Below are 55,698 nucleotides of genomic sequence, written 5' to 3'. Positions count from 1 at the left end.
CCGCTCGGCGGCGGCCCACTCGTCCTCGGGGACGGCGCGGGCCGTGCGCAGGTAGTCCGGGGCGAGGCCGTTGTCCGCGCCGAAGGCGACCAGGGTCTCGACCGGGTCGAGCCCGGCGGTGACCAGCGCGGCCACGTGCCCGTCGCCCCGGGACTCGCGCAGGGTGGTGACCGCCTGCCACAGCGCCAGGTGCGGCTCGTCTGGCAGGTCCAGCGCCGCGTTCGCCGCGCCGAGCGGGCGGCCAGCGGTCGGCGCCCAGCCCGCGGCGGCCCTGGCCAGTTCAGCGGCCTCGGCGATCTCGGGGCCGGTCACGGTCTCGCCGCCGACCAGCCTGCGCAGCGCGCCGTCGACCCCGCGCAGCCGGGCGGCCAGGAACTCTTCCGGCGACGCGACGGTCCACGCCTCGGGCAGTGCGCGCTCGACCCTGGAGGGGTGGAAGTTGTAGAACACGCTGGTCACCAGCCACGCGGGCGCGGCGCCGAGCGGGGCGGCGCGCATCCCGAAGTACCCCATCCAGCGGCCATGGCAGCCCAGCGCGTCGGTCTCGGCGACCGACTCGGGGGTGAAGTAGGTGACGGCGTGGTAGGGCTCGTAACACTGCCAGAGCGAACGGGGGTCCACGGTCAGCGCTCCTGGTGAGGTGGGAGTGGGAAGACTAGTCGGCCAGATAGCGCTCGACCCGGTCCACCTTGGCGGTGAGCTGGCCGGTGTGCCCGGGGCGGATGTCGGCCTTGAGCACGAGACTGACCCTCGGGTACTTGGCGAGCAAGACCTCGGTGGCGCGTTTCACCACGGCCATCACCTCGTCCCACTCGCCTTCGACGGTGGTGAACATGGCCGTGGTCTCGTTGGGCAGGCCGGATTCGCGCACGACGCGGACGGCCTCGGCGACGGCGGCGCCGACGTTCTCCGACTCCCCGCCGAGCGGGCTGACACTGAACGCGACGAGCATGGTCACTCCTGTCCGATCGGGGCGGTGCGCGCACACTATCGAGATGGCTGGCACGGCCTGGGTCCTGCACGTGGATCTCGACCAGTTCATCGCCGCGGTCGAGGTGCTGCGGCGGCCGGACCTGCGCGGCCTGCCGGTGGTCGTGGGCGGCACCGGCGACCCGGCCCGGCGCGAGGTCGTCGCCACCGCTTCCTACGAGGCGCGCGAGTTCGGCGTCCGGTCGGGCATTCCGCTGCGCCTGGCGCTCAAACGCTGTCCTGACGCGGTGTTCCTGCCCAGCGACCCGGACGCCTACAACGCGGCCTCCGCCGAGGTGATGGCGGTGCTGCGCGAGTCCGACGCGGTGGTGGAGGTGCTGGGCTGGGACGAGGCGTTCCTGGGCGTGCGGACCGACGACCCGGAGGCGCTGGCCGCCGAGATCCAGACAGCGGTGACCGAACGGACCCGGTTAACCGCGTCGGTGGGGATAGGCGACAACAAGTTGCGTGCCAAGCTCGCCACCGGATTCGCGAAACCGGCGGGCGTGTTCCGGCTCACCAAGGACAACTGGGAGGCTGTGATGGCCGACCGGCCCACCGACGCACTATGGGGCATCGGGGCCAAGACCGCCCGAAAGCTGGCCGACCTCGGCTTCGCCACGGTGGGCGAACTCGCCCGCGCGGACCCGGACGCGCTGGCCGCGCGGCTGGGCCCCACGATGGGCCCCTGGTACCGCACGCTCGCCCTCGGCGCGGGCTCGACCGAGGTGGTCGGCACCCCGTATATCCCGCGTTCGCATAGCCGGGAGACCACGTTCCAGGAAAACATCACTGACCTGGCCGTTCTTCGCGAGACGGTGTCGCGCCTGGCCCGCCAGGTCGCCGAGGACATCACCGCTGACGGCAGGCCGGTGGTCCGGGTCGGGGTGAAGGCCCGGTTCGCGCCGTTCCTGACCCGCGGCCGCAGCCTCACCCTGGCCGAACCGACCCGCTCGGCCGACGAGATCGAGACGGCGGCGCTGACCGCGCTGGACCGCTTCGAGCTGGGCAGGCCCGTGCGGCTGCTGGGCGTGCGCGCGGAGTTCGAGCAGGCCGACGGGGGCAGTCAGCCAGGAAGGTGAGCGGTTCACGCGCAGAACCCACTGGTAGCTTCCAAGGCATGAGGCCGCGCTCGTTGCCGTTCGATCCGATCGCCAAGGCGGCGGAGCTGTGGCAGGAGCGCATCGGCGACTCCTCGACCATGGCCGCCGTCACCAGTGTCATGCGGGTGCAACAGATACTTCAGTCCGCTGTGGACGCCGCGCTCAAGCCGCACGGGCTTACCTTCGCCCGGTATGAGGCGTTGGTGCTGCTGACTTTCTCCAAGCGGGGAAGCCTGCCGATGCGGGTGATGGGCGAGCGCTTACAGCTTCATCCGACGAGCGTCACCAACATCGTCGACCGCCTGGAAGCGGACGGCCTGGTCAAACGCACCCCGCACCCGACCGACCGGCGCACCACCCTGGCCGAGATCACCGAAGCGGGCCGCGAACGCCGCGAACGCGCCACGGAGGCCGTGACGGCTGTCGACTTCGGGCTGAGCGGCCTGACCGAGCGCCAGACCGCGCAGCTCACCGACTTGCTGGCGAAGGTGCGGAAGTCGGCGGGCGACTTCCAGGACTGAGCGGGTCGAGCGTTCCGGGACCGCTCCGCTCTGTCTCGGCCGAGCGGCTGAGCCGCTGGCCGAGACAGCGCGTCGTCAGGACAGGGTGACCAGTCAGGACAGGGTGACCAGGGAGCGGCGGCGCACGGCCACCGGGTCAAGCTTGCCGGTGCGCAGGGCCCAGCGCTCGAAGATCAGCGTGGCCAGCGGCGGCACGCCGCACACGAACGCCCACACCACCGCCCGCCGGTTCCAGCCGAGCTGGCGGGCGGAGAACGCGGTGACGACCACGTAGGCGATGAAGATGGCACCGTGGATCGGGCCGAAGATCTTGACCCCGAGTTCCCCGGTCTCGGTCACGTACTTGAAGAACATCCCGACGAGCAAGCCGAGCCAGGAAGCGGCCTCGGCGATGGCGACGGCGCGAAAGCGGCCCGCAGGCGTGTCGAACATGGCTCCAGTGTGGAGCGTGAGCGGGCTCACCCGGGGGTCGGGGGCCGCTCAGTCCCGCTGAACGCCCTCGATGAGGCTGTCCGCCGCCGCGTAGGGGTCCAGGTCGCCCGCCATGACCCGCTTGGCGAGCCGGTCGAGCGCGTCGCCGCCGTGCAGGTCGCCCAGCCGGGACCGCAGCGTCTCCACGGCGATGGCCTCGATCTCGGTGCGCGCCCGCAGCGCGCGCCGGTGCTCGAACTCGCCGTGGTCCGCGGTCCAGGCCCGGTGCGCGTCGATGGCCTCGACCACCTCGCCGACGCCCTCGCCGCGCGCGGCGACCGTCTTGACGATCGGCTGCCGCCAACTCGCGCCCCGGATCTCCCGGCGGCCCAGCGAGATCATGTACTTGAGTTCGCGGGCCGTGGTGTCCGCGCCGTCGCGGTCGGCCTTGTTCACCACGAACACGTCGGCGATCTCCAGGATGCCCGCCTTGGCGGCCTGGATGCCGTCGCCCATGCCCGGCGCGAGCAGCACCAGTGTGGTGTCCGCCAGCGCCACCACGTCCACTTCGGACTGTCCGACGCCGACGGTCTCGATCAGCACCACGTCGAACCCGGCCGCGTCGAGCACGCGCAGCGCCTGCGGGGTCGCCCAGGCCATGCCGCCGAGATGACCCCGGGTCGCCATGGACCGGATGAACACGTCCGGGTCGGTGGCGTGGTCCTGCATCCGCACCCGGTCACCCAGCAACGCGCCACCGGAAAACGGCGACGACGGGTCTACCGCGAGCACACCCACCCGCTTGCCTTGGGCGCGGTAAGCCGCGACCAACGCGGAGGTGGTAGTCGACTTACCGACGCCAGGAGAGCCGGTAAGACCCACGACCTGCGCGCGCCCGGTGAACGGCGCCAGCGCCGCCGCCACCTCACGCAGCTGCGGGCTGGCGTCCTCAACCAGGGAGATGAGCCTGGCGACCGCGCGCGGCTGACGCTCCCGCGCGCGGTCGACCAGGTCAGCTACCTCGACTTTGCGGGCCAAGCTCAGGCCTTGGGCACGCTGATGATCAGCGCGTCGCCCTGGCCGCCGCCGCCGCACAGGGCGGCGGCGCCGACGCCGCCGCCGCGCCGCTTGAGCTCGTAGGCCAGGTGCACGACCAGCCGGGCGCCGGACGCGCCGATCGGGTGGCCCAGCGCGATCGCGCCGCCGTTGACGTTGACGATGTCCTCGCTGACGCCAAGCTGCTTGGTGGAGACGACGCCGACCGCGGCGAACGCCTCGTTGATCTCGATCAGGTCGAGGTCGGAGGCGGCCAGCTTCTGCTTCGCCAGCGCGGCCTTGATCGCGTTGGACGGCTGCTCGTGCAGGCTCGCGTCCGGGCCAGCGACGACGCCGTGCGCGCCGATCTCGGCGATCCAGGACAGGCCCAGCTCCTCGGCCTTGGCCTTGCTCATCACGACCACCGCGGCGGCGCCGTCGGAGATCTGCGAGGCCGAGCCCGCGGTGATGGTGCCGTCGCTGGCGAACGCCGGGCGCAGCTTGCCCAGGCTCTCCGCGGTGGTCTCGCCGCGCACGCCCTCGTCGGTGTCGAACACGACCGGGTCGCCCTTGCGCTGCGGGATGCTCACCGGCGCGATCTCGTCGGCGAAGCGGCCCTCGGCGATGGCCTTGGCGGCCTTCTGGTGCGACGCGGCGGAGAAGGCGTCCTGCTCCGCGCGGGTCAGGCCGTAGCGGGTGTTGTACTTCTCGGTAGACGAGCCCATGGCGACCTGGTCGAAGGCGCAGAACAGGCCGTCGTAGGCCATGTGGTCCTGCAGGGTCACGTCGCCGTACTTGAAGCCGGAGCGGGACTTCGGCAGCAGGTGCGGGGCCTGGGTCATCGACTCCTGGCCACCGGCGACCACGATGTCGAACTCGCCAGCGCGGATGAGCTGGTCGGCCAGCGCGATCGCGTCGAGGCCGGACAGACAGACCTTGTTGATGGTCAGCGCAGGAACGTCCATCGGGATGCCCGCGGCGACCGCGGCCTGCCGGGCCGGGATCTGCCCCGCGCCAGCGGTGAGCACCTGACCCATGATCGTGTACTGGACCTGCTCGGGCGCCACGCCCGCGCGCTCCAGCGCCGCCTTGATGGCGACTCCACCAAGCTGCGCGCCGGTGAAGTCCTTGAGCGAACCGAGAAGACGACCGATGGGGGTGCGGGCCCCCGCGACGATGACGGAACCGGACACGACGGTCTCCAATGGGGTGCGAACGTGCGTTGGCTTCGGACCATACCCGCGATTAAGGGCTGCGAAAGGTCGCTGTGTGAGTAGCCGCACAGCAATTAGTTACCGCCGGGTAAGTTCGGCGTATCGTCTCCGCGTATGAACGATGTCCTGAAGACCCACGTCGTCGCGATCGATCATGTCGGCATCGCCGTGCCGGACCTCGACGAGGCCATCGCCTTCTACCGCGACAACTTCGGCCTGGTGTCGGCGCACGAGGAGACCAACGAGGAACAGGGCGTCCGCGAAGCCATGCTCCGCGCCCCCGGCGACGACGGCTCTGGGACAGCGGTGCAGCTGCTGGCCCCCCTGAACGAGCAGTCCACCATCGCCAAGTTCATCGGCCGCAACGGCCCCGGCCTCCAGCAACTGGCCTACCGGGTGGCCGACATCGAAGCCACCGCCGCCGCCCTGCGCGCCAACGGCCTGCGCCTGCTCTACGACAAGCCCAAGCGCGGCACCGCCAACAGCCGCGTCAACTTCGTCCACCCCAAGGACGCGGGCGGTGTCTTGGTGGAACTGGTCGAACCCGCCGCCAACCCCGCGCACTGACGCCTACTGCCACCGGGCGGGCATCGACCGATCGGTCCACAAGCCCTGTTGTCTTCCCCGCGCACGCGGGGAAGACCGTCTCCGACTCCGGGGTGGGCAGCTAGATCAGGCGGCTGGTGAATCCCGCGTCGACGAGGCGCTGGTAGGCGGCGTGGACGGGCTCGGGCACGTCCTGTTCGATGGCGAAGCCGAGGCGGGCGTACTCGGTGATGCGTTGGGTGTCGCCGACGAGCATGGTGACGACGCGGTCGACGTCGCCGATCGAGGCGACGTAGTCATCGAGCGGCAGCGGTTGTGACGAGCAGACAGCCTCGACGTCCGGCCAGACCTTGCGGCAGGTCGCGTAGGCCCGGCGCTGCTGGTAGGGCCGGGAGATCAGCATGACCGAGGCCGGGTGGATGCCCGCGTCGGCGAGGACTTGGCGGGTGTTGGTGAGATTCTGGCTGGTGTTGGTTGCTTCGGTCTCGATCAGGATCGCCTCGGCGGGCACGCCCAGGCTGATGACGTGGTCGCGGTAGTGCACGGCTTCGCCGTGCGGGAACCGTTCGATGGTGGTGGGCGCGTTGGCGCCGGTGAACACGATCCTGTCGAGCAGGCCCTGGTGGTAGAGACCGGCGGTGTGGATAGCGACCCCGAGGTCATGGGAGCCCAGACCGATGCCGACGTCGCAGCGGCGGAGCTGATGGCCCATGTCGTGATAGGCCCACAGGGTCACGACGTCACCGCGCAGGTTCGGCGGTAGTTCGGTGGTCGCCATGGCCGGAAGGGTACGGCTGGGGCAGGCGCCCCGAACGCGACTTCACTGAGGACGCTGGCGGGCTCGGCGCTAGGGCGAAGGGGTGTGCTTGGCGCGAATCGCCGCTGAGTCGACCTGGTAGTGCGGGCCCTGGGACAGGCGGTTCGACGCGCCGGTCGAGTAGTAGCAGGCGACCGCCGGGATCACCAGGGGGTCTCGGTCGGCGGTGAGGGACAGCAGCAGGTCCCAGTCGCCCATCTGGCGTAGGGACTCGTCGAAGTGGGCGGCTGGGTGGTCCGCCCGGTGGGCCAGTGCGCCCATGTCGGCCAGGTTTTCCTCCAGCAGGCGTTCGCGGCTGTACGGGGTGAGCACCAGCAGGGGCAGGCCCACCCGGTCGGCGCGGTCTGTGGCGTCGATGACGAAACCGCCGTAGGCCGTGTTCACCTCGGGGTTCTTCGCGAAGGCCCAGGCGACCGCCTTGAGCCACAGGGGATGCATGGTGTTGTCGTCATCGAGGTAAGCGATGATCTCGCCGGTCGCCTCGGCCAGGCCCGTGTTGCGGGCGGCGCAGGCGCGGCCGTGTTCGGTGCGCACGGACCGGATGCGCGGGTCGGTCAGGGCGGCGATGACTTCGGGGGTGTCGTCGGTGCTGGCGTCGTCGACGATGACCAGTTCCCAGTTCGGGTAGCGCTGGGCGCGCACGGACTCGACGGCCTTGGGGAGCAGCGCGGCGCGGTTGTGGGTGGGCAGCACTACCGAGATCCGGGGAGCGGCGGCCAGTTCGGCTTGGTCCAGCCACTCGGTGAAGACCCGGACGGCCTCGGCGCGTTCCAGCTCATCGGTGCGCACGTGCAGGCCGTCCAACGCTGTCGAGTGGCCGGTAAGCCAGTTTTCCGCGTGCTCGGCAGCGGTGCGCACGGCCGCTAGACCCTCTTCCAGGCCGTGTTGGGCGGACACCAGGTCGCTCAGGCCCCGGTTGTGGTCTTCCAGCCAGCGGGTCATGTGCTCGCGGGCGGGCTCCAGCGCGTCGACCCGGGCGGTGAGGTCGGCGATCAGGCGGCGTTGGGCGTCGCGTTCTTCCTCGACCTCGGTAAGCCTGCCGCGCAGCCGGTCCAGCTCGGCGGCCTGGGACTCGACCAAGGCCGCCAGGTGATCGCGCGCGTCCGGGACACCGCCTTCGCCGAGTCGGCCCAGGACGGCTGTGATCTGTCTGATACGGCCCACGGGCGCACCATAGCGAGCGCGCCCGGCGCGGTCAGCGGACGCCACCCATCAGGTTCCGCACCCTCGGCGCCAGCACCGCCATGGCCGCGCCCAACCCGATCGCGACAGCGCCCAGCGTCCCGAAGTACGCGGGCTCGGTGTCGGCGGAGTAGTACTCGGCGAGCGTGCCCGCGACCGACGACCCCAGGGCAACCGACAGGTAGAACAGGGCGACCATCTGCGCCCCGTACGCCCTCGGGGCGAGCTTGGTCGACACCGACAGCCCCACCGGCGACAGGCACATCTCGCCCAGCACGAAGATCACCAGGACCAGCACGAGCAGCGGCGGGGCGACCACGTGCTCGCCCCGGATGAAGCCGAGCAGCGCCATCACCAGGAACGCCACGCCCATCCCGGCGATCCCGAGGGCGAACTTGACCGGCGTCGACGGCTGCCGCGCGCCGAGCCGCACCCACAGCGCGGCGAACACGGGCGCGAGCAGCACCACGAACAGCGGCTCCACCGAGGTGAACCACGACGGCGGGACGGCGAAGCCGAACAGGTCGAGGTCGACCCGCTGCTCCGCGTAGATGGCCAGCACGGTGAACTGCTGCTGGAACAGCGCCCAGAACCCGAAGCTGACCAGGAACATCGGGATGAACGCGACCACCCGCCGCCGCTCGACACCGTCGACCTGGCGGCTGCCGAGCAGGACGGCGAACAGCCCGACCGCCGCGACCACGATCACCCACAGCACGACCGTGGCGAGGTTGTCCGCGCCGACAGCGCCGGTCAGCACCAGGACCAGCACGACGGCCGCCCCCGCCGCGGACACGACCGCCGCCCGCACCCGGCCTCGCGAGTCGAGCGGGTTCGGCACGGTTCGACCGGACTCGGGCAGGTTGCGCCTGCCGAGGACGTACTGCGTGATGCCGATCGCCATGCCGACGGCCGCCAGGCCGAAGCCCCAGTGGAAGCCGACCCGGGTCTGCAGCAGGCCGGTCAGCAGCGGGCCGACAAGAGCGCCCAGGTTGACGCCCATGTAGAAGAGGGAGAACCCGGCGTCGCGCCGCTCGTCGTCGCGGTCGTAGAGGGCGCCGACCAAAGCGGTGGCCGTGGCTTTGAGGCCGCCGGAGCCCACCGCCACGCAGATCAGCCCTACCGCGACACCGGTAGTCCCGGGAAGCACGGCCAGCGCGAGATGTCCTATGAGGATCAGGACACCGCTATAGAGCAGGGTGCGTTCAGGCCCGAAGAGGCGGTCGGCAACCCAGGAACCCGCGATCGTGGCCAGATAGACCGAGCCGCCGTAAGCGCCCACGATGCCCGCCGCGGCGCCCTGGTCTATGCCAAGACCGCCCTCTTCCACGGTGAAGTACAGGTAGTAGAGCAGGATCGCCTGCATCCCGTAGAAGGAGAAGCGCTCCCACATCTCGACGCCGAACAGGTTCGCCAGCCCTCGGGGGTGCCCGAAGAAACCGGTGGTCTGCTCGGCCTCGGCTGCGGTGCTCACGGTCGGTCGTGTCCTTTACGGCCGGGCGCGGCGGCCGGTCCGGCGCGCGACGACAAGTCGGTGGGGTTCCACCGAACCGACCGTACGACATGTGCGATGTTCACCCGACAGTGGTCATCGGTCATCGAACGGGGTTCACAACCCGTGCGCGGCCATCCACTCCGGATCGGGCTCGATCATCTCGATGAACTCCACGACCGGCCCTGGGGAGGCCGCGAAGCAGTGCCGCTGCCCCCACGGCTCGTCGCGGCAGCCCGCCACGAACTCCACGCCCGCCGCGCGCAACCGGTCCTCGACGGCCTGGGCGTCGTCCACGATGAACGCCAGCACGGTCCCGTTCACCCCGTCTTCCCGCACCCCGACGGGCATCGACTCGTGGCCGCGCTGGACGAAGTCGACCATGAACGACGGGTCGGAGTCATGGGCCAGGTCGACAAACCAGCCCAGGTCGACAGTGACCTTGCAGCCGAGGTGGTCGACAAAGAAGTCCCGGCACGCCGCGGTGTCCTCGACCATGAACGCGGTGGCGAACCTGGTGAATCGCATACACCCTCCAAACAACTACGGTTATAGTACTTTAAGCGTAGTGGTCAGGGAGGTGTCAACCGGGAAATGCGACGGAACGACGAGCGGCGCACGGCGCTGGCGGACGCGGCCATCGATGTGCTGGCCGCCGAAGGGGCGCGGGGCCTGACTTTCCGGGCGGTCGACGCGCGCGCCGGAGTGCCCGCGGGCACCGCGTCCAACTACTTCGCCAACCGCGACGCGCTGCTGGCGGCGGCGGGCACGCGCGTGTTCACCCGGCTCGCGCCCGATCCGGACGCTGTCGAGCGGGCCCTGGCCGCGCCCCGCGACCAGGCGCTGGTGGCGCGGTTCCTGCGCGAGATCGTGGACCGGGCCACCGCGGACCGCGCCGGGCACCTGGCCCTGCTGGAACTGCGGCTGGAGTCGACCCGCAAACCGGAACTGGGGGCGAGCTTCACCGCGACGATGAGCGCTGCCCTGCGCGAGAACATCGCCTTCCACCTCGACGCGGGCCTGCCCGGCGACCGCGCCGCGGTCGAACTCCTCTACGCCGCGATGACCGGCCTGATCGTCGAGCACCTCACGCTGCCGGAGTTCTTCCCGCGCGAGACTGTCGACCGGCTCGTCGACCTGCTGGTGGACCGGGTGGCCCGCGTCCCCGGGCGGGGGCGCGGGCTATCCGGCTGATGCCGCCCTGAACTCAGTGCGAGCCCGCCATCCGGTGCGCGGCCTGCGCCACCGGCAGCGCCGCGGCGCCCGCGATGACCGTGAGGGCGCCGATGATCCACGACATCCAGCTGATCGCGGACAGCTCGGTGTAGCCCATGACCCACGGGGCCAGGAACATCAGGCCGCCGAGAACGATCTGGACGGCCTCGCCCGCGACCATGTCGGGCCGGGCGAGGGAGAGCAGACCGTCGAGCGCGACCAGGGCGCCGAGGACGATCATCGTCCACATCGCGGCGTTGTTCGTGTCGGTCCACAGCGGCGAGGCCAACGCCACCACGCCGAGGACGACCTCGGCCCAGTCGTGTGGACGCGTCCAGGGGCGGACCGAATCGATTTCACGCAAAGAGACCACCTCCACATGACGAGAGATCCCAGACCGATGGTCCGCCGTCCGTTGCCGCTGGTCAACACCCAGGAGAGCATCCTTGACTCACTCGTTCGAGACCCCGGCCCCAGGTGCCATCAGTCACATCGCTGGTGCTCAATAGCTACCCGAAAGTAACCTCGCTCCACCTGGGCATAGTTGCCCGGGCGACGAACCGAATTTTTCCCAGGAGGTCCGCCGTGCAGAAGATCCTCGACGCCATCCAGGCTGACGAGCTGGATGCGATCGGCTCGCTGCCGGTCCCCGAGCACTACCGCGGGATGACCGTGCACGCCGACGAGGTCGGGATGTTCGAGGGACTCGCCTCGCGCGACAAGGATCCGCGCAAGTCGCTGCACCTGGACGAGGTCGCCACCCCCGAACTGGGCCCGGGCGAGGCCCTGGTCGCCGTGATGGCCAGCGCCATCAACTACAACACGGTGTGGACCTCGATCTTCGAGCCCGTCTCGACGTTCAAGTTCCTGGAGCGCTACGGGCGCATGTCGCCGCTGTCCAAGCGCCACGACCTGCCCTACCACGTGGTCGGCTCCGACCTCGCGGGCGTCGTGCTGCGCACCGGCCCCGGTGTGCACAACTGGAAGCCCGGCGACGAGGTCGTCGCGCACTGCCTCAACGTCGAGCTGGAAGGCCCCGACGGCCACAACGACACGATGCTCGACACCGAGCAGCGCATCTGGGGCTTCGAGACCAACTTCGGCGGCCTGGCCGAGGTCGCGCTGGTGAAGTCCAACCAGCTCATGCCCAAGCCCGCCCACCTGACCTGGGAGGAAGCCGCCTCCCCCGGCCTGGTCAACTCCACCGCCTACCGCCAGCTCGTCTCGCAGAACGGCGCGGGCATGAAGCAGGGCGACGTCGTGCTGATCTGGGGCGCCTCCGGCGGCCTCGGCTCGTACGCCACCCAGTTCGCCCTCAACGGCGGCGCGATCCCGGTGTGCATCGTCTCCAACCAGGAGAAGGCCGAGATCTGCCGCAAGATGGGCGCCGAGCTGATCATCGACCGCAGCGCGGAGGGCTACAAGTTCTGGAAAGACGAGAACACCCAGGACCCGCGTGAGTGGCAGCGCTTCGGCAAGAAGATCCGCGAGCTGACCGGCGGCGAGGACCCGGACATCGTGTTCGAGCACCCGGGCCGGGAGACCTTCGGCGCGTCGGTCTACGTCACCCGCAAGGGCGGCACCATCGTGACCTGCGCGTCCACCTCGGGCTACATGCACCAGTACGACAACCGGTACCTGTGGATGAACCTCAAGCGGATCGTCGGCTCGCACTTCGCGAACTACCGCGAGTCGTGGGAGGCCAACCGGCTCATCGCCAAGGGCCTCATCCACCCGACCCTGTCGAAGACCTACGCGCTGGAGGACACCGGCCAGGCCGCGCTGGACGTCCACCGCAACGCCCACCAGGGCAAGGTCGGCGTGCTGTGCCTCGCGCCGGAGGAAGGCCTCGGCGTGCGCGACCACGAGCTGCGCGCGAAGCACATCGACGCGATCAACCGCTTCCGCGGCGTCTGAGACCCTCCCCGGTGGCGGGGCCGCGCGGTACCGCCACCGGGGAGTTTCACCAGCAAGAATCCGCTCTTGTCATGAGCGAATAGACCCGTACAGGTAGCGTGAGCGCATGGGCTTGGGCGAACAGCGCGATCTCGTGCCGTTGGGTGCCGGTTTCGACATCACCAAGCGCGGCTACGACCGCGCTCAGGTGGAAGAGCACCTTGAACGGCTCGACGCCGAACTGCAACTGCTGCACGCCGACCGCAACGCGGCGGTGACACAGGCGGCGGACCTCGCCAAGCAGCTGGAGAAGAGCCGCGGCGAGATCACCGACCTGCGCGGGCAGATCGACCGGCTGTCGCTGCCGCCGACAACCCTGGAAGGCCTCAGCGAACGCCTCCAGCGGATGCTGCGCCTGGCCACCGACGAGGCCAACGAGACCAAGGCCCGCGCCGAGGCCGAAGCGGGCCACATCCGCGCCAGGGCCGAGGCGGACGCCGCCGCCCTGCAGAAGCGCTACGACCGACTCGTCGCCGACCTCGACGCCCGCCGCGCGGCCATGGAGGCCGAGCACCGGGGCGTCATCGAGGGCGCCCGCGCCGAAGCCGAACGCACCGTGTCCACCGCCAAGGCAGAAGCGGCGCGCCTGTCCGCGGAGGCCGAGCGCCACAGGACCACGGTCGAAGAGGACTTCGAGATCGCCATGGCCTCCCGGCGCACCGAGTCCATGCGCGCCCTGGCCGAGCAGGAAGCCACCAGCAAAGCCGAAGCCGAACGCCGGGTCCGGGAAGCGACCGAAGAAGCCAACCGCAGGCGGCACGAGGCGATCACCGAGTCGACCGCCCGGTTGCAGGAGGCCACGACCGAGGCCCACCGGCGGGTGCGGGAGGCGACCGAGGAAGCGAACCGGCGGATCACGCACGCCGCACAGCGGGTCGCGGCGCTGCGCCAGCTTCGGGCCCGGGTGGCCGACCAGTTGCACGCCGCGCGGGACCTGATCGCGGACGCGCATGTGCAGCTTGCCGACGCCGCGCCGGTGCTGGAGCCACTGCCGGAAGAGCGGACGGTGAAGACGATCGACGGAGCGGTGGCTGACGAGTCGCCGACGCGGACGATCACTCCGATGTCCGGGCCGCCTCGGGAGCACTGGGAGCCTGCCGAGATCGAGCCGGAGCGGGCACCTGGTGCCCAGCGGCTGACGAATCCTGGCGGGGCGCCTGCTCGGCCCTGAGCTGCCGTGGGTTTGCTGGCGGGCATAGGTTCGGCCTGGCAGGCGAGGGAGTGTGCCCGGCAGGTGGAGCCGGGTGGGTGGGACGCCGGGGTGTCGACCGATCGGGTTCACAAGCCCTAAGCTCAACCGAAGTGAATGAAAAACACTGTTTCGATTGGTAACCCGCAGGTCGTCAAGTGTCTTCCCCGCGCACGCGGGGCTGTTCCGATCCACGGTAGCTGACGGGTCAGCGATCATGCGTCTTCCCCGCGCACGCGGGGCTGTTCCCGGGTCGACTCGGCCGTATTCCTGCCTCTACACGTCTTCCCCGCGCACGCGGGGCTGTTCCCTGTGTCTTGCAGGTTGGAGCCCGCTTCCGTGGGTCTTCCCCGCGCACGCGGGGCTGTTCCTCAGTTCTGGCGGTGACCTTCGGGTGTCCGGTCGTCTTCCCCGCGCACCGGGGCTGTTCCACTCCGCTTGTGGTCGAAAGATTGAGCGATTGGGTCTTCCCCGCGCACGCGGGGCTGTTCCGCTGGAGGCAGCGGCCACCGCGCGCTGCACGGTCAGGTCTTCCCTGCCCGCGAAAGTTTGGACTCGGGCTGTCGCACCACCGAGGCGCACAAGTCAGCGATCGGCACCGGTTGTCCTCTGCTGGCGAGAAGGGCGGACAGCGGAGCACCCATCCCTGCCCGCCCAATCAGAGCGCTATGACTGCCCGAACAGGCCCACCGCAAAGCCCGCCCGCCCTGGGGGGACCGTCCCTGATCCATCCTATCGGCGCAGGTCAGCGCGAGGAAGAGGGAGCGGCGCGGCTGTGGATAACTCGCCCACGAACCGTGGGAAGGGGTCAGGGACCGTCTGTGCCGATGTCTTCGTGCCAGAGGTCGGGGTGGGTGGTGATGAAGTCGGTCATCATGCGGATGCACTCGTCGTCGTTGGCGATGGTGATCGTGACGCCGTTGTCGGCTAGCCAGTCGTGGCCGCCGGTGAAGGTTTGGGATTCGCCGATCAGGACGGCTGAGATGCCGAACTGGCGGATCAGGCCGCTGCAGTACCAGCACGGTGACAGGGTCGTCACCATTGTCGTGCCTCGGTAAGACCGTCTGCGACCTGCGGCTTTGAACGCCGCCGTCTCCCCGTGCATTGTGGGGTCGTCGTCTTGGACGCGGCGGTTGAGGCCGCTGCCCCATAGGTCGCCGTCGGGGCCGAACAGGGCCGCGCCGATGGGGATTCCGCCTTCGGCCAGGCCTATTCGGGCTTCGCCGATGGCCACCGCCAGCATCTCCGAGTCGTTCATGCGTCCTGATTCTGGTGTGCGGCGCGGGCTGCCAGCACTTCGGACAGGTGCGCGTCGCCCCATTTGCGGCAGGCGTCGACGAGGTCGAGCAGGGAGCGGCCCAGGTCGGTGAGTTCGTATACGACTCTCGGCGGGATCTCGGGGTAGGCGGTGCGGGTGAGCATCCCGTCGCGCTCCATGGCGCGCAGGGTCTCGGTCAGCACCTTCGGTGTGACCCGGCGCAGGGGGACGCGGATCTCGGAGAACCGGCGTGGGCCGTCGGCCAGGCAGAGCACGACCATCGCCGTCCACTTGTCGCCGATGCGAATGGGGACGGCGCTCGACGGGCAGGCCGGGTCGAACATCTCCGGGTCGAGAGACACTCTCCGAAGGTAACCAAGTACCTTTGAAGTAACAAGTATCCGGTAGATACCGTCCAGGTCATGAGCAGAATCGCCCTCTTCGGGTCGGCTGGACGGGCTGGTCGGGCCATCGCCGCCGAGGCCGCGGGCCGCGGCCACCAGGTCACCTCGATCCACCGCGACACCACGTCCGGGGACGTCACCGACGCCGATCAGGTCGCGGCCGCGGCGGCGGGTCACGACGTGGCCGTCAGTTCGGTCTACGACGCCGCCGCCGACCACGCCGTCTTCTATCCGGCCGCGTCTCGCGCGCTCCTCGACGGCCTGGACAGAGCGGGCGTCGGACGGCTCGTGCACATCGGTCTGTCTGTCCTGCTGGAAACCGCGCCCGGGGTCCGGGTGGTCGACGGGCCCGACTTTCCGCCCGAGTATCTGCCGTTCTGCCTGGCGCACGCGGCGGGCGCGGACGTGCTGCGCGCGGCGACGACCGGGCCGGAGTGGGTCATCATGAGCCCGGCGGGGGACTTCGACCGGGAGGCGGGGCGGGCAGGCCGGTACCGGTTGACCGGCGGACCGGCCGAGGAGCTGATCTCTTATCCTGACTTCGCCATCGCCGTGTTGGACGAGATCGAGGGGCGCGAGCACAGCCGGGTCCACCTTGGGGTGGCCGGGGTGTGATCGGATCGATTGACTTAACACACGTCGGTTAGACGTGCCCCTCCTTGTCCTGGTTAGGTCTACCGACAAGTAGCTACCGGGAGGGACATCGACATGACCGCCTATCAGACCGTGGTCGTCGGGACGGACGGCTCGGACTCCTCCTTCCGCGCGGTCGACCGCGCGGCGGCCATCGCGGCCGACACCGGTGCGACGCTGGTCATCGCCAGTGCTTTTCAGCCGCCGGACAATCGGGATGTGGAGCGGGCCAGGGACGCGCTCGGCGACGATGTGGCCTACCAGGTGGTCGGCTCGAACCCGGCCGAGGAGTCGGTGCGCACCGCCGCTGAGCGGGCCCGCAAGCAGGGCGCGGTGAAGATCGAGACCGTGGTGGCCGAAGGCGAGCCGGTGCCCGCGCTGGCCAGGGTCGTCAGCGAGCACAAGGCCGACCTGCTGGTGGTCGGCAACCGGGGGCTCAACACCCTCGCGGGCCGCATCCTGGGTTCGGTTCCGTCCGAGGCGGCGCGCAAGTCGCCTGTCGACGTGCTCATCGTGCACACCACCTGACGCCGTGACCGACAAACCCGGGGACCGGCTGGCCGCGACGCAGCGGCGGGTCGAGCAGGTGCTGCTCGGCGGGGAACGCAGGTACACGCGGATCGAGGTGTGCGAGAAGGCGGGTGTGCCGCTGGAACGCGCGATGAGCCTGTGGCGCTCGCTGGGGTTCGCCACGGTCGGCGACGACGCGGTGATGTTCACCGACCGCGACGTGGAAGCGCTGCGGATGACCGACGAGCTCATGTACGCGGGCATCCTCGAACCGGAGATGGCGACCGCCACCGCCCGGATGCTGGGCCAGCACCTGTCCCGGCTCGCCGAGTGGCAGGTCGACCTGCTGCGTGGCGTCCTGGCGGCCAACCCGGAGTTCCTCGCCGACGAACGCCAGATCGGCCGCCTGGTCGAGCGCCTGGTGCCGGACCTGGAGCGGATGCAGAGCTTCGTCTGGCGCAGGCACCTCGCCGCGTACGCGGGCCGGGCGCTGGCCTCATCGGCCGACCTGGAGTCGCGCAGCCAGGTCGTGGGGTTCGCCGACATGGTCGGGTTCACCACCCGGACCCGGCACTCCAACGAGGAAGAGTTGATTTCCCTGGTCGACAAGTTCGAGACGATGACCGCGGAGGTCGTCGCGGAGAACCACGGCCGGATCGTGAAGATGCTCGGCGACGAGGTCCTGTTCGTCGCCGACACCCCCGCCCACGGCGCGGAGATCTCCCTGCGGCTGCTCGAACGCTCCCAGGCGACAGAGGAACTGCCCGAACTGCGCTCCGGCCTGGCCTACGGGCGCGTCCTGAGCCGCTTCGGCGACGTCTACGGCTCGACGGTCAACATCGCCAGCAGGCTCACCTCGGTGGCCCGGCCCGGCACGGTCCTGATCAACAAGGAGCTGGCCACGGCCCTGGAGGACACCGACGAGTACGCCATCCGGCACCGCAGGCCGGTGTCGGTGCGCGGCTACAGCAGGCTGCGGCACGCGGTGCTGCGCCGTTCAGGCGCCGAGCCACCGCGCCTGGTGGACGCCGTGCAGCAGCGCGCGGTCGACCTGCTCGGCCTCGCCCCGGACGACGACGGCGACGAGGGTATGCCCAGCATTTCCCTGCGCCCGGACGACGAGCGGCGCTCCCGGGGGCGCCGCGGCAGGCGCAGGCGCTGACCGTTTCCCCGGTCCGAGCCCCGCTCGGACCGGGGACCGTCGGCGATCCGCTGCGCACTCAGGCGATCACCGCCGAGGTGCACGCGTACGACACCTCCATGCGGACTCGCTGAGGCGTGTTCCGTTGTCAGCGCGCGGTGAGCCAGGGCGTGACAGCCGCGACGAACTCCTCAGGCCGCTCGACCGGCGGCAGGTGCCCTGCCCCGGGCAGCACAGCCAGTTTGCCCGCGGTCAGCTCCGCCAGTTCCTCGGCAAGCTCCACCGGCATCAGCCCGTCGGCCTCGCCGTGCACGACCAGGGCGTCGATGTCCAGGCCGCGCAGGGTCTCCCGGGAGTCGACACGGTCGGCCATGGCCCGCTGGGCCCAGGCCACCGACTCGCGCGGCTGCGCCTCCATCCACTCGCGCACGATCCCGTCGCAAGAGCGGTTGACGAGGATGGTGGGCAGCATCTGGTCTGCCAGCCAAGGTGCGGTTCCCTCCCGCTCGGCGCGCGCGGCCACCGCCAGCCGGTTCGCCTTGGCCTCCGGCACGTCCTCGCGGGCCTTGGTGTCGACCAACAGCACCCCGGACACCCGTTCCGGGGCGGCCCGCAGCACCGCCATCGCCACGTAGCCGCCCATGGAGCAGCCGCCGATCACGGCCCGCTCCAGGCCGAGGTCGTCGAGCAGGCCCACCATGTCGGCGGCGACGGTCTCCAGCGACGGCGGGTCGTCGCCCAGCGGGGAGCGGCCGAAGCCGCGCTGGTCGGGGGTGATCAGGCGGACGTGCGCGGAGAGCCCGTCGCGCACCGGGTCCCACATGCGGGAGTCGAGGCAGAACCCGTGGAACAGGACAAGGGGCGTACCGGAACCGGTGTCGGTGTAGTGCACGAGGCTCATTGTGTCCCGGTGACCCGGCCCGCGCCGACCCGGACCACGGCCTGCTCACCGGCCAGTTCCGCGCGGGCGGGCGGGTTGTCCAGGTAGAACCGCAGGGTGTGCAGCACAACCAACTGGTCGAGGTCGACCGAGCGCATGGACACCGCGCAGGCCAGGTCCTTGCCGAAGCGGGCGGCGGCCTTGCGGGTCCGCTCATCCACCACGCCGGGCTCGCGGCAGACCACGCCGAGGTAGTTGCGGGTCGGCGCGGTGCGGGCGCGGCCCATCCGCAGCGCCAGCGGCCGGATCTCGATGATCGATGTCCACGGCAGCCGCACGACGGGCCGCAGCCAGTTCAGCACCACGTGGTCGGGGGTCAGCACGATGCCGACCGCCCGGGGCTTGCGGCGCAGCGCGAAGCCGCCCGCCGCCAGCAGCAGCACGCCCAGCAGTCCGAGCACCACCCCGCCGACCGCGCCGATGACCGACTCGCCCGCGATCAGCAGTCCACCCAGGACAGCGAAGCAGGCGCCGACCACGATCAGCAGCACCCCGGCCGCGACGGTCGTCGGTCGGGAGGGAAGCAGCAGACCCGGGGCGCCGTCGGCGTCGACGATCCGCGCGGAGCCGGTGGGCGTCTTGCCCGCGTTCGGGGCGCCGTCGGGGGTGCGCCAGGGCTGCGGACACGGAAGTGGTGGGGCGGCGGCGTTGTCCATGTGGACCATGGAAGCGCACCGGGTGCCGGGGCCGCCAGCCACCGCCCGGCGGAAGTGCGACCCGTCTCACGGCGACGGCGAGGCCAGGTTCATCCGAGACGGCGGCGTGGTGCCGCTGTCAGCGCGACTGGGCCAGTCATGAGGCACCTCCCCGAGCGCGGGATCTCCGTACGGCCGAGTCTTGAACGATAATGAGGCGTCGACCACGGCGAGCAGCGCCGAGCGGTGGGGATGCGCCGCTTTACGACTCCATTTCCGCACGCCAGTGGCCTTGATCCCGCCCGGTCCCGCGAAGGCTTCAGCGTCGTTCACCTCATGTCGAGAATCTTTCCTGTTGCTCAAGGAAGATCTTGTCGCCGTAGGCCTGCCGGACTTCGCCATCCAGCGCCGCGTTCTTCTCGGCTACTCCGACCACAACTCGGTTGTGGACCGGGTCCAATCCCCAGGACAACGGTGAACCGCCGAGACGTTCCGTCCAGTGCGGGCTTTCTACGAACTCGCGCATGGTCTCCCGCAATTCCGCCGTGCTGTGCGGGACCCGGTGCACGACCAGGCCCATGTCCCCACCTTGGACCACAAGCCCCGCGATCATGTTCAAAGCACTCTGGGGAGCGTGCGCCGCGACGTTGACATGGTAGACATTGCCAGCTTCGACATAGTAGACCCCCGCATAAGCGCTTGGATCTGACTCGACCAGTGTTGACACCTGAGCCAAGGACACCGTTCCCCGATACTCCGCGACCACATTCCCGCCGTCACCAGAGTCAGCCACGGGAGCCCCGCACGACGACATAAGAAGACCAAGAAACACAACCATGAATACTCGAGGCACCCGCATTGCTACTCACCACACAACCCCCAGAAATGCGATGAAGATCAAACTTTGCCGCATTTTACCATTGATCGAGCGAACCGCCTCACGTTTCTTCAAGGCGGGGGACTTTATGGTGACGAACTATGGTACACCACCAATGAATGACACCTATCACTCCAGCCCAGGTCTGGTCGAAACCCCGAATTCGAGACTTCATCGACCAGCACCAGGACGCGTTCGGCGGGCTGTACGTGAACGAGGACTCGCGCGTACCGCACGTCAACACGATCACTTCCGGCACTAACCGGTCAGCGTCTCGGCAAATGCGCACCGGGATGACCGTGGTCGGTGGTCCCGGCGACGCGGCGGCCGAGACGTGGACGATCGAAACCCACGAGGTGCGCCACAGCATGGCGGACCTGCGGGCAGTCATGACTGTCGGTCTCGGCGGTGTGCGGCACAACGACTTCGCGGGCGAGCGCCACCTGAACCTCTACTACTGCTTCCGGCCGTCCGTCTGGGGGCGGGGCTACGCGCCGGAGATGGCTCGCGCGGCGATGGCGTGGGCAGCGCAGGCGCTGCCGGGCATGGCGGTGCGGATCGTCACCACCGCCGAGAACGCGGCCGCTTGCCGGGTCGCGGAGAAGTTGGGGTTCATCCAGATCCGGCAAGCGGCTGACGCGGGACCGTGGACGCGGATCTACCAGTGGCGCGGCAGCGGAGTCGGAACCTCGGGCGCGACGAACGCGACAAGCGAGTCCAGCACCTCTTCCGCGTAACCGAGGAACAGGTGGCGCGCGCCGGGGAACTCGATCACCTCGGCCTGCGGAACGGCGGCGAACCGCGTCCGCGCCTCGGCGGGGCGCAGGTAGTCGTCCAGTTCGGGCACCAGGCACCGCATCGGCGTGCCCGCGTCGGCCCAGGCGGCCAGGTGCGCGGGCTCGGCGCGGCGCAGCGGCGGGGCCATCAGGAACACGCCGCGCACCCTGGGGTCGAGGGCGTGCATCAGGGCCAGGTCGGTGCCGAACGACCAGCCCGCCACCCACAGCGGCGCCAAATCGGCCACATGGTCGAGCGCGGCGGCGACGTCGGCGCGTTCTCCGACGCCGTGTTCGTGCGTGCCCTCGCTGGCCCCGGACTCGCTGGCCGTGCCGCGCGTGTTGAACCGCACCGTCGCCAGCCCGGCCAGCGCGGGCAGGCGGCAGGCGGCCTTGGCGATGAGGTGGTTGTCCATCGAGCCGCCGCCGAGCGGGTTCGGGTGCAGCAGGACGACGACGGCGCGCGGCTCCCCGTCGGGCGGGAGGGCGAGTTCGCCCGCGAGGCGCAAGTCGTCCGCCGTGCGCAGGGTGACAGCCTCCCGGCGGGCGGGGAGCACGGTGTCTGGGCCGATGCGGGTCACGGCGCTGATCCTTTCACCTGCGCCGGGTGGGGCGGCGGCGGGAACGCGCCGACCAGCAGCCGGGATGCCAGTGCCTGCGGTCCTCGACCGAGCCGTAGTCCTCGGCGGGCCAGACCACCACATGCGGGGTGCCGGGGCGGATCTCGTGGTCGCAGCCGGGACAGCGGTAGAACTTCGTCGCCTGCGCGCCGGGGATGTGCCGCACGAGCCAGTCGCCGTCGTGCCCGGACTCCTGGCGCTGGTCGGCCACGCCGCCGCCGAGGGGTCGCGGCTCGTCGCGCTTGGGGCGGTTGTGGCGTGGCACGGCTGTGCAGGTTAACGGTGCGGCGGCGAACTGTGATTCGCGTCCTACTGGGCGGGAGGGTCCAGGCTCATCGGGCCGTAGACCTCGGTGTCCCCGTCGAGCAGGACGACTTGGCGCACGCCGTCGGCGAGCAGGTCGGGCCAGGTCGCGCTGAACCACTCCTCGGCCTCGTCCTGGTCGTCGAAGGCCATCTCAGGGCCGTCGACCGGGGCGCCGGACTCGTCTTCGTACCGCCAGCGGTAGCTCACCGGGCCACGGTAACGTGCCGCGCCGTGAACAGGACGCTGGTGCTCGGCGGGGCGCGCTCGGGCAAGTCCGCGCACGCCGAGGGGCTGCTGCCGGACGGTCCGGCGACCTATCTCGCCACCGCCCGCCGGGTCTCCGGCGACGCCGACTGGGACGCGCGCATCGCCGAGCACGTCGCCCGGCGGCCCGCGGTGTGGCGCACGGTGGAGACCCCGGACACCGACACGGTCGTCGCCGCGCTGCGCGCCGGGGCGGACGTCCCGATCCTGCTGGACGACTTGGCGACCTGGCTTACCGGCGCGCTGGACGACGCGGGCGCGTGGGACGGCGGCCGCGCGGAACTGGCCGCGGCGCGCGCCGAGCGTGACCGGCTGGTCACCGCCGTGGCGGACTGCCGGGCGCCGCTGGTGCTGGTGTCCGCGGAGGTCGGCCTGGGTGTGGTCCCCGCGACCCGCTCTGGCAGGCTCTTTCGCGACGAGCTTGGCGCGGTCAACGCGTCCGTGGCCGAGGTCTGCACAGACGTGCTGCTCCTGGTCGCTGGCCTGCCGCTGCGCCTGAAGTGACCGATGTGACCCACCCTGGAGGTACCCCGTGAGCTTCCCGCACGTCCCGGCCCCGGACGCGGCAGTGCGGCGGGAGGCCGTCGCGCGGCACGGTCAGCTGACCAAGCCGCTGGGTGCGCTCGGGCGGCTCGAAGAGTTGGGGGTGTGGGTGGCGGCCTGCCAGGGTCAGTGCCCGCCCAAGCCGTTCGCCCGGCCCCGGGTCGTGGTGTTCGCGGGCGACCACGGCGTGGCGCGCAACGGGGTGTCGGCGTACCCGAGCGAGGTCACCGCGCAGATGGTCGGCAACTTCCTGACCGGCGGCGCGGCGATCAACGTCCTGGCCGCGACGGCGGGCGCCACGGTGCGGGTGGTGGACATGGCCGTCGACACGGGCGCGGAAAGCGGGATGCCTGAGCAGGTCACCGCGCACAAGGTGCGCCGCTCGTCCGGCTCCATCGACCGGGAAGACGCGCTTACCGACGACGAGGTGAACGCCGCTATCGCCGCCGGACGCGCCATCGCCGACGAGGAGGTCGACGCGGGCGCCGACCTGCTCATCGCGGGCGACATGGGCATCGGCAACACCACCCCGGCATCGGTGCTGATCGCGGCCCTGTCCGGCGCGGAGCCGGTGGCCGTCGTCGGCCGCGGCACCGGCATCGACGACGCGGGCTGGATGCGCAAGGCCGCCGCCATCCGCGACGGCCTGCGCCGCGCGCGCAAGGTGAGCGGCGACCCGGTGGCGCTGCTGCGCACCTCGGCTGGCGCGGACATCGCGGCGATGGCGGCGTTCCTGGCCCAGGCCGCGGTCCGCCGCACCCCGGTCATCCTCGACGGCCTGGTCTCCGGCGCGGCGGCCCTGGTCGCCGAGGAACTGGCCCCGGGCGCGGCGAAGTGGTGGGTGGCCGGGCACAAGTCGGTCGAGCCCGCGCACGCGCTCGTGCTGGAGCAGTTGGACCTCACCCCGATCCTGGACCTCGACCTGCGGCTGGGCGAGGGCACCGGCGCGGTCGCCGCCCTGCCCCTGCTCACCATGGCCACCCGCGTGCTGGCCGAGATGGCGACGTTCGCCGACGCCGGGGTCAGCGGCCGCGAAGCCCCCCTCCCCGGCGACGACCCCGAGGCGTAGTGCACGGGTTCCGCCTGGCGCTGTCCTGGCTCACGGTCCTGCCCCTGCACACCGACCGCGTCGACAGCCGCACGAGCCGCACGGCCATCGCGGTCGCCCCGGCCGTGGGCCTGCTGCTGGGTTTGGCGGCCGTGGCCCTGCTGCACGGCGCCCACTGGCTGGTGATGCCCCCGCTGCTCGCGGGCCTGCTCACCGTCGGCTTCCTGGCGCTGGCCACCCGAGGAATGCACCTCGACGGCCTGGCCGACACCGCGGACGGCCTGGGCTGCTACGGCCCACCGGAACGAGCCCTGTCGGTCATGCGCGACGGCGGCGCTGGCCCGTTCGGCGTCGTGACGCTGATCGTCGTGCTGGGCGTCCAGGCGGTGGCACTGTCCACACTGGTCCCCCACCGCTGGGGCGCGGTCGTCCTCGCGATCGCGGCGGGCCGAGCCGCTTTCACCGCCTGCTGCGTGCGCGGCATTCCGGCCGCGCGGCCGGAGGGGCTGGGCGCGCTGGTCGCGGGCTCACAGCCGCGCTGGGTGCCAGTGAGCTGGCTCGCGGCCCTGGTCGCGGTGTCCACTGTGGTCGTCCCGGGCAGCCTGTGGCTGGGGCCTGTGGCCGTGCTCCTGGCAGCGGCGGCGGTCGCCCTTCTCCTGCGCCACACCCGAAAGCGCTTCGGCGGCATCACCGGCGACGTCCTGGGCGCTGCCTGCGAGCTGACGACCGCGATAGTCCTGACTGTGTGCGCACTCTTGCCATAGCCCGCTCTGAACTGAGTCTCGACATGGGCCTGCTCCGCACACCCACCGGCTGACCATGCCCCACTATCGGCAAACTCGCCATGGGCCGCACGAACAAGTTCCGAGTTTCGCTACGTGCTACAGAGACAATCCTATGCGATTTCCACGATCAATGGAAAGTTCATCTCGTATCCGCGCAGTCCACCTATAGAGTCCAAGCTGACCACTTTACCTGACCGACGGCCCTCAGCCAGCGGCCAAATTTTCAAAGTAAAATCATCGACATTATCAAGGGTAGTCGCTCGAAAATCGCCACAATCCGCCTCAGTCCCCATGATATCGAAGACGACGTTGAGCACCCTGAAAATAATTCGGTACGCAACGAGTTCTTTTCCTCCCATCGTCACAGTGGGACCCCATGCGCACCTCCCCAAGATGGATTCGACCATGCTCCAAACTTCTTGTAACCGACGTGGAACCGATACGGACACAACTGTTCAACGGGGGAGCCTGGCCGCGAAAGAATGTCCGCACCACACTCGCAGGGATCGGATCATCAGCATTTATTCTGCCTAATACAACCGCCGTCTTGAATGCCCACGAGGCGAGCATCCGGTAGGAATTCACCGGTATAGCGACATCCTCTTCCTCACTGTCGAAGATTGTAGCCAAAGTCGGCCTGACACCCGATTCCAGGCGTGACATCCAGCCCAGGTTGCAACTCTTGCAGACTCCACCGATCGTTTTACCGAACGGGTTCCCTTCTTGCCATCGCTTAGGACGCCCGTCGCGATAAATAACCTCCCGCGCCCCCATTCCAGGATAGTGATGAGTCTTCATCCACTTCCCGAAAATATGCTCCTTGGTCATAGATCCGCCCGTTCCACAGAACAGACAAACATTGGCTCGACTACTACTTGGCATAGCAGAACCATACTCCTCGACCGCGCAGCGCGGGCACCGAATTCGGCAACAGGCCCAGGGCGACTTGAGACGGCCGCCTGGGACTCTTGAATCCGTGGAGGCACAGGAAGAGCCGCAGCAGACCAGCAGGCTGGTAGCATTCCTGCGGCCCTGAAAACGATGAACGAAGGTGTTTATGTTCACCCGTGCGACGTCGAAGGAAGAAGCAATTCGCGGGGCCGCAGTGGCGGTTCTTCCGGTTGGCAGTTTCGAGCAGCACGGCGCGCATTTGCCGTTGGCAACGGACACGATTGTCGCCGAGGTGATTTCGGAGCGATTGGCGGCAAATTATGGCTTGTTCAGATTACCGCCTCTTACCATGTCGTGTTCGCATGAGCATGAGGGGTTCGTCGGGACGGTCAGTATCAGTGCGGCGACGCTCAATGCCGTGATTTCCGATATTCGGGCTTCGCTGCGGCGGTCGGGGATCTCGAAGTTGGTTCTGGTGAACGGGCACGGGGGCAACTACGTGTTGTCCAACATCGCGCAGGAGGCCAACGTGTCCGGACGGTCGGTGGCGTTGTTTCCCGGGCGGGCGGATGTGCGGGTGGCACGAGACGCTGCCCGCATGGTGACCACGGCTGAGGAAGACATGCACGGCGGTGAGTGGGAGACGTCCCTGTTGTTGCACGCTTGTCCGGAGGTTGTGCGGCCCGAGTATCGGACGGCGGATTTCGAGGCCACAGAGCGGCCGCATCTGCATCTGGTGGGGATAAGCGGCTACACGGAGTCGGGAATCATTGGCAAGCCGTCGTTGGCGACGGCGGAGAAGGGGCGGCTCGCGTTGGAGTCGCTTGCTGTCTCGTTCGGTCCGTTGTTGCGGGCGGTTGAGGGGTGAAAGACGCGGAAAGGCGCGCCCGGGGTCGCGGGGCGCGCCTTTCGTCGGTTGAGGGTCAGTGGAGGGTGGTCATCCAGCCTCGGGTGTCGTGGGTTCCGCCGCGCTGGATGGTGGTCAGCGTCTCGCGGAGTTGGGTGGTGACCGGGCCGGTGGCGCCGCCGCTGATGGCGAAGGTTCCGTCGGCGTGTTTGACGTGGCCGACGGGGGTGATCACCGCCGCGGTGCCGCAGGCGAAGACCTCGGTGAGTTCGCCGGTCTCGGCCTTCTTCTCCCATTCCTCTGTGGAGAAGCGCCGTTCCTCGACGCCGTAGCCCAGGTCGGCGGCGAGGGTCAGCAGCGAGTCGCGGGTGATGCCGGGCAGCAAGGAGCCGGACAGCTCCGGGGTCACCACCCGGGCGTCCGCGCCGGAGCCGAGGACGAAGAACAGGTTCATCCCGCCCATTTCCTCGACCCAGCGCCGCTCCACCGCGTCGAGCCAGACGACCTGGTCGCAGCCCTGCGCTGCGGCCTGGGCCTGGGCGACCAGGGACGCGGCGTAGTTGCCAGCGAACTTCGCCGCGCCGGTGCCGCCGGGGGCGGCGCGCACGTACTCGGTAGACAGCCACACCGTGACCGGCTTGAGGCCGCCGGGGAAGTACGCGCCAGCCGGGGACGCGATCAGCAGGTAGAGGTACTCCCCCGCCGGGCGCACGCCCAGCCCTGCCTCGGTGGCGATCATGAAGGGGCGCAGGTACAGCGACTCCTCAGCCTGCTCGGGCACCCAGCGGGAGTCGACGTCGAGCAGTTCGCGCAGCGACCGCAGGAACAGCTCGTCGGGCAGCTCGGGCATGGCGATGCGGCGGGCGGAGACGCGGAACCGCGCGGCGTTGGCCTCGGGCCGGAAGGAGGCGATCGAGCCATCCGGCTGCCGGTAGGCCTTGAGCCCCTCGAAGATGGCCTGCCCGTAGTGCAGGACCATCGCGGAGGGGTCCAGAGTGATCGAGCGGTACGGCTCGACCTTGGCGTCGTGCCAACCTTGCTCTCGGGAGTAGCGGATCGTCACCATGTGGTCGGTGAAGTGCTGCCCGAAGCCTGGCTTGGCCAGTACCTCCGCAACCCGCTCCGGGGTCGCCGGCTGGGGGTTGGGGGTCCGTGTGAACGGCAACATAGGCGTCATGCGCAAACGGTAGCCGTTGTTCTGCCGCCAGAAAATCGGTATCCCGAGGATCGGACGACCGACTACCTGCAGTTACCCGGGCGTGGCGGTCCGCGCCCGGCGCGCCGACAGGGTGCTCGCGGCGGCGCCGAGGACGAGGACGCCGGCCGCGCTCGCCAGCGTGGTCACCGAGATGTTCACCCCGACGACCACGCACAGCGCCAGCCCGCAGCAGCCGGTCCGGACCCAGGTCGAGCGCTGCGCGCGGGCCAGCGTGCGCGCGGCGGCGTTGACGAACGCGAAAGCGCCCAGGGTCAGCGCGGCGGCGGCGGCGAGCGCGGGCACGGGGGCCACCGTCGCCGCGACGCCCGCCGCCGCGGCCCCGGGCAGCAGCGTCCGGTAGGCCGCGCGGTAGGCACTGGGGACCGCGGGCAAGTCGCCCGCGGCGGACATGTCGTCGACGAGCCGGGCGGCGCCGCCGATGAGGCCGCGCAGGGCCAGGACGGCGCCCACCGCGAGCCCGACCGTCACCAGCGGGTCGAGGGCGGCCCCGTCGGCTGCGGCCAGCGCGTCGCGCAGCGGGGTCGGCGAGAAGGCGAGCCGAGCGCCGCCGAGTTGGCGCAGCGCCGCGAACGCGAGCAGCAGGTAGGCCAGGGCGAGGCCGCCGACGGCCACCGCGCCGACCCGCGCCCGCCCGCCGCCCGCGCGCTCGACGCCGAGGAACCCGAAGAACAGCACGCCCGCCGCGGTCAGGACGCCGGTCGGGTCGGTCGAGCCGACGGCCCCCGGCTCGGGAGCGGTGACCTGCCGCACGGGGTCGATGGCCAGGCAGGCCGCCACGACGAGCGCGACGGTGAGGATAATCACAAAGGCGGCACTGGTGACCACTGCGGGCGACGGGCGCACGCCCGCGATGACGGCCGCCGTGACCACCGCGACCAGGCCCATGGCGGCGACACCGGGCCGCGCCGGGAGCAGGTAGGCGCCCACCGCGCCCGCGACCGCCGCGGCCGCGGCCACCCGCCCGGTTAGTTCGAGCACCCCGGCGAGCCGTCCCGGCACGATTCCCAGGCGTGCTTTGACATGCGCGTAGGAGCCGTCCACACCAGACTGTCTGACGAGATCGGCGAACGACGCCGCGGTCAGCAGGGCCACCAGCCCGGCGAGCGCGAGCGCGGCCAGCGACCACCAGCCCGCTGCCGCCGCGGCGGGACCGATCGCCAGCGGGGCCCCGGCCCCGAGCGACGCGGCGATCGCGGCGGGCACCTTAGCCCAGCGCCCCGACGCCGCCTGTCCCATCGCTGTCACGGGCACGACCGTGCCAGATCGCCGGGGAAATCTCCATCCGGCCGCTGGTTGAAAGTCGTTCCCAACTCGTTACCATGCGTCCACACCTGGCCGTGAGACCCGCCCTGACCAGGTCCCAGGGGCCCACGAGGACCCCCGGTCGGGTCATCCGAGCGAATTACCGAGGAGCACATCTGTGACCGCCCCCAAGCTGGCTCTGGCCACCACGCCGGTAGCCGAGGCATCCGTCGACGCCATCGTGATCGGCACCGTCCACACTGGCGCGGGTCTCGCGCTGGCGCCCGGCGGCGAGCAGGTGGACGCGGCCTTCGGGGGCAAGCTTGTCGAGGTGCTGGGCGCGCTCGGCGCGACCGGCAAGGCCGACGAGATCGTCAAGCTGCCCACGCTCGGCGCGCTGAAGGCGGCCGTGGTCGTCGCCGCGGGACTGGGCAAGGCCGACGACGGCGTCACCGCGGAGCAGGTGCGCCGCGCGTCCGGCGCGGCGGCACGGGCGCTGGGGAAGACCAAGCACGCCGCGACCACGCTGTCCAGTGTGGACTTGCAGGCCGCGGTCGAGGGGACGCTGCTCGGCGCGTATTCCTTCACCGGCTACAAGTCCGACGCGCCCGCGCCGGAACTGGCCAAAGTGGACCTCGCCGCGCCCGATGAGGGCACCGGCAAGGAGCACCGCGCGACCATCAAGGCGGCCACCGCGATCGCCGAGGCCGTCACGACCGCCCGCGACTTCGTCAACACCCCGCCCAACGACCTGTACCCGGCCTCGTTCGCCGAGAAGGCCGCCGCGCTGGCCAAGGCCGTCGGCGTCGAGGTGGAGGTGCTTGACGAGAAGGCCCTGCGCAAGGCGGGCTTCGGCGGCGTCCTCGGCGTCGGCGGCGGCTCCGTCCGCCAGCCCCGCCTGGTCCGCATGTCCTACCAGGGCCCCAAGGCGCGCAAGAAGATCGCGCTCGTCGGCAAGGGCATCACCTTCGACACCGGCGGCATCTCCATCAAGCCAGCGGCGAACATGGAGCAGATGACCTCCGACATGAGCGGCGCGGCTGCCGTGGTCGCCAGCGTCGTGCTGGCCGCGAAGCTCAAGTACCCGCTGGAGATCATCGCCACAGTCCCGATGGCGGAGAACATGCCCTCCGGAGCCGCCTACCGCCCCGGCGACGTGCTGACGATGTACGGCGGCAAGACCGTCGAGGTCCTCAACACCGACGCCGAGGGGCGGCTGATCCTGGCCGACGCCATCGTGCGGGCCTGCGAGGACGCGCCGGACTACCTGGTGGAGATCTCGACGCTGACCGGGGCGCAGGTCGTCGCCCTGGGCAACCGCACCTCGGGGATCATGGGGTCCGACGAGTTCCGCGACCGGGTCGCGGGGATCGCCCAGGCCACCGGCGAGGGCGGCTGGGCGATGCCGCTGCCGGAGGAGTTGCGGGCCGATCTCGACTCCCGGCTGGCGGATCTCTCCAACGTCACCGGGCACCGCTGGGGCGGGATGCTCGCCGCGGGCCTGTTCCTGCGCGAGTTCGTCGCCGAGGGCGTGCCGTGGGCGCATCTGGACATCGCCGGGCCCTCGTTCAACACCGGCGCGCCCTGGGGCTACACCGGCAAGGGCGGCACCGGCCTGCCGGTGCGGACCGTCGCCGCGCTCCTGGCAGACATCGCCGCCAACGGCTGAGACGACGCGGCGGCCTCCCGGCGGGGAGGCCGCCGCGCGGCGCGCTCAGCCCTGGCCTTCGCGCTTCTGCCGGGCCATGTACTCGCGCATCCGCTTCGGGTAGCCCACGCGGGCGACCTCGTAGACCGGGATCGAGCGCTTCTTGCCGAACTCCAACGCCGCGTCGTGGTCGGCGATGCGGCGGCGGGTCCACTCGCCGTCATGGGCTACCAGGACGATGGTCGTGTCCGTCACGTTCGTGCGTGGCTCGACGTAGGCCTCGACACCGTGTCTGGAGCCGGCCCACTCGTCCAGGTGTGCCGTGTCCTGCTTGCTCGCGCCGCGAAGCACGCCAGGCTGCTTGCGCTTCCTGCGCAGCGAGTCGAAAACACCCACGTCCGCCCACCTCCGATAACGGTCCGCGACCTCAACGGGCCCCCTGTCGGCTCCAGTGTCCTCCGACCTCGATCGAGGTACTCGCGGGTAACCCGATCAGAGCACCAGGACACACCAGCCACCTCGCAAGCGTGCCTCACGTAGTGACAAGATGTCGTGTGGTGGGAGCCGTGGGCTCGCGTCCTTGCTCACCGCCCGCAAACGCTGTCGTTCGTCACCATGCTGTCGCTCGTCGAGGAGATCCCGTGACTGACACCTCCGCTGACCTTGTGATCTTGGGTGGCGGGTCCGGTGGGTACGCCTGCGCCTTCCGCGCGGCCGAGCTAGGACTTTCCGTCATCCTGGTCGAGAAGGACAAGGTCGGTGGCACCTGCCTGCACCGAGGCTGCATCCCGACCAAGGCGCTGCTGCACGCCGCCGAGGTGGCCGACAACGTCCGTGAGGGCGACCAGTTCGGGGTGAAGTCCTCGCTGGAGGGCATCGACATGAACGGGGTGAACTCCTACAAGGACGGCATCGTCGGCAACCTCTACAAGGGGCTGCAGGGCCTGTTCAAGGCCAACAAGGTCACCGTCGTCGAGGGCGCGGGCACGTTCGTCGGCCCGAACTCCGTCGAGGTCGACGGGACCCGCTACACCGGCAAGAACGTGGTGCTGGCCACCGGCTCCTACGCGCGCACGCTGCCCGGCCTGGAGATCGGCGGCCGGATCATCACCAGCGACCAGGCGCTGAACCTGGACTACGTGCCGGAGAAGGTCGTCGTGCTCGGCGGCGGCGTCATCGGCGTCGAGTTCGCCAGCGTGTGGCGCTCGTTCGGCGCGGACGTCACGATCGTGGAAGCCCTGCCCCGGCTGGTGCCGCTGGAGGACGAGTGGGCCTCCAAGCAGCTTGAGCGCGCGTTCCGCAAGCGCGGCATCAAGTTCAAGACCGGCGTCCGCTTCACCGGAGCCACCCAGACCGAGTCCGCGGTCACCGTCTCCCTGGAGTCCGGTGAGGCCTTCGACGCCGACCTGCTGCTCGTCGCCGTCGGCCGCGGCCCCAACAGCGCGGGCCACGGCTACGAGGAGGCCGGGCTCTCGATGGACCGCGGCTTCGTCCTGACCGACGAGCGGCTGCGCACGAACCTGCCCGGCGTCTACGCCGTCGGCGACTTGGTCCCCGGCCTGCAACTGGCGCACCGCGGCTTCCAGCAGGGCATCTTCATCGCCGAGGACATCGCCGGGCTCGACCCGAAGGTCATCGACGAGGCGGGTATCCCGAAGGTCACCTACTGCAAGCCCGAGGTCGCCTCCGTCGGCCTTTCCGAGGCGCAGGCCAAGGAGAAGTACGGCTCCGCCGAGACCCTGGTCTACGCGCTGTCGGGCAACGGCAAGAGCCAGATCCTCAAGACCAGCGGCGGCGTGAAGCTGGTGAAGGCCCCCGACGGCCCGGTCGTCGGCATCACCCTGGTCGGCGAGCGCGTGGGCGAGCTCATCGGCGAGGCGCAGCTGATCTACAGCTGGGAGGCCTACCCGGACGACGTCGCGCCGCTCATCCACGCCCACCCCACCCAGACCGAGGCCCTGGGCGAGGCTTTCCTCGCCCTCGCGGGCAAGCCCCTGCACGTGCACGGCTGACCGCCGGACGGCTCAGCCCCAACCGAACCGTCAGCCATGCAAGCAAGCACGAGGAGTCCACGAACCATGGCGTTCTCCGTTGAGATGCCGGCGCTCGGTGAGAGCGTCACCGAAGGCACAGTCACCCGGTGGCTCAAGCAAGAGGGCGACACCGTCGAGGTAGACGAGCCATTGCTGGAGGTGTCCACCGACAAGGTCGACACCGAGATCCCCTCGCCCGCGGCGGGTGTCCTGCAGAAGATCGTCGCGCAGGAAGACGAGACCGTCGCGGTGGGCGCCGAGCTCGCGGTGATCGGTGACGGTTCCGGGGGTGCAGGCGCGCAGGCGGCGGAGTCCCATGCCCCCGAACCGCGGGCCGACAACGAAGCCCAGCCCGAGTCCACGCCTGGCCCGCAGGACGAGCAGTCCGCCGCAGGCCCGGCCCCGTCCGAGGACGCCCCGTCCGGCGGCAGCGCCAAGGGCACCCCGGTGACCATGCCCGCGCTCGGCGAGAGCGTGACCGAGGGCACCGTGACCCGCTGGCTCAAGCAGGTCGGCGACACCGTCGAGGTGGACGAGCCGCTGCTGGAGGTGTCCACCGACAAGGTCGACACCGAGATCCCCTCGCCGGTGGCTGGCACGCTGCTGGAGATCAGCGCGGCCGAGGACGCGACCGTCGAGGTCGGCGGCAAGCTCGCCGTCGTCGGCGCTGCGGGCAGCGCGCCCGCGCAGGCCCCCGCGCCCAAGCACGAGGCCCCGCAGCCGGAAGCTCCCCAGCAGGAAGAGCCCAAGCACGAAGAGCCCAAGGCGGCTCCGCGGCAGGAGGCTCCGCAGACGGAAGCCCCCAAGGCCGAGACGCCCAAGGCGGAAGCCCCCAAGGCTCCTCAGCAGGCCGCGCCGCAGGCGGCTCCCCGGGCGGAGAGCAACGGCGCGGGCGCGCCGTATGTGACCCCGCTGGTGCGCAAGCTCGCCACCGAGCACGGCGTCGACCTGTCGTCGCTGACCGGCACCGGGGTCGGCGGCCGCATCCGCAAGCAGGACGTCCTGGCCGCGGCGGAAGCCGCCAAGGCCCCAGCGCCCGCGGCCGCGGCGCCTGCCGCGAAGGCAGCGCCCGCGCCGAGCCCGGCCGCGTCGTCGGACACCTCGCTGCGCGGCACCACCGAGAAGATGACCCGCCTGCGGCAGACGGTGTCCCGCCGCATGGTCGAGTCGCTGCAGACCGCCGCGCAGCTCACCCAGGTGATCGAGGTCGACGTGACCAGGATCGCCAAGCTGCGGGCCAAGTCGAAGGCGGCCTTCGAGCAGCGCGAGGGCGTGAAGCTCACGTTCCTGCCGTTCTTCGCCAAGGCCACCGTCGAGGCGCTCAAGCAGCACCCGAAGCTGAACGCGTCTATCAACGACGAGACCAAGGAGGTGACCTACCACGGCGCCGAGCACCTGGGCATCGCGGTGGACACCGAGCGCGGCCTGCTCACCCCGGCCATCCGCGACGCGGGCGACCTGAGCATCAGCGGCTTCGCGCACAAGATCGCCGACCTGGCCGACCGCACGCGCGCCAACAAGGTCACCCCGGACGAGCTGTTCGGCGCGACCTTCAACCTGACCAACCTGGGCAGCCAGGGCGCGCTGTTCGACACCCCGATCATCCAGCTGCCGCAGGTCGGCATCCTGGGCGTCGGGCTGGTCGTGAAGCGGCCGGTGGTGATCACCGATGACAACGGCGACGACACCATCGCGATCCGCTCGATGGTGTACCTCGCGCTGACCTACGACCACCGCCTGGTCGACGGCGCTGACGCGGGCCGCTTCCTGCAGACGGTGAAGCACCGCCTGGAGGAAGGCGCGTTCGAGGGCGACCTCGGGCTGTAGTCCGAAAGCGTGTCGAGTGGGCCGTCCCGGTGGGCGGCCCACTCGCCATTCCGGGTCAGTCACAACGATCACCCGAGCGTGCGACTCAACCGGATGTTCGAGACGATCAGCGTATGCGCGTAGTCGTCGCCGGCTCCACCGGCCTTATCGGGACCGCCCTCGTGGCCAAACTCCGGCAGGACGGCGACGAGGTGCTGCGGCTGGTGCGCACGGCGCCCGCGGCTCCCGACGAGCGCTTCTGGGACCCGCCCGCGGGCGTGGTCGCCGACGGCGCCTTCGACGGGGTGGACGCGGTGGTCAACCTGTGTGGCGCGGGGGTGGCCAGGAAGCGGTGGAGCCAGGCGCGCAAGCAGGTGCTCCTGGACAGCCGCATCGTGCCGACCGAGGTGCTGGCGGGCGCGGTCGCCCAGCACGGCGTCCCGGTGCTGGTCAACGGTTCCGCGGTGGGGTACTACGGGACGACCGGCCCGGCTCCGGTGGACGAGACCGAGCAGGCGGGCCGTGGTTTCCTCGCCGACCTGTGCGTGCGCTGGGAGGCCGCGACCGAGGCCGCTGGCGCGGCGGGCGCGCGGGTCGTGCTGGCCCGCACCGCGCAGGTGCTGGCCCCCAGCGGCGGGCTGCTCGGCCCGCTGCGGCCGCTGTTCTCCTTGGCCCTGGGCGGAAAACTCGGCGACGGCGGCCAGTACATGCCGTGGATCCACATCGATGACGAGGTGGCGGCGCTGTCTTTCCTGCTGCGCGACGACATCGCCGGGCCGGTGAACCTCACCGGGCCGATCCCGGCCACCAACGCCGAGTTCACCCGCGCGCTGAGCCGCGCCAAGCGCAGGCCCGCCGTGCTCACCGTGCCGAAGATCGCGCTGCAGGTGGCGTTGGGCGAGCTCGCTGGCGAGATCCTGCGCAGCCAGCATGTGGTGCCGAAGGTGCTGCGGGACAACGGGTTCGGCTTCCGGTTCGACACCGTCGAGGACGCCTTGGACGCGATCGAGGGCCGGTGAGCGAGCTTGCGAGCGAGCAATCAGGCGCGCTGGGCCACCGGTCTTGTGCGGTGGCCGCATGAGCCGGATCGTCAGCTTCGGCGCGTTCCTGCTGGTCGCGTTCCTCGTCCTGGGCCTCACTGTCTCCGGTCCCCCGTCGGGAGTGGACCGGTTCGTCGCGGAGTCGCTGGGCAACGGGTGGCAGGACACCGCGGGGGACGTGGCGTCCGTGGGGAGCGCGGTGCTCGGCCCGGTGCTGCCCGTGGTCGCCGCGCTGGGCCTGCTGGTGGCCGCCGTCGTGGTGCGGCGGCGGGGCAGACCGGAGCTGACCGGGCTGCTGCTGCGCGCGACGCTGCTGCTGGCGGTGTGCCGGACGGTGTCGTTCGCCAAGCCGCTGTTCGAGCGGACCCGGCCGAGGGTGTACCCGGATTTCAGCTTCCCGAGTGGACACGTGGTGTCGGTGGCCTCGGTGGGGTTCACCGCGGCCGTGCTGTGCGCGTGGCTGGCCAGGGAACGGCTGCGCCTGGTCGTCGCGCTGTCCGCGGTGGCGGTGTTCCTGGCGGCGCTGTGCCGGGTGCTGCTGGACGTCCACTGGCTCACCGACGTGGTGGGCGCCACCCTGGGCGTGGTCGGCCTCGGCCTGATGACGGCGGCGGCGCTGCGGCTGCTGCCCGCCCGCGGGCCCACGGCGTAGGGTCGCGTCCGTGAGCACAAGGGACAAGTCCTGTCGCGCCGACACCCGACCGGTGGTGGTGCGCGAGGTCGGCACGATCGACTACCAGGCGGCCTGGGACCTGCAGCGCGAACTCGCCGAGGCCCGCGCCGAGGACACCGGCGGCGACACCCTGCTGCTGCTGGAGCACCCGTCGGTCTACACCGCGGGCAAGCGCACCCAGCCAGACGAGCGCCCCGACGACGGCACCCCGGTGATCGATGTCGACCGCGGCGGCAAGATCACCTGGCACGGCCCCGGCCAACTGGTCGGGTACCCGATCGTCAAGCTGTCCGACCCGATCGACGTGGTCGCCTACGTGCGCCGCGTCGAAGAGGCCCTGATCGCCGTGTGCGCCCGTCTTGGCCTGCGCACCGGCCGCGTCGAGGGCCGCAGCGGCGTCTGGCTCGCCTGCGCGGGCGACCGCCCGGAACGCAAGATCGCCGCCATCGGCATCCGCGTCCAGCGCGGCGTCACCATGCACGGCTTCGAGATCAACTGCGACGCCGACCTGAGCGCGTTCGACCGCATCGTGCCCTGCGGCATCCGCGACGCCGGGGTGACGTCGCTGACCGCGGAACTGGGTCGGCCGGTGCCGGTGGCGGAGGTGCTGCCGCTGGCGCGGGAAGCGGTGCTGGCGGCGCTGGAGGGCACGCTGCCGGTGTCCGACCACTGGCTGCCCAAGGCCGAGCCCAGCAGCCCCGGTGTGACCTTCGCGCTCAGGTGAGCCTGGCCACCGCAAGCAGCGGGTAACCGGGAAACCCTGCCGCCATCGTCTTACCCGCCTCCGGCCTCCCCGCGAACCACAGCGTGCCGGTTTCCCACACCGTCCCCAGCAGATCCACTGAGGCGTTGGGCAGACTCGCGGTCAAGGTCGCCCCGTCATCCAGCTGAACCGTCACGGTCGCCTCCGCCGTCCCGTCCAGGCGAGCGATCCACGGCGCGGCCCACGCCCGCGCCCGAGTCCACTCCCCTGCCTCGACCAACTCGGGCAGCCGAAGATCACCGCGCCGTCGCCGAGACAGGCCCAGCGACCGCCTCGCCTGGGACCGCAGCCACCGCACCCACCGGCGGCTGGTCTCGGCCGGGTCGATCGGATCGGACACCGCCCCCGGCGGCACCGGCTTGCGCCGAACCCGCGCCGGAAACGGCTCATGCGACCCATCGATCCGCACCACCGCCCACCCGTCAGCGGCCGGACCGACCAGCCAAACCTCCCCGGTCCGCCCGATGACCGACCGGTGAGCCGCCCGAAGCCCCCGCACCTCCAGAGCCGTAAACGCCCCGTTCTCCTCAACCTCGACTGTGACCATCTCCGCACGAGTCCGAACCACCCGCGCCGTCACCGGCCGCCACGGCGACGAACCCAACTGCGCGTGAGCCGACGGAATCCATCGACTGGCGAACCGGAGGCGGACCAGAATCATCACACCAGTCCAGGACAGAGCCGCGCCTGCCAAGGACAGGAGCGCACCGAAGGCCGATATGGCGCCCCCGCCGCTGAGCAGCCGGGCCACGACGGAGCTGAGCGTGACGAACAGCGCGGAAAAGACCAACAACACGATCGCGGCGATCTTCGGCCGGGTGCTGTCCCGCAACCGGAGCAGAACGGCCGTCGTCGCGTCCGATAACGCCGGACGGTCGGTCGCGGGTGCCCGCACCACCTCGGCATCGGTGTCCGTCACCGGGTTCCCCCTTACCTGAGCCTGGCCACCGCAAGCAGCGGGTAACCGGGAAACCCTGCCGCCATCGTCTTACCCGCCTCCGGCTTCCCCGCGAACCACAGCGTGCCGGTGTCCCAGACCGTGCCCAGCAGGTCCACCGAAGCGTTGGGCAGGCTCGCGGTCAGCGTGGTCCCGTCATCCAGCCGGACGGTGACCGTGGCCTCCGCTGTCCCCTCCAGTCGGGCTTCCCACGGCGCGGCCCACGCCTGCGCGCGGGTCCACTCACCGGCCTCGACCAGGTTGGGCAGCCGAAGATCGCCGAAGCGGTAGCGCGTCGACAGCGGAAACCAGGCCACGAAGAGCAGAACCACGCCCAAGTGGACAGCTAGCTTCTGCCATCGAAACGGCGGTTCACCCAGGGCGTACAAGGCGGAATACAGCGGCGCCGCCAGGAACAGCCACTGGGAGCGCCACACCCGCGACCGCAGCCACCGCGCCTGCCTGCGAGAGGTTTCCGCCGGAGCGACTGGCTCGGACACCGCCCCTGGCGGCAACGGCTTGCGCCGAACCCGCGCCGGAAACGCCTCGTGGGAGCCGTCGACACGCGCGAACGCCCACCCGTCAGCGGCGGGACCCACCAGCCACAGCGCCCCAGTCCGAGCGATGACCGACCGGTGAGCCGCCCGCAGTCCCCGCACCTCGAAGGCGGTGAACGTCCCGTTTTCCTCGACCTCCACCGTCGCCAACCCGGCACGAGCCCGGACCACCCGCGCCGTCACCGTTCGCCACGGCGACCAACCCAACTGCGCGTAAGCCGACGGAATCCACCGACTGGCACGCCAGGTGATGATCGAAGCCGGGAGCGCGAGGATGACCAGAAACAGGGAACTCCACATCAGGCCCATGGAAACCGTGCCGTCGACCCAGAAGAAAATCACGCCCGCCACATAGATGGGCGCGAGGACGGCGTACCAACCGAGCGTCGCAGCCTCCGGTCGGGCCTGCTCGCGCAAGCCGAGCAAGATCGCCGTCGTCGCGTCCGATAACGCAGGCCGATCGGTCGCGGGTGCCCGCACCACCTCGGCATCGGTGTCCGCCACCGGGTTCCCCCTTATCTGAGCCTCGCCACCGCGAGCAGCGGATAGCCGGGAAACCCTGCCGCCATCGTCTTACCGGCCTCCGGCTTCCCCGCGAACCACAGCGTCCCCGTGTCCGACACCGCGCCCAGGACGTCTACCGAGGCGTTGGGAAGCAGCGCGACCAGCGCCGTTCCGTCGTCCAGGCGGACTGTGGCCTTGGCCGCGACGGCGCCCTCCGGAAGGACCTCCCAGGGCGCCAGGGTCGCCTCGGTGCGGGTCCACTCGCCCGCTTCGACCAGGCGGGGCAGGCGCAGGTCGATGAGCCTGCGCCGGTTCGCGTAGAGGTATTCGCCGCAGATGAGGGTCCACGCGGCCAGGCCGACGGCCGTCTTCGCCCAGCTCGACGTTCCGGTCAGGGTGAACGCGCAGGTCGCGCCGGTGATCCACCACATTGGCCAGGTCGGCGCGCACACCCGGGCGCACATCTTCCGTGCCCAGAGGCGGGTCGTCGCCGCGCTGTCGACGGGGAAGAACTCGGCGCCGGGCGCGGGGGGCCGGGCGGGCACCCGGGCGGGCCACGGCTCGTGGGAGCCGTCGATCCGGACGACGGCCCAGCCCTCGGTCGGGCCGACGACCCAGACTTTCCCGGTCCGGGCGATCACCGTGTGGTGGGCCTTGCTCAATCCCGCTACCCGCAGCGCGGTAAACGTGCCTGCTTCCTCGATCTCCACGGTCGTGGTGCCCCAGGACCCGGTGACGACCCGGGCGGTCACCGGCCGCCATGGCTCGGCGTGCATCCGCGCCGCGCCCGCGGTCAGCCAGCGTCCCAGGCGCCTGCCGCGCAGGACGAGCACCGTGGTGACCACCGCCACGGCGAGCCAGACGGCCATCAGCCAGTCGAACTTCCCGTTGGCTGCCGCGGTCCAGACCAGCGGGCCGAACACCAGCACCCCGGCGAGCCCCACGCCGAAGAGCGCCTTGTGCGGTCGGGCGTCCTCGCGCTCGCGGAGCAGGATCTCGGTGATCGGGTCCGACGACGCCGGGCGGTCGGTCGACGGGGCGGGCACGACCTCGGCCTCGGTAGCTGCCACTGATCCCCCTGCGCGGAAGTCGCGGATGTCGCGGTGTCGACGTGTCGGGGGAGATCGTCCCAGTTCGGCCCGCCGTTATCGACGCAGGCTGCGCACCGGGGCCGCGGGCGCGTCGGGCCGCTCTTCCTCGGTCCGCTTGCGCATACCCTCCAGGACCCGGGTGATGGTGACGGAGACCTCGGCGCCTGCCTTCTTCGGGTCGGCTGCGCCCGCGATGATGGTCGCCCCGGTGGACAGGGCGCCGAAGACGACGCGGGCGGTGACCTCCAGTGGCAGGTCGTCGATCTCGCCCGCCTCGATCAGCGCCTCCAGGGCCGCGCGGACCAGGCCGTAGCTGAAGTGCTCCTCGGCCTCGCGCCAGCGCTCCCAGCCCATGACGACCGGGGCCTCGTGGATGACGATGCGCTGGTAGGACGGTTCGAGGCACGCCTTGAGGTAGGCCTGCACGCCGCTCATGGCCCGGTCCCAGGCGCTGCCGGGGCCGGTGACGACCTCGCCGAGGCGGCCCATGACCGAGTTCTCCACGGCGTCGAACACGGCCTCGAACAGCGCCTGCTTGCCGCTGAAGTGGTGGTAGAGCGCGCCCTTGGTCACCCGGGCTCGCTTGGCGATCGCGTCGAGGGAGGTGGCTGAGTATCCCTGCTGGGTGAACAGCGCGACGGCCGAGTCGACGAGGGCCTGCCTCGTCGACTCGCTGTAGTCCACCCGCCTCGACTGCGCTGTCGTCACACTCACAACCATAAGACATACCGCCGGTACGGAACCATGGTAGATTTTCCATACCGACGGTATGCCGCAAACCAACGGTATGACCAAGGTCACGGAAGGGGAGCCAGAGCCATGAGCTGGAACGACTTCTACCGCAGACGCGACGCGCTGGACGAGGTCCTGCGCCACGCCCGCCAGAACCCAGAGGGGACCCTGCCCTACGACGAGATTCCCGAGGTCGCCGAGGTATTCAGCGGCCCGGACGAAGTGCTGCTAGCCCTGCACCACCGGTGGACGATGAAGCTCACCGGCCGCGTGAACCTCGCCCAGGCCGAGGCGGAGCGGGACCGGTCGGTCAACCTGATCGACGCCATCATCCAGGCCTGGCGCGCCACCGCCGTCGAGAACCCGGTCCTGCGCTGGGTCCTCGACGCCAACGCGGACGCCTACGCCGACACCCTTCGTCCCGCGATCGAGGCAGAGCAGCGGATGCTCGCGCTCGCCGCGGGCTTGTGCGAGCCCGATGAGCCGCGCGCGGAGATCACCCGCGTCGGCGGCGCGTTCGCCGCCCTGGTGCGCTCCGCCCCGGAACGGTCCGAACGGCGCCGCAACCCGGTCGAACTGCTGCTGCGCAGGCTCGTGGCCAGCGCCTGAGCCGGTTCTCAGCGCCGCGTCCCTACCCTCGGGTACTGTCTGGTACCAGTTCGAGGAGGACGTGATGAGTCAGCTTGGGAGCGAATCCCGCGAGCGGGGACACCGAGCTTGCGAGGTGACCGCATGAGCTGGTCCGAAGCCGACATCCCGGACCAGAGCGGCAAGACCGTTCTGGTCACCGGGGCGAACTCCGGGCTGGGGCTGCGCACCACGCAGGTCTTGGCGAGCAAGGGCGCGCACGTGTTCATGGCGTGCCGCTCCCCCGAGCGGGGCCGCGAAGCGCTCGCCACCGTGGACGGCGCGGCTGAGCTCGTCGAACTGGATCTCGCGGATGTGGCCTCGGTCGGCAAAGCCGCCGCCGAGGTCCGCGAGCGCACCGGCGACCGGCTGGACATCCTGATCAACAACGCCGGGATCATGGCCACGCCGCGCGCGGCCACCGCGGACGGCTTCGAGGCGCAGTTCGGCACCAACCACTTGGGCCACGCCGCGCTGACCTGGCTGCTCATGCCCGCCCTGCGCGGCGTGCCGGGCGCGCGGGTGGTCACCGTCTCCAGCATGGCCCACCGCGGGGCCGGGCTCGATCTGGACGACCTCAACTTCGACCGCCGCCGCTACAACCCGATGGCCGCCTACGCCCAGTCCAAGCTCGCCAACCTGCTCTTCGCGATGGAGCTGGACCGGCGCGCCGCCGCGGCGGGCCTCGACCTGGTGAGCGTGGCCGCCCATCCCGGGCTGAGCGAAAGCGAGCTCGCGGGCAACTCGGCCAGGCTCCGCGGCAGCGGCCGGATCGCCGCCGCCCTGGGCAGGGTGGTGTCGGCGGGCAACCGGCTGATCGCCCAGTCCGTCGAGCGCGGCGCCCTGCCCCAGCTCTACGCGGCGGTGGCCGCGGACGTGCGCGGCGGCGAGTACTTCGGCCCGACCGGCCCCGGCGAGGTGTTCGGGGCCCCGGGCCGGGCGAAACCGCGGAGCGCTGCGCTGAACCCCGACCTCGCGCGGGCGCTGTGGGCGCAGACGGCCGCGTTGACCGGCGTCTCTCCTGACCCGGCCTGAGGCGTAGCCTGGCCGGGTGACGGTCGTCCCTGAGGGTCGGAAGATGCTGCGCCTGGAAGTGCGCAACAGCCAGACGCCGATCGAGAAGAAGCCCGCCTGGATCAAGACCCGGGCGAAGATGGGCCCCGAGTTCCGCGAGCTCAAGGGCCTGGTCCGCCGCGAGGGCCTGCACACGGTCTGCGAAGAGGCGGGCTGTCCCAACATCTACGAGTGCTGGGAAGACCGCGAGGCCACGTTCCTCATCGGCGGCGACCAGTGCACCCGGCGCTGCGACTTCTGCCAGATCGACACCGGCAAGCCCGCCGAGTTCGACCGGGAGGAGCCGCGCCGGGTCGCCGAGTCGGTGCAGGCCATGGGGCTGCGGTACTCGACGGTCACCGGCGTCGCCCGCGACGACCTGTCCGACGGCGGCGCCTGGCTCTACGCCGAGACCGTGCGCCGGATCCACGCGCTGAACCCGGGCACCGGCGTCGAACTGCTCATCCCGGACTTCAACGCCGACCCCGACCAGCTCGCCGAGGTGTTCGGGTCCCGGCCGCAGGTGCTCGCGCACAACCTGGAGACGGTGCCGCGCATCTTCAAGCGCATCCGCCCGGCGTTCACCTACGAGCGCTCGCTCGCGGTCATCACCGCCGCCCGGGACTACGGCCTGGTCACCAAGTCCAACCTGATCCTGGGCATGGGCGAGACCCCGGACGAGGTCACCGACGCGCTGCGCGACCTGCGCGCCGCGGGCTGCGACATCATCACCATCACCCAGTACCTGCGCCCGAGCCTGCGCCACCACCCGATCGACCGGTGGGTGAAGCCGGAAGAGTTCCTGGCGCACAAGGAAGCCGCCGAGCGCATCGGCTTCGCAGGCGTCATGGCCGGTCCCCTGGTCCGCTCGTCCTACCGCGCGGGCCGCCTCTACACCCAGGCCGTCGAGCACCGCGGCGAGCAGGTCCCGGAGAACCTGCGCCACCTCGCCGAGGCGGGCGAGTCGAGCCAGGAGATCACCGCCCTGCTCAAGCGCTGAGACACGTCCCGTCAGCGAGTCTTGGGGTTGACCGAGACGGTCTTATCCCGGTGAGTCGTACGACCAAAGGCTGACCCTGAGATCGGAACACGGACCGATCACAGGGGGAACCCTGTTATGCCAAGCTGCCTCCAAGCGAGAGACTTCGCGGGAGCGCCGGACGGCAGGCGCCGATACTGGAGGGGAATCCGACCGTGGCCTTGCTGACCGACGTCCTCGAATGGCTGCAGGCGCTGCCGCAGCCCGCCTTGGTCGCCGCCACCGGCGGCCTCGTGCTCGCCGAGTGCACCATCGGCCTGGGCTTCATCGCCCCCGGCGAAGCGGGCCTGCTGGTCGCCGCCACCACGGTGACCACCGTGCCCCGGTTCCTGATCCTGTGGGCGGTGGTGACCGTCTGCGCGGGCATCGGCGACTCGATCGGCTACGGCATCGGCCGCAAGTACGGCCCGAGGCTGCGCGACACCAAGCTCATCCAGAAGTACGGGACCGCGGGCTGGGACAAGGCCACCGACATCCTCAAACGGCGTGGCGCGTGGGCGGTGTTCTTCGCCCGGTTCATGCCGGTGGTCCGCACCCTGACCCCGGCGGCGGCGGGCACGTCCGGCCTGCCGTACCGCAAGTTCCTGCCCGCCGCTGTCGCGGGCGCGGCGTGCTGGTCGGCCATCCACATCGGCATCGGCGCGGCTCTCGGCGAGGCCGCCAAGCGCATCGAGAGCATGTTGTCGACCGGCGGCATGGTCGTGCTCGGCCTGGTGATCCTGGCGGGCGTGGTCCTCCACCTGGTCAAGAAGCGCAAGAAGGCGAAGGCCGCGGCCGAGCCCGTGTCCATCCCGCTGGCCGTCCCGGCCGCGAGCGCCGCCGACGAGGACCCGGAACTCGAAACCGCCCGCTGACCCGCGAGGCGAATCGCGGGTAGGTTGGTGATCATGAGGATTCGGGGGGATTTTCCGGTTCAGCGGGAAACAGCGGTAGTCGCGGTGCTCTTGTCGGTGCTCGCGCTGATAATGGCGTTGCCGCCCTCGGCTGCCGCGGACACCACCGCGCTGACCGATGACCGGTCAGTCTCGACGCCAACCGGGTGGTGGCTCTACCCGGACGCGAACGCGGCCTTCCTGACCGCCAAGGCCGCCGAAAACGGCGCGCGGATCACCGATGTCGAGGTGTCCGGCACCGGGCTGTTCACCGCGACGATGGTGCGCGACACCGGGGCGTACGCGGTCCCCGACTGGTGGTGGTACCCGGCGCTCACCGAGGCCGAGGTCACCGCCAAGATCACCGAGCACCAGGGCAGGCTCATCGACATCGAGCCGCACCTGGTGGACGGCGCGGTGCGCTTCGCCGTCGTCCTGGTGTCCAACACCGGGAGCGCGGCCCGGACCTGGTGGTGGTGGCCACGGGCGACGCCCGCGTTCATCGCCGAACGGCTCGCCGAGACGGGAACGCCGAAGCGGCTGGTCGCCCTGGACGGGTACGCCGTGGACGGCGGCACGTCGTACGCGGTCGTCATGGTCGCCAACACCGGCGCGGACGCCAAGCCGTGGCAGTACTGGTTCAACCAGTCGCCGACCGCGCTCGCGGAGAAGATCAGCGCGTTCGGCGGCCGGATCACCACCCTGGACCGCGCGGACAACGGCAACTACAACGTCGTCCTGGTGCGGAACGCGGGCGCCGACGAGAAGTACTGGCGCCACTATCTCGGGCTGTCTTCCTCGACCCAGGCACTGGACCTGGCACTCCAGCACAACGCCCGGATCGTGGACATCGAGGAGCACCACAGCGGCGGTCAACCGGTCTACTCCGTCGTCCTGATCGACAACGTGGCCGCGGAGTCCCGCAGGCTGACGGGGATCTTCGAGACGGGCTTCGACAATCCCGCGACCGCGCTGCCGGACGCCGAGTACGGGTTCTATCTGAAGCGGGTCGGCGCGAACGAGCAGGTCTTCCTGCACCGGAACAAGAAATGGGAGCCTGCCAGCGCGATCAAGGCCGTGCACAACTTCGAGGTCATCCGGCGAGTGGCGGGCGGCACGGACTCCCTCGACTCCGATTTCGTCTTCTACAACTACCCGAACAGCCCGTACAACAAGGGCACGTCGTCGGCATGTCCCATCCCCGAGGACGAGACACAGGCCAACCAGGTGACTCGGACGCTCGACTGGGGCCGGACCGAGATGATGCGGATCTCGGACAACCGGACCACCCGGGGAATCGTGCTGCGCTACCAGGACGTGTCCGCGATCCAGAACGCCGCCGCTCTCGCCGGGATGAAGAACACCACCATCCACCAGGAGAACATCGGCTGCGCCTGGCTCAACGGCAAGCGCAACAGCACCACCTTGGTCGACATGGGTGTCTTCTACGAGTCCATCGAGCGGGGCCTGCTGCTGTCCCCTCAGCACCGCGACGCCTTCTTCGGGCCGATGAACACCGCCAACGCCGAACTGCGGGCCGTCGTCCAGCAGGAGGCCGACGCGCTGGGCAAGGGCGCGGTCGTCGCGGACTTCCTCAGCCGGATGCGCAACCACCACAAGGCGGGCGGCTACAACATTCCCTGCACCACGGAGCAGGGAACCACGTGCACCAGCGGACATCTCTACGTGCGCACCATCGCGGGCCGGTTGGCGCTGCCGGTCAAGACCGGCGCGAGCACCTACGGCGAGCGCCCGTTCGTCTACGGCTGGTTCGTGAACAACCTGCACTACTGCTCCGGGTGCGCGACGACGGCCTTCGACCAGACCGTGGCCCACATGCGCGGAGAGCTGTTCCGGGAACAGGTGCGCTCGGCTCTGCTCACCTGGTGACCCTTGACCTCCAGTTAAGTGGAGGGCGCACGATGGGGGCATGACTGAGAAGCCAATCCTCATCCTGGGCCGGGTCGCGGCCGTCGCCGAGGGCATTGCCAAGGAACTGGAAAGCCACGGCATCCACGCGGTCACCTCGACCGACCCGGAACACGCCGACACCCTGTTCGACCCGCACGACTACCGACTGGTCGTGTTCGGCTCGGGCGCCGTCGGCCCGGTCACCGAGCACCTGCGGCGGGAGTTCGGCCGCGCGAACCCAAACCTGCGGTTCCTCGACGCGTTCGCGCCGGTCGCGGTCCGCCAGATCCTGTCCGCGCTCGACCCGGCGGAACCCCGGATCACCGACCCCCGGCTCGTCCCGGATGCCGACGGCCTGCGCCTCACCGCGACGATCCGCGCCGGGGGCCCGCTGCGGATAGAGGTGTACCGCACGCTGACCGACGCGGGCTGGAACACCGACGTGGTCGCCGACGGCCCGGTCAAGCCCGGCCCGTTCGACCTCGCCCTGGACCCGACCCACCAGGACGACGCGTTCATGGTCGTCCTGACCGCGGGCGACGAATTCCACCTGCTCCGCCTGGACTCGGTGGCGGCGGCCTGAAACACACAGCGCCGGACCGTCCTCGTGCCGCGCCGACGGTCACGCCCGGCACGAGGACGAAACCGCCCGGCAAGGCAACTCGGCCCGTGACGCACACATCGCGGCAGGCCGCGCCGCGTCCCGAAAGGGCGCTAAGTCGCGTCGACACGCGGTAGGACGTCCGTCGGCCATTCCTCGTCGTGCCGGGCTTCCTGGTCCCCAGCGGGCCGGGCCAGTCGGATCGGCCTGCCGTCCCGCAGGGCTTGTGCCACGAGTTCGGCCACCGTCACGCTGCCGCCCGACTCGGCGGCGTGGGCGGGTCGGTCGTGTCGTCCCGTGGTCGCACCCGCCCCGAGGCCGCTAAAGCTCACCATCGATGACGGGACGGCCGCTGTCGGCCAACCGCCGCTGCGCCCGCGCTTGTATTCGCCCGCCGAGTTCAGCGAGCCGTTTTCCGAATATCCCCGGCGGTCGTGGGCGGACCAGACGTAGCCGTAGACCGATGACGGGGGCCGCAACCACGCTGGGTCGGGAGATCACGCACCGTGGGGGTCTGGGGGCTCGGCCCCCAGATACTCGGCCCCCAGATACGACGACGGGCGACGCGGTCCGCGCTTTCCGCGGACACACGTCGCCCGAGCCCGTGGGCGCAGCAGGATTCGAACCTGCGACCGCTCGGGTGTAAGCCGAGTGCTCTCCCGCTGAGCTATGCGCCCGCCGACCGGCGTCGGGTCGTTCCGGCGCCGGTCGTGGGGGGTCAGAGCGTGGTGACCGCCTTCTTCCACGCGTCCTGGTCGCGGGCTTCGCCGGGGGCGTTGATCTCGGCGAAGCGGACGGTGCCGGTGGTGTCGATCAGGAAGGTGCCGCGGTTGGCCAGGCCCGCCGCCTCGTTGAAGACGCCGTAGGTGGTGGCGACGGCGCCGTGCGGCCAGAAGTCCGACAGCAGGGGGAACGTGTAGCCCTGCTGCTCCGCCCACGCCTTGAGGCTGAACGGGGTGTCCACCGAGACGCCGATGACCTGGACGTTGTGGTCGGTGTACTCGGCGATCTCGTCGCGGACCTGGCACAGCTCGCCCTGGCAGATGCCGCTGAACGCGAACGGGTAGAACACCAGCAGCACGTTCTTCTCGCCCTGGAACTGGGAGAGCGTGACCGGCTGCTTGTTGTAGTCGTTGAGCGTGAAGTCCGGAGCCTTCGAACCGACCTCGACCGCCATACCCGGTTTCCTCCTGGATGCGGGCGCGCAACCGCGCCGAGACTGACTGTGGAGCCCTGCCTGTGGGCTATCGGAGCCCTGCCTGTGGGCTATCGGAGCCCTGCCTGTGCACAGCCTAAGCCACCCGGACGGGTCCTCGCCCGGGTGTTCGGCCTGTGGGCTAACGCTTGGTCTTCACCGACTTCGGTGAAACCAGCCGAGTGCCGGACCAGTCGTCTCCGACGCTGACGCTGGAGGTCTGGGCGAGCCCCGCTGTGGGCCCCGCCTCGGCGATTTCGCTGGGTTCGACGTAGCCGGGGCGGCCCGTCTTCGGGGTCAGGACCCAGATCACGCCGTTGTCGGCGAGTGGGCCGATCGCGTCCATCAGCGCGTCGACCAGGTCCCCGTCGCCCTCGCGCCACCACAGCAGCACGACGTCGACGACCTCGTCGGCGTCCTCATCGAGGAGATCGGAGCCGATGCGCTCCTCGATGGCGGCGCGGAGGTCGTCGTCGACGTCCTCGTCCCAGCCGATCTCCTGGACAATGGTGCCCTCGTCAATCCCCAGCATGTCGGCGACGCCGGCGTTCCCGGCGTCTCCCGCGGCCACCACGGTGTCACTCCTCCAGTTGTGCTTCGTCGCGGTGGTCCGGGCCCTTCCTCAGGTCCTTCGGCCGCGTCTTCCCTGTTCGGTTAGGCGATAGCGAACACTGACAGTGGCCACCTGCGCAACCGTCTGCTGTCCGACACGCCGTGTCCCGGTCCGGTGCGGACCGTCCGAGGGTCCCAACATACCCGTACTGACCAGTAACGATGACGTCAGCGTCGATTCAGACGAACATGGCAGAGTGTCACCCGCCCGCGTGTTACCCACGCGCGCGAAATCCGACCTCGACCCAGGCTGGAGCTCCAGTTGGCCACCCAGAACAGCAGGCCCGCACCCGAGCGCGTTCGCGTCATCCGCGACGGCCTCGCCGCGCACCTGCCGGACATCGACCCGGAGGAGACAGCCGAATGGCTGGAGTCCTTCGACGCCGCGCTTTCGGGCGGCGGTCAGCAGCGTGCGCGCTACCTGATGCTGCGCTTGCTAGAGCGCGCCAGGGAACGGCACGTCGGCGTGCCCGCCCTGACCAGCACGGACTACGTCAACACCATCCCCACCGAGCGAGAGCCCTGGTTCCCGGGCGACGAGGAGGTGGAGCGCCGCTACCGGGCCTGGATCAGGTGGAACGCGGCGATGACGGTGCACCGGGCGCAGCGCCCCGGCGTCGGTGTCGGCGGCCACATCTCGACGTACGCGTCGTCGGCCGCGCTCTACGAGGTCGGGTTCAACTGGTTCTTCCGCGGTAAGAACCACCCGGGCGGGGGGGACCAGATTTACGTGCAGGGGCACGCGTCCCCCGGCATCTACGCGCGCGCGTTCCTGGAGGGCAGGCTCTCCACGGCGCAGCTCGACGGCTTCCGCCAGGAGTTCTCGCACGCTGGCCCCGGCGGCGGCCTGCCGTCCTACCCGCACCCGCGCCTGATGCCCGACTTCTGGGAGTTCCCCACGGTCTCCATGGGCCTGGGGCCGATGAACGCCATCTACCAGGCCCGGTTCAACCGCTACCTGCACGACCGGGGCATCGCCGACACCGCGGACAAGCGCGTGTGGGCGTTCCTCGGCGACGGCGAGATGGACGAGCCGGAGTCGCGCGGCCTCATCCACGTCGCGGCCAACGAGCAGCTCGACAACCTGACCTTCGTCATCAACTGCAACCTGCAGCGGCTCGACGGCCCGGTCCGGGGCAACGGCAAGATCATCCAGGAGCTGGAGGCGTTCTTCCGCGGCGCGGGCTGGAACGTCATCAAGGTCATCTGGGGCCGCGAGTGGGACGGGCTGCTGCACGCCGACCGCGACGGCGCCCTGGTCAACCTGATGAACACCACCCCCGACGGCGACTACCAGACCTACAAGGCCAACGACGGCGCGTTCGTCCGCGAGCACTTCTTCGGCCGGGACCCGAGGACCAAGGAGCTCGTCGCCCCGATGAGCGACCAGGAGATCTGGAACCTCAAGCGCGGCGGCCACGACTACCGCAAGGTCTACGCGGCCTACCAGGCGGCCACCGAGCACCACGGCCAGCCGACGGTGATCCTGGCGAAGACGATCAAGGGCTACAACCTCGGCCCGCACTTCGAGGCGCGCAACGCCACGCACCAGATGAAGAAGATGACCCTGGACGACCTCAAGCTGTTCCGGGACACCCTGCGCGTGCCGATCAGCGACGCCGACCTGGAGAAGGACCCGTACCTGCCGCCGTACTACCACCCCGGCCAGGACGCCCCGGAGATCCAGTACCTGCAGGAGCGGCGCCGCCAGCTCGGCGGCTACCTGCCGGAGCGGCGGACGAAGGCCAAGGCGCTGGTGCTGCCTGGCGACAAGGTCTACGACGTTCTCAAGCGCGGCTCCGGCAAGCAGGAGGTCGCCACCACCATGGCGTTCGTCCGGCTGGTGCGCGACCTGGCCAAGGACTCCGAGATCGGGCCGAGGCTGGTGCCGATCATCCCGGACGAGGCGCGCACGTTCGGCATGGACTCGATGTTCCCGACGCAGAAGATCTACAACCCGCAGGGGCAGCTCTACACGTCCGTGGACGCCTCGCTGATGCTCTCGTACAAGGAGAGCGAGCAGGGCCAGATCCTGCACGAGGGCATCAACGAGGCCGGGTCGACCGCGTCGTTCACCGCGGCGGGCACCTCGTACGCCACGCACGGCGAGCCGATGATCCCGATCTACATCTTCTACTCGATGTTCGGCTTCCAGCGCACCGGCGACGGCCTGTGGGCCGCCGCCGACCAGATGGCCCGCGGCTTCATCCTCGGCGCCACCGCTGGCCGCACGACGCTGACCGGCGAGGGCCTGCAACACAACGACGGGCACTCGCTGCTGCTGGCCGCGACGAACCCGGCCGTGGTGGCCTACGACGCGGCGTGGTCGTTCGAGATCGCGCACATCGTCAAGGACGGCCTGCGCCGCATGTACGGCGAGCAGTCCGAGGACGTCTTCTACTACCTGACGGTCTACAACGACCCGTACCAGCAGCCAGCCGAGCCCGACAACCTCGACGTCGAGGGCCTGCTGCGCGGCCTCTACCGGTACCAGGAGGGCCCGGGGACCGACGGCCCGCGCGCTCAGGTGCTGGTCTCGGGCGTGGCGATGCCGTGGGCGCTCAAGGCGCAGCGGCTGCTCGCGGAGGAATGGGGCGTCGGGGCCGACGTGTGGTCGGCGACGTCCTGGGCTGAGCTGCGCCGCGAGGCCGTGGACATCGAGCGGCACAACCTGCTGCACCCGGAAGCCGAGCCGAGGGTCCCGTACGTGACCTCGGTCCTGGCCGACGCGCCCGGCCCGGTGGTGGCGGTGTCGGACTGGATGCGCGCCGTGCCCGACCTCATCCGCCCGTGGGTGCCGACCGACATGCTGACCCTGGGCACCGACGGCTTCGGCTTCTCCGACACCCGCCCGGCCGCCCGCAGGCACTTCCTGGTCGACGCCGAGTCGATCACGGTCGGCGTGCTGGCCGCGCTGGCCAAGCGCGGCGAGGTCTCCCAGGACAAGGTGGTCGAAGCGGCCCGCAAGTACCGCATCGACGACGTGACGGCGGCAGGCCCGCAGACCTCCGACCCCGGCTCGGCCTGATCCCTCACTGAGCGTCCAGAACGGCGTGGCCGGGAGCGAAGTGCGCTCCCGACCACGCCGTCGCGCTATCCGGCCGAGGAAACCGCCGCGCGCTGCCGCCGCGCAGAGCGGAACCAGCTCACCCAGCCGTAGACCACCAACCCGGCGAACACGGTGTAGACGATCGCGCTGAACCACAGCCCCGACCGAAGCTGCAACGGCACCCCGATCGCGTCGACCACCAACCACACCAGCCAGAACTCGACCAACCCCCACGCCTGCAACCCGAACGCCAGCACCGTGCCCACGAAGATCGCCGCGTCCGGCCACGGCGCCCACGACGCGTCCAGCGCGTCCAACGCCAACGCGAACCCCACCGTCCCCACCACGAACGCCACCGCCACGGCGACAAGCTCACCCGGCGTCCCCCGCCGCACCGCCACCCCGAACACCGGATCGCGCCGCCGAGCCCAAGCCCACCACCCGTACACCGCGATCACCCCCACCACCAACTGCCGAACCGCCAGCCCCCCAAGATGCGCGGAGAGATAAACGACAAACAGCAACACAACGGACACCAACTGAACCGGCCACGTCCACAACGTCCGCCGCTGCGCCAAAAACACCACAGCCAACGCCAAAACCTGCCCGAACAACTCCGCATAGGCGATCCGCTGCCCGAACAACATGACCGAGTTCTCCAGCAACACCCGCACCCGCGTCCTCCTCCACCCCAGGCACCGCAGAACACCCGAACAACGACGAAACCCGCGCCCCGCCGCACGTTCCCACTCGTCCCCCAACCCACCACCCCACCCCTTTGTTCCACCCCCATTCCCCAGCCATGCCACGAAAGGGGGAACAACCCCATCTCGCCTGGCATCCCAGCCCCCCACGATCCATAGTGGAATCACCGGTGGGGACCGGGGAGATGGGCCGCCCGGCATCGAGCGCACCGAACATGCCGGGCGGCCCGCCCGATTCGCCCTTACCTGCTCGCGGAAATCGCTCGCCGGGGGGATCGGGCGGCTTAGCCTCTGGGGGGCGACCCCCCAGACCCCCACGGTGCGTTCTCTCTCGAACCAGCTGTGCCCCCGGTCCGTAGCGGTGGGGGCCTGCGGGGTTCTCTTCCGAAGCAACCGTGCCCTGTCCGTAGCGGTGGGGTGGCTGCGGGGTTTTTTCTTCCGAACCAGCTGTGCCCTGACCAGCCGTGCCCTGTCCGCATTGGTGGGGTGGCTGCGGTGGGGGTTTTCTTGAAACCGGCCGCCCACCTGCGTGCTTGATCGGGTGGACTGGCTTGATGTGGGGAAGGGCGACCGTAAACTTGCCGTGGTCGTGGGGGCGAAGCCTCCCCACCCAGCTTTTCCCACGACGGTCGCCCGGGGGGACCCACATCAAGCCAGTCCACCCGATCAAGCCCCGCCCCGCGAAAGCCGGTCAAGGGCATGTGGGGAAGTCCCGCCCAGCAAAGCTGGTCAGGGACATGCGGGAAGCCCCGCCCCACGAAAACCGGTCAAGGGCATGTGGGGAAGGCCCAGCCCGAGGCTGAGTTACCGGCCCCAACTCACCTGTTTGCCTCCTGGGGTGGCGTGGGATTGTGGGGGGATGAGTGGGTCGTCGTCGGGGTCGGGTGGGTTGTCCTTGGGGACGTTGGATGCTGTGGGGCGGGCGTCGGGGAAGTTGGCCGCGGCGGCGGTGGCGGCTATGGACGAGCAGTTCGCGTGGTTTGGGCGGATGCCCGCGGATCAGCGGGCGTCCGTTTTGCTGGTGGCGCAGAACGGGGTTGCCGGGTTCACGGCCTGGTTGCGGGACCCCCGGGAGGCGTTGCGGATGACGACCGACACGTTTCGGGGGGCGCCGCGGGATCTGTCGCGGTGGATCAGTCTGCGGCAGACCGTGGAGATGGTTCGGGTGTCGTTGCAGGTGTTCGAGCGGATGGTGCCCGATTTGGCCGCCGACGAGGCTGAGCGGGCGGTGTTGTCCGAGGCCGTGTTGCGGTACGGGCGGGAAGTGGCGTTCGCGTCGGCTATGTCGTACGCGTCGGCCGCTGAGGCGCGGGGGGCGTGGGACGCGCGGCTGGAGGCGCTGGTCGTCGACGGGATCGTGCGTGGGGACGCTGAGGAGTCGCTGCTGTCGCGGGCGGCGGCGCTCGGGTGGGACCCGGCGGCGCAGGCGACCGTGCTGGTGGGGAATCCGCCGTCGGACGACCCGCCGACCGTGCTGTACGAGGTGCGGAGCCGGGCCGCGCGGCTGGGGCGGCCGGTGCTGCTGGGCGTGCAGGGGTCGCGGCTGGTGGTGGTGCTCGCCGGGCCGACCGAGGACGCCGTGGAACACGAGGCGATGGCGAAGATGGCCGAGGCGTTCGGCGCGGGGGCCGTGGTGGCCGGGCCGACGATGCCGAGTATCGCCGAGGCGCACCGCAGTTCCGCCGACGCGCTTTCCGGTTTGCGCGCGGTCGTGGCCTGGCCGGAGGCGCCGCGGCCGGTGCGGTCATCCGATTTGCTGCCCGAGCGGGCGCTCGCGGGCGACCCGGAAGCCGAGTGGCAGCTCATCGACCGGGTCGCGCGGCCGCTGGAGGAGTCGGGCGGGGCGCTGCAGGAAACCGTTGAGGCGTACTTGGGCGCCGGTGGGGTTTTGGAGACCTGCGCGCGGCAACTCTTCGTCCACCCGAACACCGTGCGGTACCGGTTGCGCAAGGTCACCGAGCTGACCGGGCGGAACCCGAGCGACCCCCGCGACGCCTTGGTGCTGCGGATCGCGCTCGCCGTCGGGCGGCTCTCCCGGTCCCGCGGGCTCTGGTAACCGCAGGCAACCGGTCGGTAGCGCGCGCCACAACGCACAACGAATTGCCGCCCGCAGCGTTCATTCCCCGGTAACTTTTGTAGGTATCCTACAAACGACGGGCTACTACTTGGTGAGCGGCCACATGCGCGCCGATGACCGAAACCGTGTTCAGTTGACGCTGTGATCGCACTCCTCGCCCCTGGCCAGGGTTCCCAGGCCCCCGGAATGCTCGCGCCCTGGCTGGAACTCCCCGGCGCGGCCGAGCGCCTGGCGGGCTTCTCCGAGGTGGCCGGGCTGGACCTGGCCCGGCTGGGCACCACGGCCGACGCGGACGAGATCAAGGACACCGCGATCACCCAGCCGCTGATCGTCGCGGCCACCCTGCTGGCCTTCGAGGAGCTGGCCCGCCGGGTCGAGATCCCCGCCGACGCCGTCGTCGCGGGTCACTCGATCGGTGAGTTCGCCGCCGCCGCCCTGGCAGGCGCGCTGACGGCGGAGGACGCGCTGGCGCTCGCCGCGGTGCGCGGCCGGGAGATGGCCGCCGCCTGCGAGCTTGAGCCCACCGGCATGGCCGCCATCGTCCGCGGCACGGAAGCGGACATCCTCGCCCGTCTGGACGAACTCGGCCTGGTCGCGGCGAACCGCAACGGCGCGGGGCAGATCGTCGCCGCCGGCTCGCGTTCGGCGTTGGAGAAGCTGGCCGCCGAACCGCCTGCCGGGGCCAAGGCGATCGCCCTCAAGGTCGCGGGCGCGTTCCACACCCACTACATGGCCCCTGCCCAGGACGCCCTGCGCGCCCACGCCGCCACCTTGGCCGCTCCGGCGGACCCCGCCCGCACCCTGCTGTCCAACGCCGACGGCGCGGTGGTCGGCTCCGGCGCCGAGGTGCTCGACCGGCTCATCGAGCAGGTCACCAGCCCGGTGCGCTGGGACCGCTGCATGGCCACGATGGCCGAGCGGGGCGTCGAGGCGGTAGTCGAGTTCCCCCCGGCGGGTGCTCTTGTCGGGCTGGCCAAGCGCGAACTGAAGGGCACCCCCACCGTGGCCCTGAAGACCCCCGCGGACCTGGACACGGTGATCGCACTGATCGGGAGCGCCGAATGACCACGCTGCACCTGGCCCAAGGGGCGAAGGCGAGCCGCATCCTCGGGGTCGGCTCGTTCCAGCCGGAGCGCGTCGTCACCAACGACGAGCTGTCCCAGCGGATCGACACCACCGACCAGTGGATTCGCGAGCGGGTCGGCATCGCCGAGCGCCGGTACGCCGCCAAGGACGAGCGGCTGGTCGACATGGCGGTCATCGCGGGCTCCAAGGCGCTGGCCGACGCGGGCCTGTCGCCGTCCGATGTGGACACCGTCATCCTGGCGAACTGCACCATGCCCACCCCGATCCCCAACGGCGCGGCGCAGGTCGCCGACCGCATCGGGGTCAAGGCGGCTGGCGCGTTCGACCTCAACGCCGCCTGCGCGGGCTTCTGCTACGCCCTGGGCACCGCGTCCGACCTGGTGCGCTCCGGCTCGGCCGGGCGGGTGCTGGTGATCGGCGCGGAGAAGCTGACCGACTGGGTCGACCAGGACGACCGGGCCAACGCGATCATCTTCGCCGACGGCGCAGGCTCGGCTGT

General features: G+C 70.4%; 60 protein-coding genes and 1 tRNA gene (2 of these 61 only partly in view). 30 read left to right on the top strand and 31 right to left on the bottom strand.

Features of this window, described 5'->3' with window-relative positions:
* Positions 1-621: the 5' portion of an SCO6745 family protein gene (locus BLS56_RS08435; protein ID WP_091449411.1), read on the bottom strand. It extends 267 nt beyond the left edge of the window; 621 of the gene's 888 nt are visible here — the first part of the coding sequence; its start codon is at positions 619-621; its stop codon lies off the left edge, out of view.
* Positions 622-655: 34 nt separating this feature from the next.
* Complete coding sequence (locus tag BLS56_RS08430; RefSeq protein WP_091449410.1) at positions 656-952, bottom strand: MTH1187 family thiamine-binding protein; 297 nt, start codon at positions 950-952, stop codon at positions 656-658.
* A gap of 43 nt (positions 953-995) precedes the next feature.
* Here BLS56_RS08430 and BLS56_RS08425 point away from each other — a divergent pair, with 43 nt between their 5' ends.
* Together BLS56_RS08425 and BLS56_RS08420 are read left to right on the top strand one after the other, a co-directional pair.
* Positions 996-2,051, top strand: a complete 1,056-nt coding sequence (locus BLS56_RS08425; RefSeq protein WP_091449409.1) for a DNA polymerase IV — start codon at positions 996-998, stop codon at positions 2,049-2,051.
* Positions 2,052-2,089: 38 nt separating this feature from the next.
* Complete coding sequence (locus tag BLS56_RS08420) at positions 2,090-2,593, top strand: MarR family winged helix-turn-helix transcriptional regulator (protein ID WP_091449408.1); 504 nt, start codon at positions 2,090-2,092, stop codon at positions 2,591-2,593.
* A gap of 93 nt (positions 2,594-2,686) precedes the next feature.
* On the opposite strand, the gene BLS56_RS08415 is transcribed toward BLS56_RS08420, so the two are convergent.
* The 3 genes from BLS56_RS08415 to BLS56_RS08405 are packed head-to-tail and all read right to left on the bottom strand — an operon-like array spanning position 2,687 to position 5,232.
* On the bottom strand, positions 2,687-3,025 hold the full coding sequence (locus tag BLS56_RS08415; RefSeq protein ID WP_091449407.1) for a DUF3817 domain-containing protein: 339 nt from the start codon (positions 3,023-3,025) through the stop codon (positions 2,687-2,689).
* A 48-nt stretch (positions 3,026-3,073) separates the two neighbouring features.
* Positions 3,074-4,042 (bottom strand): methylmalonyl Co-A mutase-associated GTPase MeaB, encoded by a 969-nt coding sequence (meaB, locus tag BLS56_RS08410; RefSeq protein ID WP_091449406.1) that lies wholly within the window; start codon positions 4,040-4,042, stop codon positions 3,074-3,076.
* A 2-nt stretch (positions 4,043-4,044) separates the two neighbouring features.
* Positions 4,045-5,232, bottom strand: coding sequence for an acetyl-CoA C-acetyltransferase (locus BLS56_RS08405; protein WP_091449665.1), 1,188 nt, complete (start codon positions 5,230-5,232; stop codon positions 4,045-4,047).
* Between the two features lie 135 nt (positions 5,233-5,367).
* Here BLS56_RS08405 and mce point away from each other — a divergent pair, with 135 nt between their 5' ends.
* Positions 5,368-5,820 (top strand): methylmalonyl-CoA epimerase, encoded by a 453-nt coding sequence (mce, locus tag BLS56_RS08400; RefSeq protein ID WP_091449405.1) that lies wholly within the window; start codon positions 5,368-5,370, stop codon positions 5,818-5,820.
* A 100-nt stretch (positions 5,821-5,920) separates the two neighbouring features.
* Here mce and BLS56_RS08395 read toward each other — a convergent pair whose 3' ends face one another.
* The 4 genes from BLS56_RS08395 to BLS56_RS08380 form a co-directional block, all read right to left on the bottom strand.
* Positions 5,921-6,577, bottom strand: coding sequence for a YdcF family protein (locus BLS56_RS08395; RefSeq protein ID WP_091449404.1), 657 nt, complete (start codon positions 6,575-6,577; stop codon positions 5,921-5,923).
* Between the two features lie 69 nt (positions 6,578-6,646).
* Positions 6,647-7,780, bottom strand: coding sequence for a glycosyltransferase family 2 protein (locus BLS56_RS08390; RefSeq protein WP_228771481.1), 1,134 nt, complete (start codon positions 7,778-7,780; stop codon positions 6,647-6,649).
* Positions 7,781-7,811: 31 nt separating this feature from the next.
* Positions 7,812-9,272 (bottom strand): peptide MFS transporter, encoded by a 1,461-nt coding sequence (locus BLS56_RS08385; protein WP_091449403.1) that lies wholly within the window; start codon positions 9,270-9,272, stop codon positions 7,812-7,814.
* Between the two features lie 135 nt (positions 9,273-9,407).
* Positions 9,408-9,818, bottom strand: coding sequence for a VOC family protein (locus BLS56_RS08380; RefSeq protein WP_091449402.1), 411 nt, complete (start codon positions 9,816-9,818; stop codon positions 9,408-9,410).
* Positions 9,819-9,884: 66 nt separating this feature from the next.
* Between BLS56_RS08380 and BLS56_RS08375 the strand changes: the two genes are divergently transcribed.
* On the top strand, positions 9,885-10,484 hold the full coding sequence (locus BLS56_RS08375; protein WP_091449401.1) for a TetR/AcrR family transcriptional regulator: 600 nt from the start codon (positions 9,885-9,887) through the stop codon (positions 10,482-10,484).
* Between the two features lie 13 nt (positions 10,485-10,497).
* Here BLS56_RS08375 and BLS56_RS08370 read toward each other — a convergent pair whose 3' ends face one another.
* Positions 10,498-10,869, bottom strand: a complete 372-nt coding sequence (locus BLS56_RS08370; protein ID WP_091449663.1) for an SPW repeat domain-containing protein — start codon at positions 10,867-10,869, stop codon at positions 10,498-10,500.
* 221 nt (positions 10,870-11,090) lie between these two features.
* Between BLS56_RS08370 and ccrA the strand changes: the two genes are divergently transcribed.
* Positions 11,091-12,422, top strand: a complete 1,332-nt coding sequence (gene ccrA / locus BLS56_RS08365) for a crotonyl-CoA carboxylase/reductase (protein WP_175482738.1) — start codon at positions 11,091-11,093, stop codon at positions 12,420-12,422.
* A gap of 106 nt (positions 12,423-12,528) precedes the next feature.
* Positions 12,529-13,632 carry a coiled-coil domain-containing protein gene (locus tag BLS56_RS08360; RefSeq protein WP_228771480.1) on the top strand — a complete coding sequence of 368 codons (1,104 nt, stop codon included), beginning with the start codon at positions 12,529-12,531 and terminating at the stop codon, positions 13,630-13,632.
* Positions 13,633-14,458: 826 nt separating this feature from the next.
* Here the strand turns inward: BLS56_RS08360 and BLS56_RS08355 are convergent.
* Together BLS56_RS08355 and BLS56_RS08350 are read right to left on the bottom strand one after the other, a co-directional pair.
* Positions 14,459-14,908 carry a nucleoside deaminase gene (locus BLS56_RS08355; RefSeq protein ID WP_228771479.1) on the bottom strand — a complete coding sequence of 150 codons (450 nt, stop codon included), beginning with the start codon at positions 14,906-14,908 and terminating at the stop codon, positions 14,459-14,461.
* The gene (locus BLS56_RS08350) at positions 14,905-15,252 is read right to left on the bottom strand and encodes a winged helix-turn-helix transcriptional regulator (RefSeq protein WP_091449660.1); all 348 of its coding nucleotides are present in this window, start codon (positions 15,250-15,252) and stop codon (positions 14,905-14,907) included. Before BLS56_RS08350 ends, BLS56_RS08355 begins: the two co-directional genes overlap by 4 nt.
* A 78-nt stretch (positions 15,253-15,330) precedes the next feature.
* On the opposite strand from BLS56_RS08350, the gene BLS56_RS08345 reads away from it, so the two are divergent.
* From BLS56_RS08345 to BLS56_RS08335, 3 genes are all read left to right on the top strand, one after another.
* Positions 15,331-15,927, top strand: a complete 597-nt coding sequence (locus BLS56_RS08345) for an NAD(P)-dependent oxidoreductase (RefSeq protein ID WP_091449400.1) — start codon at positions 15,331-15,333, stop codon at positions 15,925-15,927.
* Between the two features lie 93 nt (positions 15,928-16,020).
* Positions 16,021-16,473, top strand: coding sequence for a universal stress protein (locus BLS56_RS08340; RefSeq protein WP_091449399.1), 453 nt, complete (start codon positions 16,021-16,023; stop codon positions 16,471-16,473).
* A gap of 4 nt (positions 16,474-16,477) precedes the next feature.
* Positions 16,478-17,617, top strand: a complete 1,140-nt coding sequence (locus BLS56_RS08335; protein WP_091449398.1) for an adenylate/guanylate cyclase domain-containing protein — start codon at positions 16,478-16,480, stop codon at positions 17,615-17,617.
* 127 nt (positions 17,618-17,744) lie between these two features.
* On the opposite strand, the gene BLS56_RS08330 is transcribed toward BLS56_RS08335, so the two are convergent.
* The 3 genes from BLS56_RS08330 to BLS56_RS08320 form a co-directional block, all read right to left on the bottom strand.
* The gene (locus BLS56_RS08330; RefSeq protein ID WP_091449397.1) at positions 17,745-18,488 is read right to left on the bottom strand and encodes an alpha/beta fold hydrolase; all 744 of its coding nucleotides are present in this window, start codon (positions 18,486-18,488) and stop codon (positions 17,745-17,747) included.
* A gap of 5 nt (positions 18,489-18,493) precedes the next feature.
* Positions 18,494-19,192 (bottom strand): hypothetical protein, encoded by a 699-nt coding sequence (locus BLS56_RS08325; protein WP_139190568.1) that lies wholly within the window; start codon positions 19,190-19,192, stop codon positions 18,494-18,496.
* Positions 19,193-19,505: 313 nt separating this feature from the next.
* The gene (locus BLS56_RS08320; protein WP_139190567.1) at positions 19,506-19,898 is read right to left on the bottom strand and encodes a hypothetical protein; all 393 of its coding nucleotides are present in this window, start codon (positions 19,896-19,898) and stop codon (positions 19,506-19,508) included.
* 269 nt (positions 19,899-20,167) lie between these two features.
* Between BLS56_RS08320 and BLS56_RS08315 the strand changes: the two genes are divergently transcribed.
* Positions 20,168-20,785 carry a GNAT family N-acetyltransferase gene (locus BLS56_RS08315; protein WP_091449394.1) on the top strand — a complete coding sequence of 206 codons (618 nt, stop codon included), beginning with the start codon at positions 20,168-20,170 and terminating at the stop codon, positions 20,783-20,785.
* Here the strand turns inward: BLS56_RS08315 and BLS56_RS08310 are convergent.
* Genes BLS56_RS08310 through BLS56_RS08300 form a run of 3 tightly spaced genes read right to left on the bottom strand, consistent with a single transcriptional unit; the run spans position 20,707 to position 21,957 of the window.
* Positions 20,707-21,405, bottom strand: coding sequence for an alpha/beta hydrolase (locus tag BLS56_RS08310; protein WP_091449393.1), 699 nt, complete (start codon positions 21,403-21,405; stop codon positions 20,707-20,709). The two genes, BLS56_RS08315 and BLS56_RS08310, sit on opposite strands and share 79 nt — an antisense overlap.
* A 13-nt stretch (positions 21,406-21,418) precedes the next feature.
* Entirely contained in the window at positions 21,419-21,709 is a 291-nt protein-coding gene (locus BLS56_RS08305) for a hypothetical protein (protein ID WP_091449392.1), read from the bottom strand.
* A 44-nt stretch (positions 21,710-21,753) separates the two neighbouring features.
* The gene (locus BLS56_RS08300) at positions 21,754-21,957 is read right to left on the bottom strand and encodes a hypothetical protein (protein ID WP_091449391.1); all 204 of its coding nucleotides are present in this window, start codon (positions 21,955-21,957) and stop codon (positions 21,754-21,756) included.
* A 24-nt stretch (positions 21,958-21,981) separates the two neighbouring features.
* Between BLS56_RS08300 and BLS56_RS08295 the strand changes: the two genes are divergently transcribed.
* Genes BLS56_RS08295 through cobS form a run of 3 tightly spaced genes read left to right on the top strand, consistent with a single transcriptional unit; the run spans position 21,982 to position 24,369 of the window.
* The gene (locus tag BLS56_RS08295) at positions 21,982-22,518 is read left to right on the top strand and encodes a bifunctional adenosylcobinamide kinase/adenosylcobinamide-phosphate guanylyltransferase (protein WP_091449390.1); all 537 of its coding nucleotides are present in this window, start codon (positions 21,982-21,984) and stop codon (positions 22,516-22,518) included.
* 28 nt (positions 22,519-22,546) lie between these two features.
* Complete coding sequence (cobT, locus tag BLS56_RS08290) at positions 22,547-23,626, top strand: nicotinate-nucleotide--dimethylbenzimidazole phosphoribosyltransferase (protein WP_091449389.1); 1,080 nt, start codon at positions 22,547-22,549, stop codon at positions 23,624-23,626.
* Positions 23,626-24,369 carry an adenosylcobinamide-GDP ribazoletransferase gene (cobS, locus tag BLS56_RS08285; RefSeq protein WP_091449388.1) on the top strand — a complete coding sequence of 248 codons (744 nt, stop codon included), beginning with the start codon at positions 23,626-23,628 and terminating at the stop codon, positions 24,367-24,369. Before cobT ends, cobS begins: the two co-directional genes overlap by 1 nt.
* Positions 24,370-24,500: 131 nt before the next feature.
* Here the strand turns inward: cobS and BLS56_RS30500 are convergent, their stop codons facing one another.
* A complete protein-coding gene (locus BLS56_RS30500) occupies positions 24,501-24,755 on the bottom strand; it encodes a hypothetical protein (protein WP_139190566.1) in 255 nt (84 codons plus the stop codon).
* Between the two features lie 692 nt (positions 24,756-25,447).
* Here BLS56_RS30500 and BLS56_RS08280 point away from each other — a divergent pair.
* Complete coding sequence (locus BLS56_RS08280) at positions 25,448-26,149, top strand: creatininase family protein (protein WP_175482736.1); 702 nt, start codon at positions 25,448-25,450, stop codon at positions 26,147-26,149.
* Positions 26,150-26,204: 55 nt separating this feature from the next.
* Here BLS56_RS08280 and BLS56_RS08275 read toward each other — a convergent pair whose 3' ends face one another.
* Together BLS56_RS08275 and BLS56_RS08270 are read right to left on the bottom strand one after the other, a co-directional pair.
* Entirely contained in the window at positions 26,205-27,305 is a 1,101-nt protein-coding gene (locus BLS56_RS08275) for a branched-chain amino acid aminotransferase (protein WP_091449386.1), read from the bottom strand.
* A 72-nt stretch (positions 27,306-27,377) separates the two neighbouring features.
* Positions 27,378-28,592, bottom strand: a complete 1,215-nt coding sequence (locus BLS56_RS08270; RefSeq protein ID WP_139190565.1) for a hypothetical protein — start codon at positions 28,590-28,592, stop codon at positions 27,378-27,380.
* A 175-nt stretch (positions 28,593-28,767) separates the two neighbouring features.
* Between BLS56_RS08270 and BLS56_RS08265 the strand changes: the two genes are divergently transcribed.
* Positions 28,768-30,258: a leucyl aminopeptidase gene (locus tag BLS56_RS08265; RefSeq protein WP_091449384.1), complete on the top strand. Its 1,491-nt coding sequence runs from the start codon at positions 28,768-28,770 to the stop codon at positions 30,256-30,258.
* A gap of 45 nt (positions 30,259-30,303) precedes the next feature.
* Here the strand turns inward: BLS56_RS08265 and BLS56_RS08260 are convergent, their stop codons facing one another.
* Positions 30,304-30,633 carry an oxidoreductase gene (locus BLS56_RS08260; protein ID WP_091449383.1) on the bottom strand — a complete coding sequence of 110 codons (330 nt, stop codon included), beginning with the start codon at positions 30,631-30,633 and terminating at the stop codon, positions 30,304-30,306.
* A gap of 245 nt (positions 30,634-30,878) precedes the next feature.
* On the opposite strand from BLS56_RS08260, the gene lpdA reads away from it, so the two are divergent.
* The 5 genes from lpdA to lipB all read left to right on the top strand — a co-directional run bounded on the left by lpdA (position 30,879) and on the right by lipB (position 36,513).
* Positions 30,879-32,249 carry a dihydrolipoyl dehydrogenase gene (lpdA, locus tag BLS56_RS08255; protein WP_091449382.1) on the top strand — a complete coding sequence of 457 codons (1,371 nt, stop codon included), beginning with the start codon at positions 30,879-30,881 and terminating at the stop codon, positions 32,247-32,249.
* Positions 32,250-32,315: 66 nt separating this feature from the next.
* Complete coding sequence (gene sucB, locus BLS56_RS08250; RefSeq protein WP_091449381.1) at positions 32,316-34,097, top strand: 2-oxoglutarate dehydrogenase, E2 component, dihydrolipoamide succinyltransferase; 1,782 nt, start codon at positions 32,316-32,318, stop codon at positions 34,095-34,097.
* Positions 34,098-34,210: 113 nt separating this feature from the next.
* Complete coding sequence (locus tag BLS56_RS08245; protein WP_091449380.1) at positions 34,211-35,095, top strand: TIGR01777 family oxidoreductase; 885 nt, start codon at positions 34,211-34,213, stop codon at positions 35,093-35,095.
* A 58-nt stretch (positions 35,096-35,153) separates the two neighbouring features.
* Positions 35,154-35,768 (top strand): phosphatase PAP2 family protein, encoded by a 615-nt coding sequence (locus BLS56_RS08240; RefSeq protein WP_091449379.1) that lies wholly within the window; start codon positions 35,154-35,156, stop codon positions 35,766-35,768.
* A 10-nt stretch (positions 35,769-35,778) separates the two neighbouring features.
* Positions 35,779-36,513: a lipoyl(octanoyl) transferase LipB gene (lipB, locus tag BLS56_RS08235; protein ID WP_091449378.1), complete on the top strand. Its 735-nt coding sequence runs from the start codon at positions 35,779-35,781 to the stop codon at positions 36,511-36,513.
* Here the strand turns inward: lipB and BLS56_RS08230 are convergent.
* The 4 genes from BLS56_RS08230 to BLS56_RS08215 all read right to left on the bottom strand — a co-directional run bounded on the left by BLS56_RS08230 (position 36,506) and on the right by BLS56_RS08215 (position 40,361).
* The gene (locus tag BLS56_RS08230; RefSeq protein ID WP_091449377.1) at positions 36,506-37,471 is read right to left on the bottom strand and encodes a hypothetical protein; all 966 of its coding nucleotides are present in this window, start codon (positions 37,469-37,471) and stop codon (positions 36,506-36,508) included. The genes lipB and BLS56_RS08230 overlap by 8 nt on opposite strands.
* An 11-nt stretch (positions 37,472-37,482) precedes the next feature.
* Positions 37,483-38,550 carry a hypothetical protein gene (locus BLS56_RS08225; RefSeq protein ID WP_091449376.1) on the bottom strand — a complete coding sequence of 356 codons (1,068 nt, stop codon included), beginning with the start codon at positions 38,548-38,550 and terminating at the stop codon, positions 37,483-37,485.
* 11 nt (positions 38,551-38,561) lie between these two features.
* A complete protein-coding gene (locus BLS56_RS08220) occupies positions 38,562-39,620 on the bottom strand; it encodes a hypothetical protein (protein ID WP_091449375.1) in 1,059 nt (352 codons plus the stop codon).
* A gap of 75 nt (positions 39,621-39,695) precedes the next feature.
* Entirely contained in the window at positions 39,696-40,361 is a 666-nt protein-coding gene (locus BLS56_RS08215) for a TetR/AcrR family transcriptional regulator (protein ID WP_091449374.1), read from the bottom strand.
* Positions 40,362-40,460: 99 nt separating this feature from the next.
* On the opposite strand from BLS56_RS08215, the gene BLS56_RS08210 reads away from it, so the two are divergent.
* The 6 genes from BLS56_RS08210 (at position 40,461) to BLS56_RS08185 (ending at position 46,458) form a co-directional block, all read left to right on the top strand.
* Positions 40,461-40,982 carry a hypothetical protein gene (locus tag BLS56_RS08210; RefSeq protein WP_091449373.1) on the top strand — a complete coding sequence of 174 codons (522 nt, stop codon included), beginning with the start codon at positions 40,461-40,463 and terminating at the stop codon, positions 40,980-40,982.
* Between the two features lie 123 nt (positions 40,983-41,105).
* Positions 41,106-42,035, top strand: coding sequence for an oxidoreductase (locus BLS56_RS08205; protein WP_091449372.1), 930 nt, complete (start codon positions 41,106-41,108; stop codon positions 42,033-42,035).
* 16 nt (positions 42,036-42,051) lie between these two features.
* Positions 42,052-43,053, top strand: a complete 1,002-nt coding sequence (gene lipA, locus BLS56_RS08200; protein ID WP_091449371.1) for a lipoyl synthase — start codon at positions 42,052-42,054, stop codon at positions 43,051-43,053.
* 194 nt (positions 43,054-43,247) lie between these two features.
* Positions 43,248-43,946: a DedA family protein gene (locus tag BLS56_RS08195; protein WP_091449370.1), complete on the top strand. Its 699-nt coding sequence runs from the start codon at positions 43,248-43,250 to the stop codon at positions 43,944-43,946.
* 33 nt (positions 43,947-43,979) lie between these two features.
* The gene (locus BLS56_RS08190; protein ID WP_139190564.1) at positions 43,980-45,854 is read left to right on the top strand and encodes a serine hydrolase; all 1,875 of its coding nucleotides are present in this window, start codon (positions 43,980-43,982) and stop codon (positions 45,852-45,854) included.
* A gap of 40 nt (positions 45,855-45,894) precedes the next feature.
* Complete coding sequence (locus BLS56_RS08185; protein WP_091449368.1) at positions 45,895-46,458, top strand: hypothetical protein; 564 nt, start codon at positions 45,895-45,897, stop codon at positions 46,456-46,458.
* 131 nt (positions 46,459-46,589) lie between these two features.
* Here the strand turns inward: BLS56_RS08185 and BLS56_RS30495 are convergent, their stop codons facing one another.
* The 4 genes from BLS56_RS30495 to BLS56_RS08170 form a co-directional block, all read right to left on the bottom strand.
* The gene (locus BLS56_RS30495) at positions 46,590-46,955 is read right to left on the bottom strand and encodes a hypothetical protein (protein WP_139190563.1); all 366 of its coding nucleotides are present in this window, start codon (positions 46,953-46,955) and stop codon (positions 46,590-46,592) included.
* A gap of 126 nt (positions 46,956-47,081) precedes the next feature.
* Positions 47,082-47,153: transfer RNA gene (locus BLS56_RS08180), tRNA-Val, on the bottom strand.
* Positions 47,154-47,194: 41 nt separating this feature from the next.
* Positions 47,195-47,653, bottom strand: coding sequence for a peroxiredoxin (locus tag BLS56_RS08175; RefSeq protein ID WP_091449367.1), 459 nt, complete (start codon positions 47,651-47,653; stop codon positions 47,195-47,197).
* 160 nt (positions 47,654-47,813) lie between these two features.
* A complete protein-coding gene (locus tag BLS56_RS08170; RefSeq protein WP_091449366.1) occupies positions 47,814-48,245 on the bottom strand; it encodes a DUF3052 domain-containing protein in 432 nt (143 codons plus the stop codon).
* A 300-nt stretch (positions 48,246-48,545) separates the two neighbouring features.
* Here BLS56_RS08170 and aceE point away from each other — a divergent pair, with 300 nt between their 5' ends.
* A complete protein-coding gene (gene aceE / locus BLS56_RS08165; RefSeq protein ID WP_175482735.1) occupies positions 48,546-51,311 on the top strand; it encodes a pyruvate dehydrogenase (acetyl-transferring), homodimeric type in 2,766 nt (921 codons plus the stop codon).
* Positions 51,312-51,376: 65 nt separating this feature from the next.
* Here the strand turns inward: aceE and BLS56_RS08160 are convergent, their stop codons facing one another.
* Positions 51,377-52,006: a nicotinamide mononucleotide transporter family protein gene (locus BLS56_RS08160; protein ID WP_091449364.1), complete on the bottom strand. Its 630-nt coding sequence runs from the start codon at positions 52,004-52,006 to the stop codon at positions 51,377-51,379.
* An 889-nt stretch (positions 52,007-52,895) separates the two neighbouring features.
* Between BLS56_RS08160 and BLS56_RS08155 the strand changes: the two genes are divergently transcribed.
* The 3 genes from BLS56_RS08155 to BLS56_RS08145 all read left to right on the top strand — a co-directional run.
* On the top strand, positions 52,896-54,092 hold the full coding sequence (locus tag BLS56_RS08155) for a PucR family transcriptional regulator (RefSeq protein ID WP_091449363.1): 1,197 nt from the start codon (positions 52,896-52,898) through the stop codon (positions 54,090-54,092).
* 162 nt (positions 54,093-54,254) lie between these two features.
* Positions 54,255-55,178: an ACP S-malonyltransferase gene (locus BLS56_RS08150; protein ID WP_091449362.1), complete on the top strand. Its 924-nt coding sequence runs from the start codon at positions 54,255-54,257 to the stop codon at positions 55,176-55,178.
* Positions 55,175-55,698, top strand: partial view of a beta-ketoacyl-ACP synthase III gene (locus tag BLS56_RS08145; RefSeq protein ID WP_091449361.1) — the 5' portion only. It continues 451 nt past the right edge of the window; only the first 524 of its 975 coding nucleotides appear in the window; its start codon is at positions 55,175-55,177; its stop codon lies off the right edge, out of view. Before BLS56_RS08150 ends, BLS56_RS08145 begins: the two co-directional genes overlap by 4 nt.

The sequence above is a fragment of the Actinokineospora iranica genome (assembly GCF_900101685.1).
GTDB classification, from domain to species: domain Bacteria; phylum Actinomycetota; class Actinomycetes; order Mycobacteriales; family Pseudonocardiaceae; genus Actinokineospora; species Actinokineospora iranica.
The sequence above is the reverse complement of the archived record's forward strand: the minus strand, read 5'-3'. Positions and strand labels throughout refer to the sequence as shown.

Bases quoted from the DNA above. Each gene is read 5' to 3' on its own strand.
- sucB (WP_091449381.1), top strand. From the start codon at position 32,316: ATGGCGTTCTCCGTTGAGATGCCGGCGCTCGGTGAGAGCGTCACCGAA.
- BLS56_RS08215 (WP_091449374.1), bottom strand. From the start codon at position 40,361: ATGGTTGTGAGTGTGACGACAGCGCAGTCGAGGCGGGTGGACTACAGC.
- BLS56_RS08360 (WP_228771480.1), top strand. From the start codon at position 12,529: ATGGGCTTGGGCGAACAGCGCGATCTCGTGCCGTTGGGTGCCGGTTTC.
- BLS56_RS08315 (WP_091449394.1), top strand. From the start codon at position 20,168: ATGACACCTATCACTCCAGCCCAGGTCTGGTCGAAACCCCGAATTCGA.
- BLS56_RS08380 (WP_091449402.1), bottom strand. From the start codon at position 9,818: ATGCGATTCACCAGGTTCGCCACCGCGTTCATGGTCGAGGACACCGCG.
- BLS56_RS08205 (WP_091449372.1), top strand. From the start codon at position 41,106: ATGAGCTGGTCCGAAGCCGACATCCCGGACCAGAGCGGCAAGACCGTT.
- BLS56_RS08155 (WP_091449363.1), top strand. From the start codon at position 52,896: ATGAGTGGGTCGTCGTCGGGGTCGGGTGGGTTGTCCTTGGGGACGTTG.
- BLS56_RS08175 (WP_091449367.1), bottom strand. From the start codon at position 47,653: ATGGCGGTCGAGGTCGGTTCGAAGGCTCCGGACTTCACGCTCAACGAC.
- BLS56_RS08340 (WP_091449399.1), top strand. From the start codon at position 16,021: ATGACCGCCTATCAGACCGTGGTCGTCGGGACGGACGGCTCGGACTCC.
- BLS56_RS08325 (WP_139190568.1), bottom strand. From the start codon at position 19,192: ATGGACAACGCCGCCGCCCCACCACTTCCGTGTCCGCAGCCCTGGCGC.
- BLS56_RS08240 (WP_091449379.1), top strand. From the start codon at position 35,154: ATGAGCCGGATCGTCAGCTTCGGCGCGTTCCTGCTGGTCGCGTTCCTC.
- BLS56_RS08345 (WP_091449400.1), top strand. From the start codon at position 15,331: ATGAGCAGAATCGCCCTCTTCGGGTCGGCTGGACGGGCTGGTCGGGCC.
- BLS56_RS08375 (WP_091449401.1), top strand. From the start codon at position 9,885: ATGCGACGGAACGACGAGCGGCGCACGGCGCTGGCGGACGCGGCCATC.
- BLS56_RS08420 (WP_091449408.1), top strand. From the start codon at position 2,090: ATGAGGCCGCGCTCGTTGCCGTTCGATCCGATCGCCAAGGCGGCGGAG.
- BLS56_RS08245 (WP_091449380.1), top strand. From the start codon at position 34,211: ATGCGCGTAGTCGTCGCCGGCTCCACCGGCCTTATCGGGACCGCCCTC.
- BLS56_RS08210 (WP_091449373.1), top strand. From the start codon at position 40,461: ATGAGCTGGAACGACTTCTACCGCAGACGCGACGCGCTGGACGAGGTC.
- BLS56_RS08275 (WP_091449386.1), bottom strand. From the start codon at position 27,305: ATGACGCCTATGTTGCCGTTCACACGGACCCCCAACCCCCAGCCGGCG.
- BLS56_RS08350 (WP_091449660.1), bottom strand. From the start codon at position 15,252: ATGTTCGACCCGGCCTGCCCGTCGAGCGCCGTCCCCATTCGCATCGGC.
- BLS56_RS08425 (WP_091449409.1), top strand. From the start codon at position 996: ATGGCTGGCACGGCCTGGGTCCTGCACGTGGATCTCGACCAGTTCATC.
- BLS56_RS08355 (WP_228771479.1), bottom strand. From the start codon at position 14,908: ATGAACGACTCGGAGATGCTGGCGGTGGCCATCGGCGAAGCCCGAATA.
- BLS56_RS08430 (WP_091449410.1), bottom strand. From the start codon at position 952: ATGCTCGTCGCGTTCAGTGTCAGCCCGCTCGGCGGGGAGTCGGAGAAC.
- mce (WP_091449405.1), top strand. From the start codon at position 5,368: ATGAACGATGTCCTGAAGACCCACGTCGTCGCGATCGATCATGTCGGC.
- BLS56_RS08185 (WP_091449368.1), top strand. From the start codon at position 45,895: ATGACTGAGAAGCCAATCCTCATCCTGGGCCGGGTCGCGGCCGTCGCC.
- BLS56_RS08190 (WP_139190564.1), top strand. From the start codon at position 43,980: ATGAGGATTCGGGGGGATTTTCCGGTTCAGCGGGAAACAGCGGTAGTC.
- BLS56_RS08280 (WP_175482736.1), top strand. From the start codon at position 25,448: ATGTTCACCCGTGCGACGTCGAAGGAAGAAGCAATTCGCGGGGCCGCA.
- BLS56_RS08395 (WP_091449404.1), bottom strand. From the start codon at position 6,577: ATGGCGACCACCGAACTACCGCCGAACCTGCGCGGTGACGTCGTGACC.
- BLS56_RS08415 (WP_091449407.1), bottom strand. From the start codon at position 3,025: ATGTTCGACACGCCTGCGGGCCGCTTTCGCGCCGTCGCCATCGCCGAG.